At 66.8% G+C, this 55,309-nt stretch carries 53 protein-coding genes and 3 tRNA genes (2 of these 56 running past the window's edge); 29 read left to right on the forward strand and 27 right to left on the reverse strand.

The window, feature by feature from the left end; genetic code table 11:
- The 3 genes from AKI39_RS04090 to AKI39_RS25410 form a co-directional block, all read left to right on the forward strand.
- On the forward strand, positions 1-782 hold the 3' portion of the coding sequence (locus AKI39_RS04090; RefSeq protein WP_158515149.1) for a tripartite tricarboxylate transporter substrate binding protein. It extends 241 nt beyond the left edge of the window; the window shows 782 of its 1,023 coding nt (coding positions 242-1,023); its start codon lies beyond the left edge, outside the window; the stop codon is at positions 780-782.
- Between the two features lie 11 nt (positions 783-793).
- On the forward strand, positions 794-2,074 hold the full coding sequence (locus tag AKI39_RS04095; protein ID WP_066632688.1) for a RidA family protein: 1,281 nt from the start codon (positions 794-796) through the stop codon (positions 2,072-2,074).
- Positions 2,075-2,368: 294 nt separating this feature from the next.
- A complete protein-coding gene (locus AKI39_RS25410; protein ID WP_145925189.1) occupies positions 2,369-2,803 on the forward strand; it encodes a hypothetical protein in 435 nt (144 codons plus the stop codon).
- Between the two features lie 4 nt (positions 2,804-2,807).
- On the opposite strand, the gene AKI39_RS04105 is transcribed toward AKI39_RS25410, so the two are convergent.
- The 3 genes from AKI39_RS04105 to AKI39_RS04115 form a co-directional block, all read right to left on the reverse strand.
- Positions 2,808-2,884, reverse strand: a tRNA-Asp gene (locus AKI39_RS04105).
- A 64-nt stretch (positions 2,885-2,948) separates the two neighbouring features.
- Positions 2,949-3,024: transfer RNA gene (locus AKI39_RS04110), tRNA-Glu, on the reverse strand.
- Positions 3,025-3,056: 32 nt separating this feature from the next.
- A tRNA-Ala gene (locus AKI39_RS04115) sits at positions 3,057-3,132 on the reverse strand.
- A gap of 279 nt (positions 3,133-3,411) precedes the next feature.
- Here AKI39_RS04115 and AKI39_RS04120 point away from each other — a divergent pair.
- The gene (locus AKI39_RS04120) at positions 3,412-4,419 is read left to right on the forward strand and encodes an aldo/keto reductase (protein WP_201258579.1); all 1,008 of its coding nucleotides are present in this window, start codon (positions 3,412-3,414) and stop codon (positions 4,417-4,419) included.
- Positions 4,420-4,468: 49 nt separating this feature from the next.
- Here the strand turns inward: AKI39_RS04120 and lnt are convergent, their stop codons facing one another.
- From lnt to miaB, 5 genes are all read right to left on the reverse strand, one after another.
- Positions 4,469-6,094: an apolipoprotein N-acyltransferase gene (gene lnt, locus AKI39_RS04125; protein WP_235610746.1), complete on the reverse strand. Its 1,626-nt coding sequence runs from the start codon at positions 6,092-6,094 to the stop codon at positions 4,469-4,471.
- Positions 6,091-6,984, reverse strand: a complete 894-nt coding sequence (locus AKI39_RS04130) for an HlyC/CorC family transporter (protein WP_066632700.1) — start codon at positions 6,982-6,984, stop codon at positions 6,091-6,093. The genes lnt and AKI39_RS04130 overlap by 4 nt, the downstream gene beginning before the upstream one ends.
- Positions 6,985-7,090: 106 nt before the next feature.
- The gene (gene ybeY, locus AKI39_RS04135; RefSeq protein WP_066642161.1) at positions 7,091-7,558 is read right to left on the reverse strand and encodes an rRNA maturation RNase YbeY; all 468 of its coding nucleotides are present in this window, start codon (positions 7,556-7,558) and stop codon (positions 7,091-7,093) included.
- A 130-nt stretch (positions 7,559-7,688) separates the two neighbouring features.
- Entirely contained in the window at positions 7,689-8,717 is a 1,029-nt protein-coding gene (locus AKI39_RS04140; RefSeq protein ID WP_066632702.1) for a PhoH family protein, read from the reverse strand.
- Positions 8,714-10,126, reverse strand: a complete 1,413-nt coding sequence (gene miaB, locus AKI39_RS04145; protein ID WP_066632705.1) for a tRNA (N6-isopentenyl adenosine(37)-C2)-methylthiotransferase MiaB — start codon at positions 10,124-10,126, stop codon at positions 8,714-8,716. Before miaB ends, AKI39_RS04140 begins: the two co-directional genes overlap by 4 nt.
- A gap of 169 nt (positions 10,127-10,295) precedes the next feature.
- On the opposite strand from miaB, the gene AKI39_RS04150 reads away from it, so the two are divergent.
- Positions 10,296-11,045, forward strand: a complete 750-nt coding sequence (locus AKI39_RS04150) for a phosphatase PAP2 family protein (protein WP_066632708.1) — start codon at positions 10,296-10,298, stop codon at positions 11,043-11,045.
- A 53-nt stretch (positions 11,046-11,098) separates the two neighbouring features.
- Here the strand turns inward: AKI39_RS04150 and AKI39_RS04155 are convergent, their stop codons facing one another.
- Together AKI39_RS04155 and AKI39_RS04160 are read right to left on the reverse strand one after the other, a co-directional pair.
- Positions 11,099-11,956 carry an FRG domain-containing protein gene (locus AKI39_RS04155; RefSeq protein WP_066632711.1) on the reverse strand — a complete coding sequence of 286 codons (858 nt, stop codon included), beginning with the start codon at positions 11,954-11,956 and terminating at the stop codon, positions 11,099-11,101.
- A gap of 61 nt (positions 11,957-12,017) precedes the next feature.
- Entirely contained in the window at positions 12,018-12,812 is a 795-nt protein-coding gene (locus AKI39_RS04160) for a transporter substrate-binding domain-containing protein (protein ID WP_066632712.1), read from the reverse strand.
- A 331-nt stretch (positions 12,813-13,143) separates the two neighbouring features.
- Between AKI39_RS04160 and AKI39_RS04165 the strand changes: the two genes are divergently transcribed.
- The gene (locus AKI39_RS04165) at positions 13,144-13,527 is read left to right on the forward strand and encodes an RNA-binding S4 domain-containing protein (RefSeq protein WP_066632714.1); all 384 of its coding nucleotides are present in this window, start codon (positions 13,144-13,146) and stop codon (positions 13,525-13,527) included.
- A gap of 92 nt (positions 13,528-13,619) precedes the next feature.
- On the opposite strand, the gene AKI39_RS04170 is transcribed toward AKI39_RS04165, so the two are convergent.
- Both AKI39_RS04170 and AKI39_RS04175 read right to left on the reverse strand, forming a co-directional pair.
- Positions 13,620-15,056 (reverse strand): amino acid permease, encoded by a 1,437-nt coding sequence (locus AKI39_RS04170; RefSeq protein ID WP_066632716.1) that lies wholly within the window; start codon positions 15,054-15,056, stop codon positions 13,620-13,622.
- A 255-nt stretch (positions 15,057-15,311) separates the two neighbouring features.
- A complete protein-coding gene (locus tag AKI39_RS04175) occupies positions 15,312-16,040 on the reverse strand; it encodes a haloacid dehalogenase type II (RefSeq protein ID WP_066632718.1) in 729 nt (242 codons plus the stop codon).
- Positions 16,041-16,150: 110 nt separating this feature from the next.
- Between AKI39_RS04175 and AKI39_RS04180 the strand changes: the two genes are divergently transcribed.
- Positions 16,151-16,621, forward strand: coding sequence for an OsmC family protein (locus tag AKI39_RS04180; protein ID WP_066632720.1), 471 nt, complete (start codon positions 16,151-16,153; stop codon positions 16,619-16,621).
- Between the two features lie 217 nt (positions 16,622-16,838).
- Here the strand turns inward: AKI39_RS04180 and secF are convergent, their stop codons facing one another.
- The 5 genes from secF to queA form a co-directional block, all read right to left on the reverse strand.
- Positions 16,839-17,768, reverse strand: coding sequence for a protein translocase subunit SecF (gene secF, locus AKI39_RS04185; RefSeq protein WP_066632723.1), 930 nt, complete (start codon positions 17,766-17,768; stop codon positions 16,839-16,841).
- An 80-nt stretch (positions 17,769-17,848) separates the two neighbouring features.
- Entirely contained in the window at positions 17,849-19,744 is a 1,896-nt protein-coding gene (gene secD, locus AKI39_RS04190) for a protein translocase subunit SecD (protein ID WP_066632726.1), read from the reverse strand.
- A gap of 102 nt (positions 19,745-19,846) precedes the next feature.
- On the reverse strand, positions 19,847-20,188 hold the full coding sequence (gene yajC / locus AKI39_RS04195) for a preprotein translocase subunit YajC (protein WP_066632728.1): 342 nt from the start codon (positions 20,186-20,188) through the stop codon (positions 19,847-19,849).
- A 198-nt stretch (positions 20,189-20,386) separates the two neighbouring features.
- On the reverse strand, positions 20,387-21,523 hold the full coding sequence (gene tgt / locus AKI39_RS04200) for a tRNA guanosine(34) transglycosylase Tgt (RefSeq protein ID WP_066632730.1): 1,137 nt from the start codon (positions 21,521-21,523) through the stop codon (positions 20,387-20,389).
- Complete coding sequence (gene queA, locus AKI39_RS04205) at positions 21,520-22,578, reverse strand: tRNA preQ1(34) S-adenosylmethionine ribosyltransferase-isomerase QueA (protein ID WP_443102987.1); 1,059 nt, start codon at positions 22,576-22,578, stop codon at positions 21,520-21,522. The genes tgt and queA overlap by 4 nt, the downstream gene beginning before the upstream one ends.
- Positions 22,579-22,743: 165 nt before the next feature.
- Here queA and dacB point away from each other — a divergent pair, with 165 nt between their 5' ends.
- Together dacB and upp are read left to right on the forward strand one after the other, a co-directional pair.
- Positions 22,744-24,177: a D-alanyl-D-alanine carboxypeptidase/D-alanyl-D-alanine endopeptidase gene (dacB, locus tag AKI39_RS04210; RefSeq protein ID WP_076879662.1), complete on the forward strand. Its 1,434-nt coding sequence runs from the start codon at positions 22,744-22,746 to the stop codon at positions 24,175-24,177.
- Between the two features lie 41 nt (positions 24,178-24,218).
- Entirely contained in the window at positions 24,219-24,857 is a 639-nt protein-coding gene (upp, locus tag AKI39_RS04215; protein WP_066632736.1) for a uracil phosphoribosyltransferase, read from the forward strand.
- A gap of 140 nt (positions 24,858-24,997) precedes the next feature.
- On the opposite strand, the gene cysG is transcribed toward upp, so the two are convergent.
- Entirely contained in the window at positions 24,998-26,410 is a 1,413-nt protein-coding gene (cysG, locus tag AKI39_RS04220; protein WP_066642169.1) for a siroheme synthase CysG, read from the reverse strand.
- 374 nt (positions 26,411-26,784) lie between these two features.
- Between cysG and AKI39_RS04225 the strand changes: the two genes are divergently transcribed.
- From AKI39_RS04225 to AKI39_RS04240, 4 genes are all read left to right on the forward strand, one after another.
- The gene (locus tag AKI39_RS04225) at positions 26,785-27,474 is read left to right on the forward strand and encodes a hypothetical protein (RefSeq protein ID WP_066632739.1); all 690 of its coding nucleotides are present in this window, start codon (positions 26,785-26,787) and stop codon (positions 27,472-27,474) included.
- Between the two features lie 126 nt (positions 27,475-27,600).
- The gene (locus tag AKI39_RS04230) at positions 27,601-27,915 is read left to right on the forward strand and encodes a DUF883 family protein (RefSeq protein WP_066632746.1); all 315 of its coding nucleotides are present in this window, start codon (positions 27,601-27,603) and stop codon (positions 27,913-27,915) included.
- 64 nt (positions 27,916-27,979) lie between these two features.
- Positions 27,980-28,435, forward strand: coding sequence for a phage holin family protein (locus tag AKI39_RS04235; protein ID WP_066632749.1), 456 nt, complete (start codon positions 27,980-27,982; stop codon positions 28,433-28,435).
- Positions 28,432-28,839, forward strand: coding sequence for a hypothetical protein (locus tag AKI39_RS04240; protein ID WP_066632752.1), 408 nt, complete (start codon positions 28,432-28,434; stop codon positions 28,837-28,839). Before AKI39_RS04235 ends, AKI39_RS04240 begins: the two co-directional genes overlap by 4 nt.
- Here the strand turns inward: AKI39_RS04240 and ubiD are convergent.
- The gene (ubiD, locus tag AKI39_RS04245) at positions 28,796-30,340 is read right to left on the reverse strand and encodes a 4-hydroxy-3-polyprenylbenzoate decarboxylase (protein ID WP_066632755.1); all 1,545 of its coding nucleotides are present in this window, start codon (positions 30,338-30,340) and stop codon (positions 28,796-28,798) included. The two genes, AKI39_RS04240 and ubiD, sit on opposite strands and share 44 nt — an antisense overlap.
- 144 nt (positions 30,341-30,484) lie before the next feature.
- Here ubiD and AKI39_RS04250 point away from each other — a divergent pair, with 144 nt between their 5' ends.
- Entirely contained in the window at positions 30,485-31,342 is an 858-nt protein-coding gene (locus AKI39_RS04250; protein WP_066632758.1) for a transglycosylase SLT domain-containing protein, read from the forward strand.
- 45 nt (positions 31,343-31,387) lie between these two features.
- Here AKI39_RS04250 and AKI39_RS04255 read toward each other — a convergent pair whose 3' ends face one another.
- Positions 31,388-32,557, reverse strand: coding sequence for a pyridoxal phosphate-dependent aminotransferase (locus AKI39_RS04255; RefSeq protein ID WP_066632761.1), 1,170 nt, complete (start codon positions 32,555-32,557; stop codon positions 31,388-31,390).
- Positions 32,558-32,604: 47 nt separating this feature from the next.
- Here AKI39_RS04255 and AKI39_RS04260 point away from each other — a divergent pair, with 47 nt between their 5' ends.
- The 3 genes from AKI39_RS04260 (at position 32,605) to AKI39_RS04270 (ending at position 36,883) form a co-directional block, all read left to right on the forward strand.
- Positions 32,605-33,573 (forward strand): hypothetical protein, encoded by a 969-nt coding sequence (locus AKI39_RS04260; protein WP_066632764.1) that lies wholly within the window; start codon positions 32,605-32,607, stop codon positions 33,571-33,573.
- Positions 33,574-33,837: 264 nt separating this feature from the next.
- Positions 33,838-36,126 carry an NADP-dependent malic enzyme gene (locus AKI39_RS04265; RefSeq protein WP_066632767.1) on the forward strand — a complete coding sequence of 763 codons (2,289 nt, stop codon included), beginning with the start codon at positions 33,838-33,840 and terminating at the stop codon, positions 36,124-36,126.
- A gap of 292 nt (positions 36,127-36,418) precedes the next feature.
- The gene (locus tag AKI39_RS04270; protein WP_066632775.1) at positions 36,419-36,883 is read left to right on the forward strand and encodes a barstar family protein; all 465 of its coding nucleotides are present in this window, start codon (positions 36,419-36,421) and stop codon (positions 36,881-36,883) included.
- A gap of 15 nt (positions 36,884-36,898) precedes the next feature.
- Here AKI39_RS04270 and AKI39_RS04275 read toward each other — a convergent pair whose 3' ends face one another.
- On the reverse strand, positions 36,899-37,648 hold the full coding sequence (locus tag AKI39_RS04275; RefSeq protein ID WP_066632777.1) for a 16S rRNA (uracil(1498)-N(3))-methyltransferase: 750 nt from the start codon (positions 37,646-37,648) through the stop codon (positions 36,899-36,901).
- A 200-nt stretch (positions 37,649-37,848) separates the two neighbouring features.
- On the opposite strand from AKI39_RS04275, the gene tkt reads away from it, so the two are divergent.
- The 3 genes from tkt to AKI39_RS04290 all read left to right on the forward strand — a co-directional run bounded on the left by tkt (position 37,849) and on the right by AKI39_RS04290 (position 42,228).
- The gene (gene tkt / locus AKI39_RS04280; RefSeq protein ID WP_066632779.1) at positions 37,849-39,894 is read left to right on the forward strand and encodes a transketolase; all 2,046 of its coding nucleotides are present in this window, start codon (positions 37,849-37,851) and stop codon (positions 39,892-39,894) included.
- Positions 39,895-39,910: 16 nt separating this feature from the next.
- Positions 39,911-40,921, forward strand: coding sequence for a type I glyceraldehyde-3-phosphate dehydrogenase (gene gap / locus AKI39_RS04285; protein WP_066632781.1), 1,011 nt, complete (start codon positions 39,911-39,913; stop codon positions 40,919-40,921).
- A gap of 113 nt (positions 40,922-41,034) precedes the next feature.
- Positions 41,035-42,228 carry a phosphoglycerate kinase gene (locus tag AKI39_RS04290; protein ID WP_066632783.1) on the forward strand — a complete coding sequence of 398 codons (1,194 nt, stop codon included), beginning with the start codon at positions 41,035-41,037 and terminating at the stop codon, positions 42,226-42,228.
- A 172-nt stretch (positions 42,229-42,400) separates the two neighbouring features.
- Here the strand turns inward: AKI39_RS04290 and yfcF are convergent, their stop codons facing one another.
- Positions 42,401-43,030 (reverse strand): glutathione transferase, encoded by a 630-nt coding sequence (gene yfcF / locus AKI39_RS04295; RefSeq protein WP_083228618.1) that lies wholly within the window; start codon positions 43,028-43,030, stop codon positions 42,401-42,403.
- A gap of 131 nt (positions 43,031-43,161) precedes the next feature.
- Complete coding sequence (locus tag AKI39_RS04300; protein ID WP_158515150.1) at positions 43,162-44,832, reverse strand: sensor domain-containing diguanylate cyclase; 1,671 nt, start codon at positions 44,830-44,832, stop codon at positions 43,162-43,164.
- Positions 44,833-45,230: 398 nt separating this feature from the next.
- On the opposite strand from AKI39_RS04300, the gene AKI39_RS04305 reads away from it, so the two are divergent.
- Positions 45,231-46,160, forward strand: coding sequence for a DnaJ C-terminal domain-containing protein (locus AKI39_RS04305; protein WP_066632793.1), 930 nt, complete (start codon positions 45,231-45,233; stop codon positions 46,158-46,160).
- 62 nt (positions 46,161-46,222) lie between these two features.
- Positions 46,223-46,849 (forward strand): molybdopterin adenylyltransferase, encoded by a 627-nt coding sequence (gene mog / locus AKI39_RS04310; protein ID WP_066632795.1) that lies wholly within the window; start codon positions 46,223-46,225, stop codon positions 46,847-46,849.
- Between the two features lie 35 nt (positions 46,850-46,884).
- On the opposite strand, the gene AKI39_RS04315 is transcribed toward mog, so the two are convergent.
- Positions 46,885-47,265, reverse strand: a complete 381-nt coding sequence (locus AKI39_RS04315; RefSeq protein ID WP_066632797.1) for a COG4315 family predicted lipoprotein — start codon at positions 47,263-47,265, stop codon at positions 46,885-46,887.
- A gap of 149 nt (positions 47,266-47,414) precedes the next feature.
- Between AKI39_RS04315 and AKI39_RS04320 the strand changes: the two genes are divergently transcribed.
- Complete coding sequence (locus AKI39_RS04320; protein WP_066632805.1) at positions 47,415-47,753, forward strand: hypothetical protein; 339 nt, start codon at positions 47,415-47,417, stop codon at positions 47,751-47,753.
- A 4-nt stretch (positions 47,754-47,757) separates the two neighbouring features.
- Here the strand turns inward: AKI39_RS04320 and AKI39_RS04325 are convergent, their stop codons facing one another.
- Both AKI39_RS04325 and infA read right to left on the reverse strand, forming a co-directional pair.
- Positions 47,758-48,084 (reverse strand): hypothetical protein, encoded by a 327-nt coding sequence (locus AKI39_RS04325; protein WP_066632807.1) that lies wholly within the window; start codon positions 48,082-48,084, stop codon positions 47,758-47,760.
- A gap of 202 nt (positions 48,085-48,286) precedes the next feature.
- A complete protein-coding gene (gene infA, locus AKI39_RS04330) occupies positions 48,287-48,565 on the reverse strand; it encodes a translation initiation factor IF-1 (RefSeq protein WP_066632809.1) in 279 nt (92 codons plus the stop codon).
- Between the two features lie 592 nt (positions 48,566-49,157).
- Between infA and AKI39_RS04335 the strand changes: the two genes are divergently transcribed.
- Positions 49,158-49,337, forward strand: coding sequence for a DUF3311 domain-containing protein (locus tag AKI39_RS04335; RefSeq protein WP_066632812.1), 180 nt, complete (start codon positions 49,158-49,160; stop codon positions 49,335-49,337).
- Positions 49,337-50,830 carry a monocarboxylate uptake permease MctP gene (gene mctP / locus AKI39_RS04340; RefSeq protein ID WP_066632816.1) on the forward strand — a complete coding sequence of 498 codons (1,494 nt, stop codon included), beginning with the start codon at positions 49,337-49,339 and terminating at the stop codon, positions 50,828-50,830. The genes AKI39_RS04335 and mctP overlap by 1 nt, the downstream gene beginning before the upstream one ends.
- Here mctP and AKI39_RS04345 read toward each other — a convergent pair.
- The gene (locus tag AKI39_RS04345) at positions 50,798-51,892 is read right to left on the reverse strand and encodes an acyltransferase family protein (RefSeq protein WP_066632818.1); all 1,095 of its coding nucleotides are present in this window, start codon (positions 51,890-51,892) and stop codon (positions 50,798-50,800) included. The two genes, mctP and AKI39_RS04345, sit on opposite strands and share 33 nt — an antisense overlap.
- A 267-nt stretch (positions 51,893-52,159) precedes the next feature.
- On the opposite strand from AKI39_RS04345, the gene phnC reads away from it, so the two are divergent.
- The 4 genes in view from phnC to AKI39_RS04365 are tightly spaced (at most 42 nt apart) and all read left to right on the forward strand, a layout consistent with a single transcriptional unit that may run on beyond the window.
- Positions 52,160-53,002, forward strand: a complete 843-nt coding sequence (gene phnC / locus AKI39_RS04350; protein WP_066632820.1) for a phosphonate ABC transporter ATP-binding protein — start codon at positions 52,160-52,162, stop codon at positions 53,000-53,002.
- 42 nt (positions 53,003-53,044) lie between these two features.
- Complete coding sequence (phnD, locus tag AKI39_RS04355) at positions 53,045-54,040, forward strand: phosphonate ABC transporter substrate-binding protein (RefSeq protein WP_066632822.1); 996 nt, start codon at positions 53,045-53,047, stop codon at positions 54,038-54,040.
- A gap of 31 nt (positions 54,041-54,071) precedes the next feature.
- Positions 54,072-54,869 (forward strand): phosphonate ABC transporter, permease protein PhnE, encoded by a 798-nt coding sequence (phnE, locus tag AKI39_RS04360; protein WP_066632825.1) that lies wholly within the window; start codon positions 54,072-54,074, stop codon positions 54,867-54,869.
- An 11-nt stretch (positions 54,870-54,880) separates the two neighbouring features.
- On the forward strand, positions 54,881-55,309 hold the 5' portion of the coding sequence (locus AKI39_RS04365) for a phosphonate degradation HD-domain oxygenase (protein ID WP_066632828.1). The gene runs 108 nt beyond the window's last position; only the first 429 of its 537 coding nucleotides appear in the window; the start codon lies at positions 54,881-54,883; its stop codon lies off the right edge, out of view.

Consider the following 55,309-nt stretch of genomic DNA (forward strand, 5'->3'; position numbering starts at 1 on the left):
TGATCGAGAACAAGCCGGGGCAGGGCGCGATGATCGGCGCCGAATACGTCGCGCGCGCCGCGCCGGACGGTTATACGCTGCTGCTGGCTTCCAATCCGCAAGCGATCAGCGCGACCCTGTACAGCCATCTGAGTTTCGATCCCGTCGGCGATTTCGCCGCCATTTCGCTGTTCGGGCGCGAGCCCGGCGTGCTCGTGGTCAATCCCAGCATGCCGGTGCGCAGTGTCCGGGAATTCGTCGATTATGTGAAGGCGCGCCCGGACAAGATCGACTATGCGTCGTCGGGCAATGGCAGCGCCCAGCATCTGTTCACCGCCATGTTCCTGTCGGCAGCCGGCCTGCGGATGATGCATATCCCGTATCGCGGCAGCGCGCAGGCTGTCACCGACGTGGTGGCCGGCCAGGTCCTGGTGGCCATGCCCGGCCTGGCGGCGATGATGCCGCACATCCGCGAAAAGCGCCTCATCCCGCTGGCGGTCACGGGCGACCAGCGTTCGCCGCTGCTTCCGGATGTGCCCACGCTGGCGGAATCGGGTTTCCCCGGGTTTTCCGCCTATGTCTGGTCGGGCCTGGTCGCGCCGAAAGGAACGCCGCCCGCCATCATCGAACGGCTGAACCGCGAGCTGAAGAAAGCCATGGCGTCGGATACCGTGAAGGCATACATGCACAACGCCTCGGTCGAAATCGTTACCGACACGCCCGCTGAATTCCAGGCATTCTTCCAGCAGGAAAAGGCGCGCGACGCCAAGGCCATCCAGGACGCCGGCCTGAAAATCGATTGACAGGAGACAGCATGACCTTCCAACGCTACGGCGCCCGGCGCTACGGCAGCGGCGACATCATCCACGTGCCGTTCGTGCGCGCCGGCAATTGGGTGTTCGGCACCGGCCTGCGGGCCGTCCTGCCCAACGGACTCGCGGATCCGGCCGTGCTGCGCGCCGATCGCCCCTTGGGGTTGGCGCCGCAGGCGCAGCGCGAAGCGCAAGCGATCTTCGAGACCATGCGGCGGCAACTGGAAGAGGCCGGCAGCGGCATGGACCGCGTGGCCCGCCTGGACCAGTATTACCCCGAGGCGCGCTTCGTCGATCCCTATCACGTCGCCCGCAAGCAGGCGCTGGCGGGGCAGGTCGCGCCCAGTACCTCGGTCATCGTGGATCGCCTGCTGAATGTGGATGTCTCCATGGACGTGCAGGTCATGGCGGCCACGGCCGCCAGCGGCTACACGGCGGAGAAAGCCGGCACCGGCACCTTGAACGTGCCGCAGACTTCCGGCTACGCGCCCTGCCTGCGCATGGGCGACATGATTTTCGTGGCCGGCCAGCTGGCGCGGGACGGCACCGGCAACATCGCAGCCGAGGCCCGCGTGGCGGATGGCCAGATGTGGAACGGCACCCGCATCAAGCTGGAGACCGACTACCTGGTGCAGAAACGGCTGGTGCCGGCGCTGGAAGCGGCGGGCAGCCGGCTGGACCTGGTGCTGAAGGCCCAGGTTTACCTGAGCCACGGCGAGGACCTGGCCGCCTTCTGGCAATCCTGGTCGCGCGCTTTCGATGGCCACGTGCCGCCCACGACCGTCGTGCCGGTGCGCCATCCCGCCTTCGGCACCCGCGACGCGACCATCGAAGTGAACCTGGTCGCCGCGCACGCCTCCGCGGCCGATCGTGTGCGCGATATCGATTGCGACGTTTCCCTGATCGCCACGGACATGCTGCCGGCGCGCGTGTTCGATGGCGTGTTGTTCGTGGCCGGGCTGATGGGCATCGAGGACGGCGGCCTTTGCCGGGCCGCCCATGTGCAGGCCGGCGCGCCTTACTATGACGACCCGGTCCACGCCCAGATGGCCGACATCCTGGAAAAGGCCGCCATCATCTTCGCCGCCGCGGGCACCGACCTGGGCCGCGTCGTCCGCGCCCTCCATTTCCATACGGAGCTGGCGGACTTCCGCCGTGGCTACCTCGCTTGGGATCCTTCCCTGCGGCGAACCGGCCTGCCCTTCAGCGCCATCCAGGTCGCCGACGAACTATTCCTCGCCGGCGCCGCCGTCATTCTGGATTTGTGGGGGTATGTGCCGTGAAGGAGCGGAATGCCATCCCGATGGAGGCGTAATTTCCTGTTCGATATTGTGGCGGCGCGACGCCCAGATATTGGTCCTCGATGGAGGTACGGGCAAGCCGGTAACCGGATCACCCATCAGCGCGCCCAATTGCGACGAGTGGGCGAGCAGGCCGGCGATATCGCTCGATGGAAAGCAAGCCTATTTTGCAAGCTGCAACGAGGCGCCGACGTCGGTGTATATCGTTGATCTGGTTCATCTGCAGGCCAACGGTAGGGTAGGCGGTTTCAGAGCTGCGGCGGTCGCGGTCTGCCCATGGCTCGGAATGGAAAACTGCTGGTCCTCAGCGGTGACAGCATCATTCCCGTGGACAGCATAACGAATACCGCCGAGCCTGCAATGGCGATCGATAATGTAAACGGCCTCGCCAATGCATTGAGTTGCAGTCGTGTCACGGACCGGGCGGCGGTGTCCGTCGAATTGAAAAATATGCAGGGCGGGATCATGAATGTCGATGTGCTCAACATCATCCCGGGCGTTCATCCCCCCTTCATCCCCCTCAAGGCTGGTGGCGCTTACGCCGACGGGCCTTTGTGTTTCGATCGTCTCGGTAATCTTTACGTCGCGGATTCGGGGGAGGAAGGTTTCGTAGCCGCAATACCCGCGTCCTATCTGGAGGCGCCGGAAAGCAAAAAAGCCCTGATTTCTCAGGGCTTTCAGCATGATCGTTGTCGTCAACAACGTTCTTGAATTCTGGCGGAGCGGACGGGGCTCGAACCCGCGACCCCCGGCGTGACAGGCCGGTATTCTAACCAACTGAACTACCGCTCCGCAGCGGTGTATTTGGACAACATCGCGAACGACGCTGAACCTACAACCTTGCCAACATTTAAGTTGGCGTCCCCTAGGGGATTCGAACCCCTGTACTCACCGTGAAAGGGTGATGTCCTAGGCCTCTAGACGAAGGGGACCTTGAACGTGATACTGCAACTTCGCTTTCGACTGGTGGAGGTAAGCGGGATCGAACCGCTGACCTCTTGCATGCCATGCAAGCGCTCTCCCAGCTGAGCTATACCCCCGTGTACTTCTAGCGAAATACCAGGCAAAAGTCCTGCAAAATCAGCGCTGGGAATTGCAGCATGACTGCTCACTGCGACTGTTCTTGCCGGCTTTTTGACTGTGCCGTTGGCGAAGAAACGAGATTATGCACGACTTTTTTTGGGCGTGCAAGTTGGCCCGCTGCGGTGCGCAGGCATGGCAAATGCCGCCCGGCAGGCCCGCTGAAGCCTATGAGACCGCGCAAGGAGCATCACATGAGTCCCACTTCCTTTCTGGTCCGCCCGCTGGGCCGCACCGACATGCAGATTACGCGCGTGGGTTTCGGCGCCTGGGCCATCGGGGGAGCGGGCTGGGCTGCGGGAGGGGGGGCGCAGGACGATGCCGATTCCATCGCGGCCCTGCGCCACGCGGTGGCGCGCGGCATCAACTGGATAGACACCGCGGCGGTATACGGGCTGGGCCACTCCGAGACGCTGGTCGGCCAGGCGCTGAAGGGCATGGGAGCCAGCCAGCGGCCCTATGTGTTCACCAAATGCGGCCTGGTGTGGGACAAGGACCAACCGTCCGCGCCGCCACGCCGCGTGGGGGCGGCGCGCAGCCTGCGCGCCGAGGTCGAGGCCTCGCTGCGCCGCCTGGGCGTGGAGCGCATCGACCTGTACCAGATGCACTGGCCCGCGAACGACGGGACCGCGCTGGCGGAATACTGGCAGACCCTTCTGGACCTGAAATCGGAAGGCAAGGTCCGCGCCGTGGGCCTGTCCAACCACAACGCCGCGCAGCTGGAGGATGCCGAGCGCCTGGGCCACGTCGATACCTTGCAGCCGGCGTTTTCGGCCATCCGCCGCGACACGGCCGCCGACCTGCTGCCCTGGTGCGCGGATCACGGCACGGCTGTCATCGTGTACAGCCCGATGCAGTCCGGGCTTCTGAGCGGGGGCTTCAGCGAAGCGCGGGCCGCCGCGCTGCCCGCCGACGATTGGCGATCGCGCAATGCGGAGTTCGCCGGCGAGAACCTGCGCCGCAATCTCGCCCTGGCCGACGTCCTGCGGCGTGTCGCCGAGCGGCATGGCAGCACGGTGGCCGCCACCGCCATCGCCTGGACGCTGGCCTGGCCTGGCGTCACGGGTGCCATCGTGGGCGCACGGTCGCCTGGACAGGTCGACGGCTGGCTGGGCGCCGCGACGCTGGAATTGGACGACGACGACATGGCGGAAATCGCCGCCTTCATCGAAACCAGTGGCGTGGGAACCGGGCCGTCATCGCCAAGGCGGCAGGCCGGCGCGGACTTGCCGCTGCGCGGCCAGTAGGCTTGCGCTGGGCGATGACCGGCGTTCCGCCGCAACGCGCCCGTAGCCGCTACACCGTGGGCCGCCGCCGCGTCCCCAGCAGGACCAACAGACCCAGCGCCACCGCGCCCATGATCGCCATGTTGCCGGTGCGGACATAAGGCGTCAGCCCGGTCATGCCCTGCACGGTGGTTTCCAGCGCCGTCATCCGCATGGCCGGCGCCTGTGCCAGCACGCGGCCTTCGGGGTCGATCGACACGGTAAGCCCGGTATTGGTCGCCGCCAGCATCGGCCGCGCGGTTTCCAGGGTGCGCATGCGTCCGATCTGCAGGTGCTGGCGCAATGCCCAGGTGTCGCCGAACCAGCCCAGGTTGCTGATATTCACCAGGATGGAGGCGCCCGGTTCGCCGTTCGCGCCTGGCCGTATCGCCGGCAGCAGTTCCTCGCCGAACAGGTCCTCGTAGCAGATGTTCAGCGCCAATTGCTGGCCCGCGATATCAAATGGCGCCTGGCGCGTATCGCCCCGGTCGAAATCGCCCAGCGGGATGTCCAGCAGGCGCACGAACCAATGAAAGCCCGGCGGTACGAACTCGCCCCAAGGCACCAGGTGCTGCTTGTCGTAGCGCATGGCCACGTCGCCCGTGCGCAGTGCTTCCACCGGCGTGGTGCCGTCGAAGGCGACCGCACTGTTGGTGTAGCGGTCGCGGCCATCGACCACGCGATGCAGCGGCACGCCCATCACGATGGTGGCCTGGCGTTCCTCCGCGATGCGGCGCCACAGGTTCCAGGCGCGCGGATCTAGCTGGTCCTGGAAGACGGGCAGCACGGTTTCCGGCAGGATGATGATCCGCGGCGCGGGCGAGCCCGTCGCCGGCGGCATGGATGCCTGGTTCATATGCTGCAGCAGGCCTTTTTCCATCAGCCCGGGATCGAATTTCTGCGACTGTTCGATGTTGCCCTGGATCAGGCGAACCTGCAGCGGCACACCCTGGGGGCGGGACCATTCGATGCGCGACATGCCCCAGCCGGCCAGCGCGACGACGACGGCCAGCGCGGCGGCCACGCCATCGCGTGGATCGCGCGGCACGTCGGCCGGCCGCCACAGCGCGGCCAGCGCGGCGGCCGCGAAGGCCGCCAGCCAGGCGATGCCGTACACGCCCACCACCGGCGCCCAGCCGGCGTAGGGGCTGTCCACGTGCGCGTAGCCGATGTTCAGCCAGGGAAAGCCCGTCCACAGGGTGCCGCGCACCCATTCCAGCGCCGTGAAACCGCAGGCGAAGGCCAGGGCGGCGCGCAGCCGGCGCGCCGGCGCGGCATCGGCCGACAGCGGCGCCAGCCAGCGCGCGAGTACACCGCCCGCGGAGGGAAACAGCGCGATGAATCCCGACAGGGCCAACACGCCGGCGGCGGCCAGCGGCGAGGAAAGGCCGCCATAGTCGTGCATGCTGACGTACAGCCAATACAGGCCTAGGGCGTAGCACGCGAAGTGGAATATCCAACCGTCCCACAAGGCCCGCCGCAGCGTGGGCGCGGCCAGCTGCCGGCGTGCCAGGATCGCCAGCATCACGACCTGCACCAGCGCCAGCGCGCCGTCGGGCAGGGGATCGGGCGCGAATGTCAGGGCTTGAACGGCGCCGGCCACGGCCATGCAGGCCGCGCCCGTTGCCCGGGGGTGGCGCGTCATCAAGGAGGTCATTCGGCGTCGGCGGGGGGCGTTGCGGGCGGGGTGGCAGGCAGTCGCTTCACGCGCAGCCACAGGGCGCGGCGTGCGTCGGCGCGCACCACCTCGAAGCGCAGCCCGTGGCGTTCGGCGACGTCGCCGCGGCGCGGAATGCGCCCCAGTTCGCCGCCCAGCCAGCCGCCGATGCTGTCGTATTCGTCGTCGGGCAGCGCCAGGCCGAAGGTCTCGTTGAACTTGTCGATATCCGTCGCGGCCTGGACCCGCCACTGGTTCTCGCCTTCGGGGAAGATGGTGGCTTCGTCGTCTTCGTCGAATTCGTCTTCGATGTCGCCGACGATTTCCTCCAGCACGTCTTCCATGCTGACCAGGCCGGCGATGCCGCCGTATTCGTCGATGACGATGGCCAGGTGGTTGCGGCTTTCGCGGAAATCCCGCAGCAGCACGTTCAGACGCTTGGATTCCGGCACGAAGACCGCCGGGCGCACCAGCGAGCGCAATTCGATGTTGGGCTCCAGCATGCAGCGCAGCAGGTCCTTGGCCAGCAGGATGCCCAGGATATTGTCGCGGTCGTCCTCGAACACCGGAAAACGCGAATGCGCCGTGTCGATGATGACCGACAGCAGGTACGGCAGCGGCTGCGCGATATCCAGCAGGTCCATGCGGGAACGCGGCACCATGATGTCGCCGACGGTGCGTTCGGACACAGCCAGCGCGCCCTTGATCATCGCGTACGACTCGCTGTCCAGCAGCTGGCGTACGTGGGCGGCCTCGAGTATGGCCTTGATGCCTTCACGGTCCTCGGGTTCGCGTCGAACCAGGGACAGCAGGCGGTCGAGCAGGGATTTGTTCGCAGGCTTGGCTTGACGCGGGGTATCCGCGTCGTTCGCAGGGTAGGGGTCAGGCATCGTCCAGCGGACAAGTTACAAAAAACCCAGCATAACCGATGTTGTGCGGCACTTTTGTAACGTCGCGGCGGGGATTACCCCAGGGATGCGGCAACGTACGCGGCGGTCACCGCGGCGCGTAGGGATCGGCGATGCCTATGTCCCCCAGCACCCGGGTCTCCAGGCTTTCCATGCGCTTGGCCTCGCGCGCCTTGATATGGTCGTAGCCCAGGGCATGCAAGGCGCCGTGGATAGTCAGGTGGGCGGCATGCGCCAATGGGGTCTTGCGCTGTTCGCGCGCCTCGCGACGCAAGACCGGCAGGCACAGCACGATATCGCCGCGCGCGACAGAGTCGGGGCCGACCCCGTATTCGAAAGTCAGGACATTGGTCGCGTAATCCCGGCCGCGGAAGGCATGGTTGAGCTGACGGCCTTCGGCCAGGCCGACCACGCGCAGGCTGATCTCCGCGCCGCGGAAGGCCACGAGTCCGTCGTCGCGTGCGGCGCAGAGCGCGCGTGCGATCCAGCGCCGCAGCCGCCAGCGGGGCAGGGCAGCGGCCTCGACGGCATATTGCACGGACAGCGAAAGGGCGATGGAATCCGCATCGGCCAGGCGTGTGCCGCCTTGTGCCTGCCGTGGCGCGTCCTGCGTCACGCTGCGCGCGCCACGGACTTGCCGCCGCTTCGCCTGTGCCCGTTCGCCGCCCGTCCGGGCGCGCGGGGCGTCACTCTTCATCCGCCGCGGCCTGTTCGTAGGCGTCGACGATGCGCGCCACCAGCGGGTGGCGCACCACGTCGCGGCTGGTGAAGCGCGTCGTCGCGATGCCCTGTACGTCCTGCAGCACGCCCACCGCGTGCGCCAGGCCGCTCTGCTGGCCGCGCGGCAAGTCCACCTGCGAGGGGTCGCCCGTGATGACGGCCTTGCTGCCGAAGCCGATACGCGTCAGGAACATCTTCATCTGCTCCGGCGTGGTGTTCTGCGCTTCGTCCAGGATCACGAAGGCATGGTTCAGCGTGCGGCCGCGCATATAGGCCAGCGGCGCGATTTCGATGGTCTGCTTTTCGAACAGGCGCTGCACCCGTTCGAAACCCATCAGGTCATACAGCGCGTCGTACAGCGGGCGCAGATACGGATCGACCTTCTGCGCCAGGTCGCCCGGCAGGAAGCCCAGGCGTTCGCCGGCTTCCACGGCGGGCCGCGTCAGCACCAGCCGCTGCACTGTGTCGCGTTCCATCGCGTCGATGGCGCAGGCCACGGCCAGCCAGGTCTTGCCGGTGCCCGCCGGGCCGATGCCGAAAGTGATGTCGTGCTTGAGGATGTTTTCCAGGTAGTCGCGCTGGCGCGGCGTGCGTGGGCGCAGGTCGGACCGGCGGGTGCGCAGGGCGATGCCTTCGCTGTAGTCCTCCAGCGCCGGCAGCGCGGCGGCATGCAGCGCGGGCCGGCCGCCGTGCGCGGCCGTGTCGCGGCCGATGCCGATTTCGACCAGGCCCAGCTGGATATCGTCCACGGACAGCGGCTTGCGCGTGGCCTGCTCGTCGAAGCGGCGCAGGGCCTGGGCGGCCAGTTCCGCCTGTTCGCCTTCCAGCGTGATGCGGTTGCCACGGCGCGACAGCTTCACACCGAGCCCGTCGGCCAGCTGGCGCAGGTTTTCGTCGAGCGGGCCGCACAGGTTGGCCAGCTGGGCGTTATCGCCGCCCACCTGCACCGTGACGCCAGTCGGCTTGCGGGGCGCGCGCGCGCGTGCGCCCGTCATGCGGCCTCCGCGGCGTCGGCCAGGACGACCCGGGCGCGCAGCGAATTCGGATAGGCCTCGGTGATGGTCACGTCGATCATGTGGCCGATCAGCCGCGGCGGCGCCGGGAAATTGACGATGCGGTTGTTTTCCGTGCGGCCCATGAGCTCGTTTGGATCGCGCCGCGACGGTCCCTCGACCAGCACGCGCTGCGTGGTGCCCACCATGGCGCGGCTGATGGCCGCTGCCTGCTCGGCGATGCGCGCCTGCAGCCGCTGCAGGCGCTGCAGCTTGACCGTCTGCGGCGTGTCGTCGGCCAGGTCGGCCGCCGGGGTACCCGGACGGCGCGAATAGACGAAGGAAAACGACGTATCGAACCCGATGTCGTCGATCAGCTTCATGGTTTTCTCGAAATCTTCTTCGGTTTCGCCGGGAAAGCCCACGATGAAGTCGGACGACAAGGTCAGGCCCGGGCGCGCCTCGCGCAGGCGGCGGACGATGGACTTGAATTCCAGCGTCGTGTAGCCGCGCTTCATCGCGGCCAGGACGCGATCGCTGCCCGCCTGTACCGGCAAGTGCAGGAAGGACACCAGCTTGGGCAGGCGCGCATGGGCCTGGATCAGGCGCGGCGTCATTTCCTTGGGATGCGAGGTCGTGTACCGGATGCGCTCGATGCCGGGGATCTCGTGCACGTATTCCAGCAGCATGGCGAAGTCCGCGATCTCCTCGCCGTCGCCCAGGCGGCCGCGATAGGCGTTGACGTTCTGCCCCAGCAAGGTGACTTCCTTCACGCCCTGGTCCGCCAGGTCGGCGATCTCCACCAGGATATCGTCGAAGGGGCGCGATACTTCCTCGCCACGCGTGTAGGGCACGACACAGAAGCTGCAGTATTTGCTGCAGCCTTCCATGATGGACACGAAGGCGGTCGCGCCTTCCACGCGCGGGGGCGGCAGCGCATCGAATTTTTCGATGCTGGGGAAGCTGATGTCGACCTGGGCGCGGCCTTCGGCCTCGCGCTGGCGGATCAGTTCCGGCAGGCGGTGCAGGGTTTGCGGGCCGAAGACCACGTCCACGTAAGGTGCGCGCTTGACGATGGCTTCGCCTTCCTGGCTCGCCACGCAGCCGCCCACGCCGATGACCAGGCCGGGCTTGGTTTTCTTCAGCTGCTGGACGCGGCCCAGGTCCGAGAACACTTTTTCCTGGGCTTTTTCGCGCACGGAACAGGTGTTGAAGAGGATGATGTCCGCGTCTTCCGGGGTGTCGGTCAGTTCCACGCCCTGCGATTCGCGCAGCACGTCGGCCATTTTGTCGGAGTCGTACTCGTTCATCTGGCAGCCGAAGGTGCGGATGAACAGTTTGCGGGGAGAGCCGGAAGCGGAAGCGTCGGCAGGCGCGGCCGCGTCGTCGCGCGCGAGGATGGTTTCTTGCATGTCGGAAGCCGTGGCGGGTGTAGATCCCGGGGGCGCAGAGGGGAAAAACAGAATTTTACCCTGGATGCCATCCGGTCTTGGTATTGTCTCGGTCCGGCCCGGACAGGAGGCCGGATACGCGTTCGACCGCACGGGGCGGCGCCGCGCAATCACCGATGGCAGAGGGAATATGTTCCAGAACAAGGGCTCGCGCGGCAATGCGCGTCGCGACCGGACGGCGCGCCGCGCACGCGTCGATGCCAGGGCACGCTGGGTAGGGGCCTGGGTCCTGGCGCTGTTGCTGATCGGCTGCCTGTCGCTGTTCGTGGACCTGCCCCTGGCCCGGTGGCTGCATGCCAACGTGACGCCCACCGTCGACCAGGTATTCAAGTGGATAGGCAAGGTGGGCGACAGCAACAACTACGCGTGGATCGTCCTGCTGGTCTATATCGCCGCGATGGCGGGGCTGCGGCGCGGCCGGGATGGTGCCGCAGGCGGCGCCTATGAGCGCGTGGCGCGCGGATCCCTGTTGCTGATGGCGGCGTGGATCGCCGGCGGCATCGTCACGGGCCTGCTCAAGCAGACGGTGGCGCGCGCGCGGCCCGAATTGTTCTTCGAGCAGGGCTTCTATGGGCTGGGGCAGGCCTTCCAGGGCAAGCCCTTCAATTCCTTCCCGTCCAGCCATGCGCTGACGGCCTTCGTCCTGGCCTCGGCGATCGCGGTGGCGGCGCCGCGCTGGCGCTGGCCCGTCTATGCGGTGGCCGTGCTGGCGGCGGTGAGCCGCCTCGTGAACCTCGATCATTTCGCCTCCGACGTGACGGCATCGGCGTTGATCGCGATCACGGCCGTGCATGCGATCAGGCCGTGGGTCATGGACGGCGCCTACCGCTGGCCCACCCGCCCGCCCTGGCGCTGGTTCGCCCGGGAAGCCGGGGGCTGAGCATTGCGGCACCGGTCCCGCGATGGCATCGACGTCCGCGGGCACGGAACGGTTCAGCCGCCGTCCTGCTCCAGTTTTTTGGCGACGCGCCTGGCCAGGTCCAGCAGGGGATCATCGGACGGATACAGTTCGTGCCTGCCCACGATGGGAAAGCTGTGGCCTTTCCAGAATGTCCGTGGGTCGAAACGAAACTTGGCGACCAGGCGCCGCCCGAAGTCCATTTCATGATGCAGGTACAGCGCTTTCTGGCCGATGCCGGCGATCTCCGGATATTCCCCCAGCAGATAGCCTTCCTGCAGATGCGGCCGCACCGCGGACGGCGGACACACGCTGGACAATCGCACCGTCTGCAAGCCGGCTTCCGCGCTGACCGTGATGCCGCCGCTTAGATAGGGCACGCCCAGCACGAACACATAGGCTTCCCGATCCGCGCCATGGCTGGCGAAGGACGCGGCGATCCGCAGGGAGTGCGTGACGTCGAGCAGGGGCGTGGCGCACACCTCGTAATGCTGGAGTATGGCCCAGCGCACGATGCCGTGGCGTCCCATGCGCTCCATGCCCAGCAACCCCGCCGCCAGGTATTCCTCGGCCAGGATTTTTTCGGCGGCCGTCAGCCTGGCGAAGCGCTTGCGCAGCTCGTCCAGGCTGGGGTTCTTATGTCCCGTGCCGCGCAGCAAGCTGGGCTTCAGCGAGGAGTACCCGGCGCGGTTGCGATAGTCGCCCCCTTGGCCGCGGAACAGCAGGATATGGTCGCGATTGTGGAATTGCAGTTCGGCGACCTTGGTCGCCAGATCGAAATACGAGGCCACTTCATAGGCCGCGGCCTTGCGATAGTCCTGCCGCTGCACGACGGTCGCGCCCGGCGATCCGTTGGTGAAGGACCATAGCTTGTACTCGGTAATGGTCTCCAAGGCATTGTTCCTTCGTCGCGGCGCCCGCGGGTGCCGCGGGACGCCGTGCTGAATGCGTGCGTTACTGGCCCAGCCACTTCGTCCGGATCTGCGCGTATTCCCCGCTGGCCTGGGCCAGGTGCAGCCATTGATCCACGAACTGCTTGAACACATCGTCGCCCTGGGGCAGCAGATAGGCCATCTCCGCATACTGCAGCGGCTTGTCCGGGTTGACCGCGCACAGCTCCGGGTGGGCCTTGCTTTGCACGATGGCCTCGGCCGCCTCGGTGACGAAGACATCGGCCTGGCCCTTGATCAATTCGTCGAAGATGGTCAGGTTGTCCGGATGCATCGTCAGTTTCGCATGGCTCAGCCGCGTCTTCGCGAAACGTTCGTTGCTGCCGCCGGGATTGGCGATCACCCGCACCGAGGGCTGGTCGATGGCCTCGACGGTCTGGAACCGGGACACGTTCTCGCAGCGCGTCAGCGGCGTCTTGCCGTTGATCATATAGGGGATGCTGAAATACGCCTGCTTCTGGCGCTCCAGCGACACCGAAATGCCGCCGGCCGCGATATCGCATTTGCCGGCGACGAAATCGGGCAGCAGGTTCGCCCACGTGGTCTTGATGTACTGCGGCTTGGCCTTCAGCGCGGTCGCCAGTGTCTGCATCAAATCCACGTCGATGCCTTCGAACTCGCCTGGCGCATGCTGGAAGCTGAAGGGCTTGTAGTCGCCCGGCGTGCAGACGCGCAGCACGCCGCTTTGTTCGACGCGGGCCAGCGCCGAGCCGGCGGCGGCCGGCGGGGCGGCCGTGGGGGCCTGGGCGAAGGCCAGGGCCTGGATGGACAACAGGGTCAGGGCGGCAAGGATCTTCATGGGCGGGATTCCATCGTGACGGGAAAGTGCAAGGTCCGCCCACTTTAATCGCGCCGCCGCTTTCCTTCAGTGCGGGTTTGCACGGCTTGCCAAGCCGGGGCGCCATCCGGCCGGCCGTGTTCTCGTCAGCCATCTACAATGGCGACGGTTTCGCCGCCTTCGGTCCCGACGGCCGCTTGCTGGCCACCCAGCCGCTGCCGGGCAGCCATCATGCCAATCTTGCAATTTCGCCGGATCAGGCCTGGGTCTATGGCACTGTCAATGACAGCGAAGGAAGCCCGGGCCGGGTACACAATCCCGTCCGGGCCGCGGCTGACGCAGGAGGATCGCCATGACGGGCAGGATACGGCTGGACAAATGGCTCTGGGCGGCGCGCTTCTACAAGACGCGCAGCCTTGCGGTGGAAGAAATCGGCAAGGGGCGGGTGCTGGTCAACGACCAGCCCGCCAAGCCGGCGCGCGAAGTCGGCGAAGGCGACTACATCACCATACGCAAGGGCGAACCGCCCATCCGCGTGCTGGTGCGCGCCGTCAGCACCATACGCGGGCCTGCCGCCGCGGCGCGGCTGATGTACGACGAAACCCCGGACAGCATCGCCGCGCGCGAGCGCGCCGCCGAAATGCGCCGGCTGGCGCCGGAGCCCGCCCTGGATATCGCCCAGGGCCGCCCCACCAAGCGCGACCGTCGCCTGATCGACCAACTGCGCGGCAAATAGCGGGGCTCGGCCCGTCGGTATGCCGCCAGTGCATCCAGGTGCATGGCGGCCGCGGTCCGCGCCGCCATGCACACTGGCATACACATCGCCATTCAATCCGCGCCGATTTCCGCGGCTGCCGGTGTCGGCGCGGGAACTTGCCGGTTCAGCACCGAATGGTGCCGCGAGTAGGCAAAATAAACGACCAGGCCCACGGCCAGCCACGCGCCGAAAGCCAGCCATGTGATGGCCCGAAGGTAAGACATGAGCGTGACGCATGCCACCACGGCCAGGGCCGGCACGACCGGCACACCCGGGCAGCGAAACCCGCGATGCAAATCGGGGCGGGTCTTGCGCAGGACGATCACGGCGATCGAGATCAGGCTGAAGGCCGACAGCGTGCCGATGTTGATCAGCTCGGCAAGGGTGCTCAAGGGCACGAATGCCGCGACCACGCCGAAGAGTATGCCCACGACCCAGGTCGCCAGGAAGGGCGTGCCGTACTTCGGATGTATCGTGGAGAGCCTGCGCGGCAGCAGCCCGTCGCGCGACATCGCGAAAAGGATGCGCGTCTGTCCGTAGGTCATGACTAGGATCACGGTGGTCATGCCCAGGATCGCGCCCACGTCGACGAAGCCGGCCACCCAGTTCTCCTTCGCGTAGTTCGGCGCCAGTGCGATCGGATCATTGACGCCGAGGAAACGCTGGTAAGGCACGATGCCCGTCATGATGGCGGCCACGGCCACATACAACACGGTGCAGACGGCGAGCGAACCGATGATGCCGATGGGCAGATCCCGCTCGGGCCGCGCCACTTCTTCCGCTGCCGACGTCACCGCATCGAAGCCGATGAATGCGAAGAAGACCAGTGCGGCGGCGCTGAAGATGCCCGTATATCCAAACGGAGCGAAGGGATGCCAGTTCGCCGGTTGAACGTGATGCACGCCCACCGCGATAAACAGCAGCACCACGGCGACCTTGATAATCACCATGACATTGTTGACGCGCGTCGATTCCTTGATGCCGATCGACAGCATGGCCGTGAGCGCGAGCATGATCAGCAGCGCGGGCAGGTCCATCCATGTATGGACGCCGGGCAGCGCGCCTGGCGCGGCGCTCAGCGCCACGGGCAGCTTGAGCCCGAAGCCCGCCAGCAGCGATTGAAAATAGCCTGACCATCCGGCGGAAACGGCCGATGTCGCGAATCCATATTCCAGGATGAGGTCCCAGCCTATCATCCACGCGACGAACTCGCCCAGCGTCGCATAGCTGTAGGCGTAGATGGAGCCCGTGACCGGCACCGTGGACGCGAACTCCGCATAGCTGAATGCCGCGCAACCACAGGCCAGCGCGGCGAAGATGAACGAGATTGTCAGCGCCGGCCCAGCCGTGACCGCGCCGGTTCCGGTCAGGACGAAAATGCCCGTTCCGATGATCGCCCCGATTCCCATCAGGATCAGATCGAACGGTCCCAGCACCTTCTTGAGGTTTCCAGGCACACGACTTGACGCAATCATGGCATCTATATTTTTTGTTCGGAAGATATTCACCGCATGCCTCCAAGAGAAATGCTGTCCCCTCCCCCGAGCTCGTGTGGGCGGGCAGCATATCACCGCGGCAATGCGGTCAGGATGGATACGGTGGTCGTGGATTTTTTTTGATTCAACGCCTGTGTGTACGGACGCTGTGGCGATGGGCGGCGCGTGTGCGCCCCGCATCTGCCTGCCGCCTGACCGTGGCCTGGGCGGCATCGGCGTGATCGCGGGCGCAGCGCAACCGGGCCGGTGGCGCCGCGCCCGTGGCCATCACGCCGGACAATTGAGCTGCGTGGCCAGATGCCCCATATCGTCGGCGATCCAGTCCCAGTCCTGTTCGGCGCGCAGATTGGTTTTCTGCGCCGGGCCGTATTCCGAGGGCCGCAGGATGAAGGCTGTCCTGAAGCCGCACTTGCGGGCAGCGGCCAGATCGGAATTGTGGGCCGCCACCATGCAGATTTCCTCCGGACGCAGGTCCAGGACCTCGGCCGTCCTGAGGTATGCCTCGGGCGAGGTCTTGTACGCCTTGACCACTTCGGCGCCCAGGATGGCGTCCCAGGGCAGGCCCGCATGCTTGGCCATGTCCGTCATCAAGCGGATATTGCCGTTGGACATCGGCGCGATGATGAAGCGCTGCTTCAGGCGGCGCAGGCCCGCCACCGAATCGGGCCACGGCTGCAGGCGGTGCCAGCTCAGGTTCAGGTCGCTCAGCGTTTCCTCGGGCAGGGCCGCCACGTCGATGCGATAGTCGGCCAGCAGCGTCTCCAGATTCTCCCGGTGCAGCACATCCAGCTTCACGAAGGGGCGGCGTCCGGTGCGGACTTCCTCCAGCGCCGGCTGGTACTTCTTGCGCCATGCATTGGCCACATCGTGCGGGTCGTCCTTGATGCCGTGCTTTTCCAGGAAAGGACCCAACTCCCGGGCGACGCTGGTACGCCAGTCCACCACCGTCCCAAACACGTCGAAGAGCAACGCCTTGATCATTTTTTCGTCCGCCATGGTCTCCACCATTCATCGAGAAACGTCGATGCGGAAGTCTAACCCCGGTGATATTCTCGCGGCTTAATCGTCGCTGAACCTCAGGGCCGGGTTGGCCGCGGGAGCACGCAATGGCGCATGGCGAACACAAATACCAGGTGCAAGTACGGTGGACGGGCAACCGCGGCAGCGGTACCTCGGGCTATGGGGCATATGGACGAGACCACGTCATCCGGGCCGACGGCAAGCCCGAGATCGCCGGCTCGGCCGATCCGGCATTCCGGGGGGACGCCCGGCGCTGGAACCCGGAGGATCTGCTCGTTGCGTCCGCATCGGCGTGCCACAAGCTCTGGTATCTGCACCTGTGCGCCGATGCCGGCATCGTGGTGCTGGATTATGTGGACAACGCGGAGGGCACCATGGCGGAAGCGCCCGGCAGGTTCACGGCCATCGTGCTTCGGCCGGATGTCGTCATCGGGGCCGGTGGCGACCCCGATGAGGCGAAGCGCCTGCATCATGTGGCCCACGGGAAGTGCTATATCGCCAACTCGGTGAATTTCCCCATCACCTGCGAGCCGACGATAAGGCTCGCCTCGGGCTGACGGCGGGCCGGCGCGGACGAGGTAGCGCGTCCTTCGGGCGGCCGCGCGGACGCGCTCAGGGGTGTGCCCTCCTGTCGCTGCGCGACATCCTCCCCGTGGGAGGGAGCGCGTCCTTCGGGCGGCCGCGCGGACGCGCTCAGGGGTGTGCCCTCCTGTCGCTGCGCGACATCCTCCCCGTGGGAGGGAGCACGTCCTTCGGGCGGCCGCGCGGACGCGCTCAGGCCACTTCCGGCCCGTCTTTCTTGGCGGGCTTGACCAGGTCTTCGCGCTTGACGCCGAACCACATGGCCAGCGCGGCGGCCACGAAAACCGACGAGTAGATGCCGAACCAGATGCCGATGGTCAGGGCCATCGCGAAGTAGTGCAGGGTGGGGCCGCCGAAGAACAGCATGGACAGCACCATCATCTGCGTCGAACCGTGCGTGATGATGGTCCGGGAAATCGTCTGCGTGATGGCGCCGTTGATGATTTCGGGCACCGGCGCCTTGCGCTGCTTGCGGAAGTTTTCGCGGATCCGGTCCATGATGACCACGGATTCGTTGACGGAATACCCCAGCACCGCCAGCACGCCGGCCAGGACCGACAGCGAGAATTCCCACTGGAAGAAGGCGAAGAAGCCCAGGATGATGACCACGTCGTGCAGGTTGGCGATGACGCCGGCCAGGGCGAACTTCCATTCGAAGCGGATGCCCAGGTAGACGATGATGCCCAGCACCACGAACAGCAGGGCCATCAACCCGTTGTGCACCAGTTCCTGGCCGACCTGCGGGCCGACGTATTCCACCCGGCGCAGCTCCACCGACGGATCGGCGGCCTTCAGCTCCTTCAGCACGGCATCGCTCTGCGCCGAGGACGTCTGGCCGGACTGCAGCGGCAGGCGGATCAGTACGTCGCGCGACGTGCCGAAATTCTGCACCTGGAAGTCCGTGTAGCCCAGCTTGGCCACCGCGCCGCGCACCGATTCCAGCTGCGCGGTCTGCGCATAGTTGACTTCCATCACCGTGCCGCCGGTGAATTCGATCGACAGGTGGAACCCGCGCGTCAGGATGAAGAACACGGCGGCCAGGAAGGTCACCGCGCTGATGATGTTGAGCACCAGCGCATGCCGCATGAACGGGATGGTGCGGTGGATACGGAAGAATTCCATGTTTCGCCTTGCTTTGGTTGGGCCCCGCGCCTGTGACGCCGCGTGGGCCCGGTCCTTGTCGTGTTATGTCGCGATACCGTTCAGGCCTTGGCCTTGGCGTCTTCCGACGGTTTCCACACCTGGCCGATGGAGACGCTCGCCAGCTTCTTGCGCCGGCCGTACCACAGGTTGGCCAGCGCCCGCACGCCCACGACCGACGAGAACATCGAGGTAAGGATGCCCAGGCAGTGCACCACCGCGAAGCCGCGGATGGGACCGGAACCGAAGGCCAGCAGCGCCAGGCCGACGATCAGCGTCGTCAGGTTCGAATCCAGGATGGTGCCCCAGGCGCGCTCGAAGCCGTGATGGATGGCCTGTTGCGGCGACGCGCCATTGCGTAGTTCCTCGCGTATCCGTTCGTTGATCAGCACGTTTGAGTCGATCGCCATCCCCAGTGTGAGCGCGATGGCCGCGATACCGGGCAAGGTCAGCGTCGCCTGCAGCATGGACAGCAACGCCAGCAGCAGCAGCACGTTCACCGCCAGGCCGATGGTGGAGAATACGCCGAACAGGCGGTAGTACAGGATGATGAAAACCGCGATCGCCAGGAAGCCGTACAGCGTCGATGCGAAGCCCTTGGCGATGTTGTCCGCGCCCAGGCTGGGGCCGACCGTGCGTTCCTCGATGATCGACATCGGGGCGGCCAGCGCGCCCGCGCGCAGCAGCAGCGCCGTGTCCGCGGCTTCCTCGGCCGTCATGCTGCCGGAAATCTGCACCTGGCCGCCGGGGATCTCGCCGCGGATGACCGGCGCGGTGACGACTTCGCCCTTGCCGTTTTCGAACAGCAGGATGGCCATGCGCTTGCCGATGTTGTCGCGCGTGACGTCGCGGAAAATGCGCGCGCCCTTGGCGTCCAGCGTCAGGTGGACGGCGGGTTGCTGCGTCTGCTGGTCGCGGCCCGGCTGGGCGTCCTGCAGGTTTTCACCGGTCAGGATGACCTGGCGGCGCACCAGCAGCGGCCGGCCGTCGCGATCGGCGTAGCGTTCCAGGCCGAAGGGGACGGTATTGGCGGCCAGCGCGGACTGCGCGGCAGGCGAATCGTCCACCATGCGGATTTCCAGGGTGGCCGTGCGGCCCAGCAGTTCCTTGGCCTTGGCCACGTCCTGCACGCCCGGCAGTTGCACGACGATGCGGTCGTTGCCCTGCTGCTGGATGACCGGTTCGGCCACGCCCAGTTCGTTGATACGGTTGTGCAGCGTGTTGATGTTCTGCGTCAGCGCGCTTTCCTGGACCCGCGTGATCGACGCCGGGCTGAGCGTGCCCACCAGCTGCGGCTTGGCGCCGTCGTTCTGGTCGACGAACTGCAGGTCCGGCATGCGCGAGCGCAGGATGGAGACGGCCTTGTCGCGGCTGTCCGCATTGGGGAAGGTAGCGGTGATCGCCTGGCCGGTGCGGTCCACGGTGGCGCCGGCCACGTCCTGGTCGCGCAGCACGCTGCGCACGTCGGCCGCCAGGGAGTCGTAGCGGGCGGTCAGGGCGCCCTGCATATCGATCTGCAGCAGGAAGTACACGCCGCCGCGCAGGTCCAGGCCCAGGTACATGGGCTTGGGCTCGAACCAGCCCAGGGCGCGCATCCAGGGGGGCGAGGCGGGCAGCAGGTTCAGCGCCACTGTGTAATGCGGGTCGCCGGGGACGGTATTCAGCGTTTTATCGAGCAGGTCGCGCGCCTGCAGCTGCTGGTCGGTGGACGAGAAGCGCGCGCGGATGGTGCCTAGCGGACCGTTCTGTTCGTAGTACGCGCCGGCCGTGGGTATCTTGGCCTGGTTCAGGATCTGTTCCACCGTGCCGAGCAGCGCGTTGTCGACCTTGACCGTGGCCTTCGCGCTGGAAATCTGCACCGCGGGGGATTCGCCGTAGAAATTGGGCAGCGTATACAGCAGGCCGATGACGACCGCGATCAGGACCGTAAGGTACTTCCAGAGGGGATAGCGGTTCATGGCCGGCTACTGACTTTTGACGAATGACGGTTGGGCGGAAAGCCGGGACACTGTGGGGCGCGCCGCGCGGCATTCGCACCGCCCGGCCACCCCCTGGGACGCTTACAGCGCCTTGATGGTTCCCTTGGGCAGGACGGTCGAGACGGCGGACTTCTGCACGACGACTTCGACCGGCTTGTCCGCGGCTTCGGCGATTTCCACGGTGATATAGGTGTCGGTGACGCGCGTCACCTTGCCCAGCACCCCGCCGGCGGTGACGACTTCGTCGCCCTTGCTCAGCGCGGCCAGCAGGTTGCGATGCTCCTTCTGCCGCTTCATTTGCGGGCGGATCATCAGGAAATACAGGATGACGAACATCAGCACGATGGGCAGGATGTTCATCAGCGCGCTTTCGGTAGCGGCTGCTTGGGCAACGACAACGCCGAGGGTGTCGGAAAAGGACATCGAATTCTCCTGGTGGGATCCGCCGTGCGGATCCGGTTATTGGGTTTTTGGTCTGGTTCTGGGTTTTTTTGCGAGCCTGCGCATACCGGGCAGCCCGCTATTGTAGCGAAGCTGTCCGCCCGGGGAAGCGCCGCCCCCCAAGGTGTTACGGCCTGCCGCCCTCGAGCGGCAGGCCCGGCGCCGGCGGCGGGGGCGCCGCTAATCGACGCCGCGCGCCCGATCGGCGGCGAATTGCGCCCGCCAGGCGTCGAAGCGGCCGGCCGCGATGGCCTCGCGCATCTCGCCCATCAGGGTCAGGTAGAAATGCAGGTTGTGCAGGGTGTTCAGCCGCGCCCCGGTGATCTCGTTGGCGCGTTGCAGATGGTGCAGGTAGGCCCGCGTGAAATGCCGGCAGGTATGACAGGCGCAAGTGGGGTCCAGCGGACGCGTATCGTCGCGGTAGCGGGCGTTGCGGATCTTGACGTCGCCGTAGCGGGTAAAGAGCCAGCCGTTGCGCGCATTGCGGGTGGGCATGACGCAATCGAACATGTCCACGCCTTGCGCGACGCCGGCCACCAGGTCTTCCGGCGTGCCCACCCCCATCAGGTAGCGCGGCGCCTGGGCAGGCAGCCGCGGCGCCACGTGCGCCAGGATGCGCATCATGTCTTCCTTGGGCTCGCCCACGGAAAGGCCGCCAATCGCGTAGCCGTGGAAGCCGATATCCAGCAGGCCCGCCAGCGATTCGTCGCGCAGCCGTTCGTACATGCCGCCCTGGACGATGCCGAACAGCGCATTCGGGTTGGCCAACTGGTCGAAGGCGTCGCGCGAGCGCCGCGCCCAGCGCAGCGACATGCGCATCGAACGCGCGGCTTCTTCCTCGGTCGCCGCGCGGCCCTCGATTTCATAGGGCGTGCATTCGTCGAACACCATGACGATGTCGGAATTCAACGCGCGCTGGATGCGCATGGATTCCTCCGGCGTCAGGAACAGGCGCGCACCGTCGATGGGCGAGGCGAAGCGCACGCCTTCCTCGGTGATCTTGCGCATGCCCTGCAGGCTGAACACCTGGAAACCGCCCGAATCGGTCAGGAGGGGCTTGTCCCAGCCCATGAATCCGTGCAGGCCGCCATGCTTTTCCATGATTTCCGTGCCCGGGCGCAGCCACAGGTGGAAGGTGTTGCCCAGCACGATCTGTGCGCCGATCTCGGCCAGTTCGTGCGGCATCATGGCCTTGACGCTGCCGTAGGTGCCCACCGGCATGAAGATGGGCGTTTCGACGACGCCATGGTTCAGCGTCATGCGTCCGCGCCGGGCGGCGCCGTCGGTGGCAAGGAGTTGGAAGTCGAGTCCGGTCATGATGTCTGGGCCGCGGCCGCTTCGATGAACATGGCGTCGCCGTAGCTGAAAAAGCGATAGCGCTGCGCCACGGCGTGGGCATAGGCGCGGCGGATGGGCTCCATGCCCGCCAGTGCCGACACCATCATCAACAGCGTCGACTGCGGCAGGTGGAAGTTGGTGATCAGGGCGTCCAGTGCCTTGAAACGATAGCCTGGCGTAATGAACAAGCGGGTGTCGCCCTGCGTGGCACGCAGTGGCAGGTGCTGCGCGGCCGCCGATTCCAGGGCGCGCGCGCTGGTGGTGCCCACCGCGACGACCCGCCCGCCGGCGGCCTTGGCCCGGGCGATGGCGTCCGCCGTGGCCTGCGGCACGGTGTACCACTCCGCGTGCATGACGTGGTCGGCGATGTTTTCCACCCGGACAGGCTGGAAGGTACCCGCGCCGACATGCAGGGTGACGAAGGCTTGCGCCACGCCCTGGTCGCGCAGCCGGTCCAGCATGGACGCGTCGAAATGCAGGCCCGCGGTGGGCGCCGCCACGGCGCCGGGCTCGCGCGCGTAGACGGTCTGGTAGCGCGTTTCGTCCTGCGCATCGGCGGCGTGGGCGATGTAGGGCGGCAGCGGCGTGGCGCCGTGGGCCTCCAGCAGCGCGAGGACGTCGCCGGGGAAGGTCAGGTCGAACAGTTCGCCGGCGCGGCCTTCGACCACGGCCTCGAAGGCGTCCGCCAGACGCAGGATCGTTCCCGGGCCGGGCGATTTGCTGGCGCGCACGTGGGCCAGCGCGCGGCGCGGGCCCGTGATGCGTTCAACCAGTACTTCTATCCTGCCGCCGCTGGCCTTGTGCCCGGTCAGCCGCGCCTTGATGACGCGCGTGTCGTTGAACACAAGCAGGTCACCGGGGCGCAGCAGGGCGGCGATGTCGGCGAAGCGGCGGTCGTGCAGCCCGCCTTGCCCATCCAGGTGCAGCAAGCGGCTGCCGCCGCGCTCCTCGCTGGGATGCTGGGCGATGAGCTCGGGCGGCAGTTCGTAGTCGAAGTCGGCGAGGCGATGGGAAGAGGGAATGGAGGGGGACACGCTCGGATTGGAAATCGTCGAAAGCCAGCCCGCCATTGTAGTAGGCCGGGCGCACGGCCTGGTTCATGCAAGGTATCCTTGGCGCTTTTGGCGTTTCGGCGACGGAAGCGGGCGGGAATGATCGACCAGTGGGGCATGCGGATGGCAAGGTTGGGGCGGCGGGCGATGGCTGGCCTGCTGGTCCTTTCCATGATGGGCGTGGCGCCGGGCGCGGCGCGCGCCCAGGGCCTGGCGCCCGCCTCGGCCAATGCCTTGCCGCATGACCTGGCGGCGGCCTGGCGCGCCAGCAAGCTGCCCGGCGGCTCGCTTTCCCTGGTCGTCCAGGAACTGGGCGGCCAGCGCCTGCTGTCCATCAACGCCAAGGAGCCGCGCAATCCCGCGTCGGTGATGAAGCTGGTCACCACCTGGTCCGCCCTGTCCAGCCTGGGGCCCGACTACGTCTGGCGCACCGAATTGCTGTCGGAGCCCGGCGCTCGCCTGGGCGCCAACGGCGTGCTGCCCGGACCGCTGTACCTGCGCGCCAGCGGCGACCCCTTCTTCCTGATGCAGGATCTGTGGACGCTGCTGCGCGACCTGCGCCTGCACGGCGTGCGGCAGATCAACGACCTGGTGATCGATCGCACCATATTCGGCCCGGTCGCCACCGACCCCGGCGCCTTCGACGGCGCGCCGGACCGCCCCTACAACGCCAGTCCCGACGCCCTCATGGTGGGTTTCGGGGCGGTGCGCCTGGTGTTCATGCCCGACGCCGCCGCGCGGCGCTGGCGGGCGGTGATCGACCCGCCGCTGCCCGGCGTGACGGTCGGCGGGCAGGTCGAATGGAGCGACGCCGCCTGCGCCGGCGCGCCCGAAGTGGCTACCGAACCGGTCATCACGCAAGAGGGCATGACGCTGCGGCTGACCGGCAAGGTCGCCGGTTCCTGCGGCGAATTCAACCTGTACCGGCTGGCGCTGTCGCAGCCCGATTTCGCCACCGAGGTGTTCCGGCTCCTGTGGCGCGAGCTGGGCGGCACGTTCACCGGCCAGGTGCGCGCCGGCATGGTGCCGCCGGACGCCGTGCCGCTGGCGGCCCACGAATCGCCCCCGCTGTCGGACATCATCCGCACCATCAACAAGCGCAGCAACAATGTGATGGCGCGCCTGCTGCTGCTGACCCTGGGCGCGGAAGGCGGCCGCCGTCCGGCCACGCCGGCCACCGGCGCGGCGGTGGTACGGCGGGTGCTGGACCGCCAGGGACTGGCCATGCCGGAGCTGGTCATCGATAACGGCTCCGGCCTGTCGCGCATCGGCCGCGTCTCCGCGGACAGCCTGGCCTCGCTGCTGACCGTGGCCTGGAATTCGCCGTACATGCCGGAATTCATGTCCTCGCTGGCGATCGCCGGGGTCGATGGCACCGTGCGCCGGCGGCTGCGCGACAAGGACACCCGCGGGATGGCCCACCTGAAAACCGGTTCCCTGGCCAATGTCCGCGCCATCGCGGGCTACGTGCTGGGCAACAGCGGCAAGCGCTACGTGGTGGTCAGCATCGTCAACGACGAGCGCGCGGACGCCGTCCGGCCTTTCGATGACGCGCTGATCAAGTGGCTGGCCGATCGCTGAACGCCCGGCTACGATTCGATCATCGACATCGGAGAACCGCAATGCCCGTGCATGAAATTCGCCATCCGCTGATTCGCCACAAGCTTGGCATCATGCGGCGCGCCGACCTGAGCACCAAAAGCTTTCGTGAACTGTCCCAGGAGGTCGCCGCGCTGCTGACCTACGAGGCCTGCAAGGACCTGCCCCTGGAGCCCTGCCAGGTGCAGGGCTGGAGCGGCACGGTGGACGTGGAAAAGCTGGCCGGCAAGAAGATCACCGTGGTGCCCATCCTGCGCGCCGGCATCGGCATGCTGGACGGCGTGCTGAGCCTGGTGCCCGGCGCCAAGGTCAGCGTGGTCGGGCTGGCCCGCAACGAGGAAACCCTGGAGGCCCATACGTATCTGGAGCGCCTGGTGGCGGAACTGGACCGGCGCGTGGCGCTGATCGTGGATCCCATGCTGGCGACGGGCGGCTCGATGTGCGCCACCATCGATATGCTCAAGCGCGCCGGCTGCCGCGATATCCGCGCGCTGGTGCTGGTGGCCGCGCCCGAAGGCATCGCGCGCCTTGACCGCGCGCATCCGGACGTGCAGGTCTATACGGCGTCCATCGACCAGGGCTTGAACCAGGACGGCTATATCATCCCCGGCCTGGGCGACGCGGGCGACCGCATCTTCGGCACACGGCAGAAGGCCGAATAAGCGGCTTCCCGTGCCCGCCGGAATGGTGGACGGCGGTCCTCTGTGCTTGGCCCATGATGGAATGCTGGCCGCCGCAGGGCGCGCCACGCGCGCGGAACAGGTTCTCCCGGGCCGGGCCGGCGCGCCGTGCGCCGGCTTGCTCAGGCCGCCGGCGCCGCCATGCCGTCGATATGCTGACCGAACCAGTGCAGTTCGTTGGCCAGCGCCGCCACGCTGCCCACAATCAGCAGGGCGGGCGCGCGGATGGCATGGGCCACCGCCAGGCCGGCCAGGTCTTCCAGCCGCCCCGTCAATACCCGTTGATCCGGCCGGCTGCCGTTTTCCACCAGCGCGAAGGGCGTATCCCCCGGCCGGCCATGTTCCCGCAGCCGCCGCGACAGCGGTTCCAGCTGGCTGACACCCATATAGAAGGCGAGGGTCTGGTTGCCGGCGGCCAGCGCCGCCCAATCGGGCGCCTGGCCGTCGTCGCGGCAATGGGCGGTAATCAGGTGCAGCGATTGGGCGTGTTCCCGATGGGTCAGCGGTATGCCGGCGTGCGCCGCGCAGGCCAGCGCCGCCGTCACGCCCGGGACGACCTCGTAGGGGACGCCGTGGGCGCGCAGGTACTGCAGTTCTTCTCCGCCCCGGCCAAAGATGAAGGCATCGCCCCCCTTAAGCCGCACCACGCGGCGGCCGCGGCGCGCATGTTCGACCATCAAGGCGTGGATACGGGCCTGCGTGGCGGCGTGATCCTCGCCGGGGCGCTTGCCGACATCGATGCGTTCGGCGTCCCGCCGCGCCAGCGACAGGACTTCCGCGCTGATCAGGCGGTCGTGAAGAATGACGTCGGCCTCGTTCAGGGCGCGCAGCGCCTTCAGCGTCAGCAGTCCCGGATCGCCCGGGCCCGCGCCCACCAGCACCACGCTGCCCACGGGGGCATCTTGCGGCTGCGCCAGCGCGGTCTGCAGGGCCTGCTCGGCTTGCGCCGGACGCGCCTGGCGCAGCAGCGCGGCCACGGGGCCATCCATCAGGCTATCGTAGAAGCGCCGCCGGGCGCCCAGGTCCGGGCGCCGCTCGCGGATGCGCGCGCGGTAGCGCGCCGCCAGTTCGGCCAGCGGCCCCAGCGCATGGTCGAACATCGATTCGATGCGTTCCCGCAGCCGCCGCGCCAGGACCGGCGCCACGCCGGACGAGGAGATCGCCACGATGAGCGGCGACCTGTCCACGATGGACGGCACCTGGAAAGAGGACAAGGCCGGATCGTCCACCACATTGGCCAGGATGCGGCGCGCGCCCGCGGCTGCGGCGACCCGGGCATTGACCTGTTCGTCGTCGGTCGCCGCGACCACCAGCCAGGCCTCGTCCAGCCAATCATCCTGGAAGCGTCCGGCGATATGGACCACCTTGCCCTCGCGCGCCAGCGCGGCCAGTTCGGCATTCAATTCGGGCGCGCCCACATGGACGCGCGCGCCGACTTCGAGCAGGGCATGCGCCTTGCGAGCGGCGACTGCGCCGCCGCCCACAACCAGGACCAGGCGCTGGTTCAGGTCGGCAAACAGGGGAAATAGCTTCATGGCGGATGCGGAGATCGAACGGCGCACGCCCGTCTCCGCGGCGCGGCGTGGGCAAGGGGTCCATTCTAGAAAGCCGCCACCCGGGCGGGAAAGAAGTTGTGGGTATGTTTATATAAACAAAAGAAATATTTATGTCGATTGTTATGGCCCTTCGATATAAGCACGCGGCATACGCGCCCCAAGTGGCGCGGTGTAGTATCGGTGCACCCGCCCGCTTTCCGGGACGGGTGTTTCTGAAGAGGTCTTCCACCGTGTATCCGCATTCCGCTCTCGATGCCGCGCCCGCCTGCCGTCCCTCGACGGGATGCTTTGCGCTCCGCCTGGCTCGGCGCGCGGCCGCCGTCCGTCCCCGCGCCGCCCTTGCCGCTGCCGCCATGATGCTGGCCGCCGGGGCCGCGCAGGCGGGCGTTTGCGACGCCCAGTTCATCCGCGACGGCGGCCAGGTGCAGCTGACGGGGTCCGGCAACCTGCAACTGGGTGCCGACCTGGCCTTCGCCGACGTAACCAAAAGCAATGGCGAAAACTGCCGCGCCCGCGTCACGGGCGTCGCCACGTTTTCCTATGCGGGCCTGCCGCCGGGCAAGTCCAAGCTCGATTACCTGATGACCGTGCGCAATGGCCAGGCCACCTTCGTGCGCTATGAAAGCGCGGGTGAGAAGCCCGCCTCGGACGGGCAGTTCGACCTGCGCATGCTGGGCCTGTTCGCCTATGACGGCAAGATCACGGGGCCCGGACAAAAACTGCCGGGCGCCAACTTCCGGCTCAACATCGGCAAGGAAGCGCCCGTCGGTGGCACGCCCAGCACTACGGTACGCATCAGCCAGAAAACGGTGGGGACGCGGCGCAGCATGGACACGGCGCTGGGCAAGCAATCCTGCTGGCCGATTTCCTATCGCCGCGATACGGATCCGACCATGGCAACTTTCAAGGGATTGACGATACCCATCCCGGCGTTGAACACCACGGTCACCGATTGGTATTGCCCGGCCGTCAATCTCGTCATGAAGCAGGACATCGACCAGCAGGGCATCAAATCGGCGGTGGAAATCACCAAGATCAAGTAGGGCCGCGCATCGTCCGCGTTTTCGGCGCCGCGGGCGTAGCAGTCGGTAGCAATAGCAAGCTTGAGGCAAAGCGCCGCTGGTATCATTGTTTCCGTCCAGGACATGCAACAGAAGAAAGGAGCGAATATGAACACGACATCTCCCGAAGGCGCTAAAGACAACCTGATCGACAGCGTCAAAAGCAGCCTGAACGATGCGGAAAACCTGCTGCGCGAAGCCGCTGCCAGCACCGGCGACAAGGCCGCCGAACTCCGCGACCGCGCCATGACCTCGCTCAAGCGCACGCGCGAATCACTCTATGAAGTGCAGGACGCCCTGATGGAACGTGGCCGCAAGGCGGCACGCGCGACGGACGACTACGTTCACGACAATCCCTGGCAGGCAATCGGCATCGCGGGCGTGACCGGCCTGCTGCTGGGCCTGCTGATCAGCCGCCGCTGACTTGACGGCATAAGCGGCCGGCGGCGCGGTTTGCTCGCGCTGCCGGCGGCTTGCCCTTCCTCATATGCCCTTACGCAAATCCCTGCTCGGTGTTGCCTCCAGTCTGGTCGAACTGGGGCGCACGCGCTTCGAGCTGCTGGCGCTCGAAGCGTCCGCGGAAAAAGGCCGCTTGCTGAAACTGCTAGGCTGCTCATTCGCGGCCCTGCTGTTTCTGACGCTGGCCGTGCTGGTGTTCTCTATTTGGGTGGCCGTGTATTTCTGGCCGACGGATGAGCGCTATATCGCCTTGGGCGTGCTGGCGGCCGTCTATGCCGTCCTGGGCGTGATCCTGCTTTACATCGTGCGCCGCACGTTGACGCAAGGACCCGCGCCTTTCGCGGCCACGCTGGAGGAACTGGCGCGCGACGCCCAGTTGCTCGAGCGTCTGCGCATCAAGGCGCAAGAGGAAGAAGAGGCGGAACGGCGCGCCGAGGCCGAACGCCACGCCCATGCCGTCCGCCGCCGGGAGTCCGCGCCATGAACAAATTGTCCCCCGAGGTCGACCGCCAGGTGCGCATCGAGCTGCTGCGCGCCCGCGCGGCGGTCGAACGCGAAGCCCTGGTGCACAACGTGGCCGGCCTGACGGAATCCCTGTCGCCCGCCCACCTGGTCAGGGGCCTGATGCCGCGCCTGGGCGCCAGCAACATCCCCGGGTTGGCGTGGCAGGCGTTTTCCCTGGTGCGCCGCTATCCGGTGATTACCTCGTCGCTGTCGACGATTTTCCTGCGCGGCAAGCGTTCCAGGCTGCTCAAGCTCGCCAGCGCGGCCGCGGTCGGCTGGCAGGTCTATCGCGGCTGGCAGGCGCGGCAGGGGCAGCGGTACGCCACCCGCGCCGCCGCCGTCACAAGCCCAATTCCCCCCACATCGCGTCCACCTTCTGTTTGACGGCGGGGTCCATGGCGATGGGCCGGCCCCATTCGCGGTCGGTCTCGCCCGGCCATTTATTGGTGGCGTCCAGGCCCATCTTGCCGCCCAGTCCGGAAACCGGCGAGGCGAAATCCAGGTAGTCGATCGGGGTGTGTTCCACCAGCGTGGTGTCTCGCACCGGGTCCATGCGGGTAGTCATGGCCCATACGACTTCCTTCCAGTCGCGCGGGTTCACGTCCTCGTCGACCACGATGATGAACTTGGTGTACATGAACTGGCGCAGCACGCTCCATAGCCCGAACATGACGCGCTTGGCATGGCCGGCGTACTGTTTGCGGATGGAGACCACGGCCAGCCGATAGCTGCAGCCTTCTGGCGGAAGGTAGAAATCGACGATCTCGGGCAGTTGGCGGCGCAGCAGCGGCACGAAGACCTCGTTCAGCGCCACGCCCAGCACCGCCGGTTCGTCGGGCGGCTTGCCGGTATAGGTGGAGTGGTAGATGGGATCGCGGCGCATCGTGATGCGATCCACCGTGAACACCGGGAACCAGTCGCGTTCGTTGTAATAGCCGGTGTGGTCTCCGTACGGACCTTCCAGGGCCATTTCGTAGCCGGTATCCGGCGGCGGCGCCACGCCCTCGGGCACCGACGGCGCCAGGGCGCGCGGATCCGTAGCCGGCAGCAGATGCCCCTCCAGGACGATTTCGGCATACGCAGGCACGGAGAGCTCGCTGCCCAGCGCCTTGGCGACTTCGGTGCGGGATCCGCGCAGCAGGCCCGCGAACTGGTACTCCGACAGCGTATCTGGCACCGGCGTCACCGCGCCCAGGATGGTCGCGGGATCGGCGCCCAGCGCCACGGCGATAGGGAAGGGCTGGCCGGGATAGGCCTGGGCGTGTTCGCGGAAGTCCAGCGCGCCGCCCCGGTGCGATAGCCAGCGCATGATCAGCTTGTTGCGGCCGACGGGCTGCTGCCGGTAGATGCCCAGGTTCTGGCGGCGCGCGCGCGGTCCCTTGGTGATCACCAGTCCCCACGTCAGCAGCGGGGCGACGTCGCCCGGCCAGCAGGTTTGCAGCGGCAGCCGGGAGAGGTCGACATCGTCGCCTTCCAGTACGACTTCCTGGCATGCCGGCGCCCGTACGGTCTTGGGGCTCATGTCCCACAAGGCGGCCTTCAGCATCGCCACTTTGGCGAAGGCATCGCGCAGGCCCTTCGGCGCTTCGGGTTCGCGCAGGGATGCCAATAGTTCGCCGGTATCGCGCAGGGCCTCCACCTGGTCCGCGCCCATGCCCCAGGCTACGCGCCGCGGCGTGCCGAAGAGGTTGGCCAGCACGGGCATGCCCGCCCGCTGGCCCTGGTGACGCGCGTTCTCGAACAGCAGCGCCGGGCCGCCGGCGCGTAGCACGCGGTCGGCGATCTCCGTCATTTCCAGGTGCGTCGACACCGGCGCGGCGATGCGCTTGAGGTCGCCGCGCGATTCGAGCTGGGCGATGAAATCTCTTAAATCTCGGTATTTCACAGGAGGCCTACGGGAAAGCAAATGTGAATTCGCAGAAGTTAGGCTAAATTGCCCAACGTTGCATGGAACTTGCGGGATTTGTTACATATGAGCAGCCGATAAGAGGTTAACATCCCCTTCCCTTTAAAACGCAGGAGGTCACCAATGCCTTATGCGTCAGTGGCCAATTACCCGCTTCGGCAGTTGGCACAAGGCGTTCACCGCTATCTCGGCGAATGGCTGCGGACCTGCGCTGTCTACCTGGGCATCGCCGTTATCGTCACCGTTAGCATGGGTTTGGCTTTGCCCGGTCTGCGCGACCAGGCGCTGCAGGTACACACCGCACTGCTGGCGGCGCTCGCGCCGGCCACGGTCCCGCCGGCGGGATCGGACACCAGCTATGCCGACGCCGATACATCGGCCGACATCGACCTGGACGTCGACAAGCCGTCCGGCACGCCGGGCGCGGTGGCGCTCGCGGTGCCGGAGGCGGGCAACAATGCCACCGCCTTTCTTACGCCGCTGCCTCATCCCGGGATCAAGACCGCGCCCCATGCGGACGTCGTGAGCAACGCGCAAACGGAAGCGCTGCGCAACTATATCTCGCGCAAGTACAAGGTGGCCTCGGATGCGACCGCCGTCCTGGTCAATACGGCCTACAAGGTCGGCCGCGATTTGAAGATCGACCCGCTGCTGCTGCTGGCGGTCATCGCCGTGGAATCCCGCTACAACCCCTTCGCGGAAAGCAGCGTGGGGGCGCAAGGCCTGATGCAGGTGATGACCAGCGTGCACCAGTCCAAGTTCGATGCCTACGGGAAGAAGGGCGCGCTGGACCCGGTCGCCAATATCCGTGTCGGCGCCGGCATCCTGAAGGACTGCATCAAGCGGCGCGGTTCGGTCACGGGCGGCCTGGCCTGCTATGTCGGCGCCAGTGGCGCCAACGATGGCGGCTATGGCGACAAGGTGCAGGCGGAACGCCGCCGGCTCGCCCTGGCGTCGGGCATCCCCTTGGCGCGCGACTAGGCCCTGGCGTCGGGCATCTCCTTGGCGCGCGACTAGGCTCTGGCGTTAACCACCGCGCAGGCCTTCCAGGAAGCCGCCAATGCGGCTGACAGCGGCCTCCAGCTGTTCCATGCCCGTCGTATAGGCGAAGCGCAGGGTACGGCTGGCGTGCGCGGGCCCGAAGTCCATGCCCGGCACCGCCGCCACGCCGGCCTCGTTCAGCAGCCGGGCGGCGAACTGGGCGCTGTCCATGCCCCAGCGCGATATATCGGCATAGATATAGAAGGCGCCGTCGGGTTTGACCGGTACGTCGATGCCCAGCCGCTGGAAGGCATCCAGCAGGAAATCCCGGCGCTGCTGGAACGCCAGGCGCCGTTCTTCATAGAGCGCCAGCGCATCGGGCGTGAAGCAGGCCAGGGCCGCGTGCTGCGCCAGGGTGGGTGCGCAGATCGCCAGGCTCGCCGCCATCTTCTCCACGGTCGCCACCATGGCCGGCGGCACGATCAGCCAGCCCAGCCGCCATCCGGTCATGTTGAAGTACTTCGAAAAGCTGTTGATGACCACGACGTCGTCGTCCAGGGCCAGCGCCGAACGCGGTTGCCCGTCGTAGGACAGGCCCAGGTAGATCTCGTCCATCAAGGTGAAGCCGCCGCGTGCCCGGGTTTCGCCCAGGAGTCCGGCCAGTTCGGCCTGCGCGATCGACGTGCCGGTGGGGTTGCTGGGCGATGCGATGATGGTGCCGCGGGTGCGCGCCGTCCAATGGTCGCGCAAGTCCGCCTCGGCCAGCTGGAAGCGCCGGGCCGGCGTGCTGGGAATCAAGCGCGGCCGTCCGCCGGCGGCCAGCACGAAGTTGCTGTTGGCGGGATAGGACGGGTCGGGCATGAGGACTTCGTCGCCCGGATTGACCAGCGCTCCGCAGGCCAGTGACAGGGCGCCGGAGGCGCCGGCCGTGACGATGACACGGGCGGGATCGACGCGGGCGCCGAAGCGGGTGTAGAACGCCGCGATCGCCTCGCGCAAGGCGGACAGGCCGGCGGGCGGGCTGTACCCGCTTTGTCCGGCGCGCGCCGCGCGTTCCAGCGCTTCCACGACCTGGGGGGGCGCGGTAAAGTCCGGTTCGCCGATGCCCAGGCTGATAATGTCCCGGCCGGCCGCCTGCAGCGCCTGCGCCTGCTTGAACACCTCCACTGCGTGGAAGGTCAGGAATTCATGGGTACGGTAGGCAAGGGAAGACATACGATGCTGGCGTGCGGTCGGCGGATAGGAAGAAGGGAATTGTAGTCATGCAGCCATCGCGACGTGCGTTTCTTCTGGGGCGGGCGGCGCCGCGCACGCCGTGGCAGGTTTTCTGCCGCGAGCTGGGCCGCGTCTGCGGCGGGGATCTGAAGCCGATCTCGCCCGACGCCTTGCCGCCCTCCGCCGCGCCGCAGGCACGCTGGGCGCCCCTGGTGGGGGCGGACGTGCGGCGGGCCCGCGCGCTGTGCGCCGAGCATGGCGTCCAGTTGGCGCTGAGCGACACCACGGTGTCGACGGAAGGGCGGCCCGTGCTGTGGGTGGATCCCGTGTGGTTGAACGATCTGGTACGCGAGCCCGGCCCCGTGCCGCGCTGGCGCACCGGGCCAGGGGTAACCCTGGGCGCGCTGGCCGGCGTCGGCTTGCGGCAGTTCGCCGGTGCCCCGCCGGACCGTACGCTGGCCGCCTGGTTGGGCGATCGGGGCGCGGCCACTTGGCCGACGGGCCGCGGCGATCTGTCCGGCGTGCATGCGGCGGATGTGCTGCTGGCCGATGGCGTGGCCGACACCCTGGGGCCTTTCGGCGCGGACGACGGACTGCCGCTGCGCACCGCGGCCTTGCAGCAACTGGTGCCCGCGCTGTTCCGCCTGGCCTCCGGCACGGAGGCCCAGTGGTGCAAGGAATTGCCGTCGTGGCCCGCGCATTACCGCATGGACGCGCTGCTTCCGCGGGCACCCGCCACGCTCAACCTGGCCCACTTGCTGCACGGGCATGCAGGCACGCTGGCATGGGTGGAAAGCGTGGTGCTGCAGATGCCGGAAGGGGAATCCGCGCCCGCGGACGCCGATGCCGCGAAAGGAGGTGGCCCGTCGCCGCGGGCCGATGCCGGGGAGGGGCGTGGCCAACCGGCAAACGCCGGCGGCGCGGATGGCCAGCTGCCGCCGGCGCAGGCGCGCGCCTTGGACCGCCGCGTCAAATCGAACTTCGATCCGGCCGGCGTTTTTCCTGAATTGGCATGATGGCTGCCGTGCTTACGGTGCGGCATGCCCTTGCCCACGGCGCCTTGTGCGGCCGGATTTCGCGGGCGGAGTAAGATAAAAGACTTTCCAGATGTAAGAAATGATGTGGCGGACACGCGTTTGCCCATCGTTTCTTCGTGATGCCCGGGCGACGCGGCGGCAGGCACGGCGGCGGTTTCACGCGCCGTTTCCGGCACAGGCCCCTCAAGGGACTAGAATCCTGCGTTTTCGGTTTTCAACTTTCTTCACACGTATCAAGCGATCATGGACGCCAATCTGCGCAAGGCCGCGCTCGAATATCACGAGCAAGACCGCCCCGGCAAGATCTCGGTCACGCCGACCAAGCAACTGACCAACCAACGCGATCTGGCGCTGGCCTATACGCCGGGTGTCGCGGCCGCCTGCGAAGAAATCGTCACGGATCCGGTGAACGCCTTTCGCTACACCAGCCGCGGCAACCTGGTTGGCGTGATCTCCAACGGTACGGCGGTGCTGGGCCTGGGCAACATCGGCGCGCTGGCGTCCAAGCCCGTGATGGAAGGCAAGGCCGTGCTGTTCAAGAAGTTCGCCGGCCTGGATGTCTTCGACATCGAGATCAGCGAGACCGATCCGGACAAGCTGGTCGAGATCATCGCCGGCCTGGAGCCCACGTTCGGCGGCATCAACCTGGAAGACATCAAGGCGCCTGAATGCTTCATCGTCGAGCGCAAGCTGCGCGAGCGCATGAAGATCCCGGTCTTCCATGATGACCAGCATGGCACCGCCATCACCGTTTGCGCCGCCTTCATCAACGGCTTGAAGGTCGTCGGCAAGGAGATCACCAAGGTGAAGGTGGTGACTTCCGGCGCGGGCGCCGCGGCGCTGGCGTGCCTGGAATTGATGGTCGACCTGGGCCTGCCCCTCGAGAACATCTGGGTCACGGATATCGAGGGCGTGGTGTACGAAGGCCGCACCACGCTGATGGACCCGGACAAGGCGCGCTTCGCGCGCAAGACCGACCTGCGCAAGCTGGGCGAAGTGATCGAAGGCGCGGACGTGTTCCTGGGCCTGTCGGCCGGCAACGTGCTGAAGCCCGACATGGTCGCCGCGATGGCCGCGCGGCCGCTGATTCTGGCGCTGGCCAACCCCACGCCGGAAGTGCTGCCCGAAGTGGTCAAGAGCGTGCGCGACGACGCCGTCATGGCGACCGGCCGATCGGACTACCCGAACCAGGTCAACAACGTCCTGTGCTTCCCGTATATCTTCCGTGGCGCGCTGGACGTCGGCGCCACCACCATCACGCGCGGCATGGAGAAGGCCGCCGTGTACGCCATCGCCAAGCTGGCGCAGGAAGAACAGAGCGAAGTCGTGGCGGCCGCCTACGGTACCTTCGACCTCTGTTTCGGCCCCGAATACTTTATCCCCAAGCCGTTCGATCCGCGCCTGATCGTGCGCATCGCGCCCGCCGTGGCGCGGGCCGCGATGGAAGAGGGCGTGGCGACGCGCCCGCTGGCCGATATGGACAACTATATCGAGCAGCTGCAGCAGTTCGTCTACCACTCCGGCGCCTTCATGAAGCCGCTGTTCGCCGCGTCCAAGCGCCTGGTGCGCGAAGGCGGCAAGTCGCGCGTGGTCTTCACCGAAGGCGAGGACGAACGCGTGCTGCGCGCCGTGCAGGTCGTTGTGGACGAAGGCCTGGCCAAGCCCATCCTGGTGGGCCGTCCGGCGGTGCTGGCCGCGCGCATCGAGCGCCTGGGCTTGCGCATACGCCTGGGCGAGGACGTCGAGGTCACGAATCCCGAGTACGACGAGCGCTTCCATCGCTACTGGACCACGTATTGGGAATTGATGTGCCGCCGCGGCATTACCAAGGAGATGGCGCGCGTGGAAATGCGTCGCCGCCTGACGCTGATCGGCGCGATGATGGTGCACCTGGGCGATGCGGACGCCATGGTCTGCGGCACGGTGGGCGCCTATGCCGACCACCTGCGTTTCGTCGACGAAGTGATCGGCAGGCGTCCGGGCTGCAACGTCTACGCGGCCATGAGCATCCTGCTGCTGTCCGAGCGCACTGTCGTGCTGGTGGACACGCATATCAACGAAGACCCCAGCGCCGAACAGATCGCGGAATTCACCATCGCCGCCGCGCAGGAGATGAACCGCCTGAACGTGGCGCCGAAGGTGGCGCTGCTGTCGCGCTCCAATTTCGGGTCGGGCAGCTCGTCGTCCGGCGAGAAGATGCGCGCGGCCTTGCAGCTGGTGCGCGAGCGCGCGCCGGAAATCGAAATCGATGGTGAAATGCACGGCGACTGCGCGCTGGACGAAGAGCTGCGCCTGCGCATCCTGCCGTCTTCCACCTTGAAGGGCAGCGCCAATCTGCTGGTGTGCCCCAATGTCGATTCCGGCAACATCGCGTATAACCTGCTGAAGACCGCGGCGGGCGGCAATGTGGCCGTCGGGCCCTTCCTGCTGGGGGCCAACGCGCCGGTACACATTCTTACCTCCAGTTCCACGGTGCGGCGCATCGTCAACATAACGGCGCTTGCCGTGGTGGACGCGAACAACCGCCGCTAGGCGGTCGCACGCGGCGACAGGGCCGCAAGCAGGCGGGCCGCCAGGCCGGCCTGCTTGCGGCCCTGTCCATTTGCGGCGCCGATCGGCACCCGTCGCGCCATTGCAACTTTTCCGCCCGTTTTTGCCGCGCTCGGTGTATCTTCCGAATCCACAGCGCCGAGCGTGGACGATGCGTGTATCGGGATGGCGCAAAAACATGCCGCGACGTGATTGATCGATCGGGTTTATGCCGATACGATGCAGCGTATTCCGCGGATGGATCGCGGCGGATTTTTTTGCAGGAGGTCCGAGCATGGCCAGAACCGGTCAGCCCGCATTGCAGCGACAGCTGCAGCGTGGCGGCGAGCTCGATGCGGCTACGCTGGACAAGCAATCAGTGGTCGAGGCCACTGGTGAATTGCGCGCGGCCTTGTACGTGGCGGACTGCGATCGGGCGCGCAGCCGCTCGGCCGTGTTCCGTGCCATCGCCAAGGCGGTGGACTTCCCCATGCATTTCCGCAGTTTCGACGAACTGTCGGACTGCCTCTCCGATACCGTGCTGGATCAAAAAGTGGGCGTCGTGCTGTGGCTCTACAAGCTGCATTCCGGCGACCCGGCACTGGAAGAAGACGCGGCACGCATTCTGTCCATCTGCCAGGACGTCACCGAATACGCGCGCGAAAACGGCCGGCTCTTCGCCTACATCGTCGAACATGCGGGCGCGCATCCCGCCGCGGAACCGGGCGTGGCGGCGGCGCCCTACGGCGAAGCCGATTAGATCCGTCCTTCCGGTTCAGCGGGACGCTGCTTCATCCCAGCCCAGCAGCGCGGTCGTCGCCGCGACCAGGGCCAGGCCCGCGGTTTCGGTGCGCAGCACGCGCGGGCCGAAGCTGGCGGTGACGACGTCCGCGGCGCGCGCGGCATCGCGTTCCGCATCCGACCAGCCGCCTTCCGGGCCGACCAGCAGGGCGATCGACCGGGTATCCCGCGGCTCGCCCAGGGCGGCTTTCAAGGGCGTGCCGTCTTCCGGATGACACAGCAGGCGCCGTCCCAGGGGCGGTGTTTCCAGCCAGCGCGGCAACGCCATCACGGGTTCGATGTGCATCAGCCGGTTGCGTCCGCACTGTTCGCTGGCGGCCTCCGCGATGCGGCGCCAATGCGCCAGCCGCTTGTCCTGCCGCTCGCCGTTCAACTGCAATACGCTGCGCTGCGCCGCGATGGGCACGAGCTGGCGCACGCCCAGCTCCACGGCTTTTTCCACGATCCAGTCCATCTTGTCGCCCGATGGCAGGCCCTGTACCAGCGTGATGCCGCCGGCCAGCTCGGCCTCGCGCGGGTCGTGCGCGCCCAATTCGGCATGGACGGTCTTGCCGGCGATGCGCAGCGTCGCGGGATATTCGCCGCCGTTGCCGTCGAACAGCACCACCGTGTCGCCGTCGCGCAGGCGCAGCACCCGCGCGGCATGATGGGCGATGGCATCGGGCAATTCGATGCGGGCATGGGGGGAAAGCGCGAAGGCGCAATGGAAGCGGGGACTGGGCATGGCAATGAGGGTAAAAGCGTGCGTGCCGGGAATCTTACCCGGCCACGGCGCCGTGTCCACCGCATGGCCGACCGACTCTACACCGCCCGGCGGAGCCCGCGCCGGCGGGCGTTTCGCGACCCGGTGCTAAAATCGTGAGCTCTTCAAACCCTATGCCCGGCCCTTTTTTTTATCCCCGCCGGCAGACGAGCCCTTCCAGAATGAGCAATCCGACCGCCCGACAACCCTCCTTGGCGGATGCCATCCGCGCTTTGGCGATGGACGCCGTCCAGCAGGCGAATTCCGGGCACCCGGGTGCTCCCATGGGCATGGCGGAGATCGCCCAGGCGCTGTGGACGCGGCATCTGCGCCACAATCCCGCGGATCCCACCTGGCCCGGCCGTGACCGTTTCGTGCTGTCCAACGGGCATGGGTCGATGCTGCTGTACGCGCTGCTGCACCTGACCGGCTACGACCTGCCCATCGAGGAACTCAAGCAGTTCCGCCAACTGCATTCGCGTACGCCGGGCCACCCCGAAGTCGGCATCACGGCGGGCGTCGAAACCACCACCGGCCCGCTGGGCCAGGGCCTGGGCAATGCCGTGGGCATGGCGCTGGCCGAAGCCCTGCTGGCGGCGGAATTCAACCGCCCCGGCCACGCCGTGGTGGATCATCACACCTATGCCTTCGTCGGCGACGGCTGCCTGATGGAAGGCATCTCGCACGAAGTCTCCTCGCTGGCGGGCACGCTGCGCCTGTCCAAGCTGATCGTGCTGTACGACGACAACGGCATTTCCATCGACGGCAAGGTCGAAGCCTGGTTCGGCGACGACACCGCCAAGCGTTTCGAGGCCTACGGCTGGAACGTGATCCGCGGCGTGGACGGCCACGACGTCGACGCGGTGGACGCCGCTCTGCGCCAGGCGCGCGCGAATGCCGCCAGCCATGGCGGGCCGACGCTGATCGCCTGCCGCACCGTCATCGGCAAGGGCGCGCCCAACATGGCGGGCACCGACAAGGTCCACGGCGCGCCGCTGGGCAAGGATGAAATCGCCGCCACCCGCGCGGCCTTGAACTGGCAGCACGATGCCTTCGTCATCCCGCCGGTCGTCTACGAAGGCTGGGACGGGCGCCGTGCCGGATCGGTCGCGCAAAACGAATGGCAGGGACGTTTCGACGCCTATGCCCGTCAGTTCCCCGCCGAAGCCGCGGAATTCACCCGCCGCATGCGCGGCGAGCTGCCGGCCGATTTCGCGGACAAGGCGCGCGCCTTCATCGCCGCCACCGTCGAGAAAGCGGAAACCGTCGCCACGCGCAAGGCCTCGCAGTATGCGATCGGCGCGCTGGCGCAGGCGCTGCCGGAATTGCTGGGCGGCTCGGCCGACCTGACCGGCTCCAACTACACCGACTGGAAGGGCGTGGCGCCCGTGCGTGCCGGCGACGGCGCCATCCAGTTCGGCCGCCACATCAACTATGGCGTGCGCGAATTCGGCATGGCCGCCATCATGAACGGCATCGCCCTGCATGGCGGCTACCTGCCTTTCGGCGGCACCTTCCTGACCTTCTCCGATTACTCGCGCAACGGCCTGCGCATGGCCGCGCTGATGAAGCAGCGCGTGATCCATGTCTTCACGCACGATTCGATCGGCCTGGGCGAGGACGGCCCCACGCACCAATCCATCGAGCATGCCAACAGCCTGCGCCTGATCCCCAATCTGTCGGTGTGGCGCCCCTGCGATACGGCCGAAACCGCCGTCGCCTGGATCGAGGCGGTCAAGCGCCCCGCCAGCATCGGCATGGCCGTACATGACGGCGGCCCGACGGCGCTGCTGCTGTCGCGCCAGAACCTGCCCTTCGTTCCGCGCGACGAACAGACGCTGGCCGCGATCGCCCGCGGGGGCTACGTGCTGCGCGATGCCAAGGATGCCCGCGCGCTGATCATCGCCACGGGCTCCGAGGTCGCGCTCGCGCTGGCAGCACAGGAATTGCTGGCCAAGGACGGCGTGGCCGTGCGCGTGGTGTCCATGCCCAGCACGGACGTGTTCGACAAGCAGGATGCGCAATGGCGCGCCAGCGTGCTGCCCAAGGGCTTGCCGCGCGTCGCCGTCGAGGCCGGCACCACCGGCCTGTGGCACAAATACGTGGGCCTGGAAGGCGCGGTGGTGGGCATCGATCGCTACGGCGAATCGGCGCCCGCCGGCGCGTTGTTCCCCTTCTTCGGACTGACCGCCGAGAAGGTCGCCGAGGCCGTCAAACAGGTTCTGTAAACCAGGAGAGCGAGTCATGACCATACGTGTTGCCATCAACGGCTACGGCCGCATCGGACGCAATGTGCTGCGCGCACATTATGAAAGCGGCAAGAAGCACGATATCGAGATCGTCGCCATCAACGACCTCGGCGATCCCAAGACCAATGCGCACCTGACGCGCTACGACACCGTGCATGGCCGCTTCCCCGGCACGGTCGACGTGGACGGCGACTACATGGTCGTCAACGGCGACAAGATCCGCGTGCTGGCCAACCGCAACCCGGCGGAACTGCCCTGGGGCGAGCTGAAGGTCGACGTGGTGCTGGAATGCACGGGCTTTTTCACCAGCAAGGAAAAAGCCGGCGCCCACCTGAAGGGCGGCGCCAAGAAGGTGGTGATCTCCGCGCCGGGCGGCAAGGACGTGGATGCCACCGTGGTGTACGGCGTGAACCACCAGACGCTGAAGGCCTCGCACACCGTCATTTCCAACGCTTCGTGCACGACCAACTGCCTGGCGCCGCTGGTCAAGCCACTGCATGACGAACTGGGCGTGGTGTCGGGCCTGATGACGACGATCCACTCCTATACCAACGACCAGGTGCTGACCGACGTGTATCACGAGGATCTGCGCCGTGCCCGTTCGGCCACGATGAGCATGATCCCCACCAAGACCGGCGCGGCCGCCGCGGTGGGCCTGGTGCTGCCCGAACTGAACGGCAAGCTGGACGGCTACGCGATTCGCGTGCCGACCATCAACGTGTCCATCGTCGACCTCTCCTTCATCGCCAAGCGCGAAACCTCGGTCGAGGAAGTCAACGGCATCCTGAAGGCCGCCTCGCAGGGCGCGCTGAAAGGCATCCTGGACTACAACACCGAGCCGCTGGTGTCGGTCGACTACAACCACAACTCGGCCTCCAGCACGTTCGACGCCACGCTGACCAAGGTGTCCGGCACGCTGGTGAAGGTGTCGTCCTGGTACGACAACGAGTGGGGCTTCAGCAACCGCATGCTGGATACCACCGTTGCGCTGATGAACGCGAAGTAAGCCGCGCATCGCGCATGCAACGACCATGAACAAAGGGGACGCGCGTCGTCCCCTTTGTTTTCCGTACGCCTGCGCGGGCCTGGCGGGCCCGCGCCCAGGGGAGAAGACAAATCATGTCCAAGGTAAATACGCTGTCCGCGCTGGCCAAGGCCGGTGCGCTGAAAGGCAAGCGGGTGTTCATCCGCGCCGACCTGAACGTGCCGTTCGATGACGCCGGCAATATCTCCGAAGACACGCGCATTCGCGCGTCGGTGCCCGGTATCCGGATGGCGCTGGACGCCGGCGCGGCGGTGATGGTGACGTCCCATCTGGGCCGTCCGAAGGAAGGCCAGCTGACCGACGCCGACAGCCTGGCGCCGGTGGGACGCCGGCTGTCCGAGCTGCTGGGCATGCCGGTGCCGCTGGTGCGCGACTGGGTGGATGGCGTCCAGGTGGCGCCGGGGCAGGTGGTGCTGCTGGAAAACTGCCGCGTGAACGCGGGCGAAAAGAAGAACGACGAAGGCCTGTCGCGCAAGATGGCGGCGCTGTGCGATGTGTACGTGAACGATGCGTTCGGCACGGCTCACCGCGCCGAGGCGACCACGCATGGCATCGCGCGCTTTGCCGCCGTGGCGTGTGCCGGGCCCTTGCTGGAAGCGGAACTGGACGCGCTGGGCCGCGCGCTGCACGAGCCCAAGCGCCCGCTGGTGGCCATCGTGGGGGGGTCCAAGGTCTCGACCAAGTTGAGCATCCTGCAGTCGCTGGCGGAGAAAGTGGATCAGCTGGTGGTGGGTGGCGGTATCGCCAATACGTTCATGCTGGCGGCGGGCAAGTCCATCGGCAAGTCGCTGGCCGAGCCCGACCAGCAAGGCGAAGCGGTGGCGGTGATGGATATCATGCGCAAGCGCGGCGCGGACGTGCCGGTTCCGACCGATGTGGTCTGCGCGCCGACCTTCGGCGCGGACGCGCCGGCGACGGTGAAGCCCGCGGATGCCATCGGCGCGGACGACATGGTGCTGGATATCGGACCGCAAACCGCGCAGGCGCTGGCCGAGATCCTCAGGAAGGCCGGCACCATCGTCTGGAACGGCCCGGTCGGTGTCTTCGAATTCGAGCAGTTCTCGCACGGCACCGAGGTGATCGCGCGTGCGATTGCCGACTCCGCCGGATTCTCCATCGCCGGTGGCGGCGACACGCTGGCGGCGATCGCCAAGTTCGGGATCACCGACAAGGTGGGGTACATCTCCACCGGCGGCGGCGCGTTCCTGGAGTTCCTGGAAGGCAAGACCCTGCCGGCCGTGGAGATCCTGCAGCAGCGAGCGGCCTGAGCGCCGGGGGCGGCGGCCTGCCGCCGCCCGCGTGCGCCTCCCCGTGAGAGGGCGCGCCGCCTTCGGACGGCCGTGCGGTGGCGTTTACGGGTGTGCCCTCCTGTCGCTGCGCGACATCCTCCCCGTGGGAGGGCGCGCCGCCTTCGGGCGGCCGCGCGGCGGCGCGCTGGGTTCAGGCGCGGTTTGCCAGCCAGTGGCGGACGGCGGGGTGGTCCCATTGGGTGCGCGCATAGGTGCGCAGCGCGTCGGGAAGGCTGTCGCCGGGGATGGCCAGGCGGTTGAGCATCACGGCAAGGTCCAGATCGGCCAGGCTCCAGGCGCCGAACAGGTGTGACCGGCCGTGCGCGAGCAGCGCGCTGGCGACGCGGATCAGGCGCGCGGCATCGCAGTGGCCGGCGTCGCTCAGCGGGGCAGGGCGCGCCCCTTCGAAGATGACTTGCGTCGGACGTTCGCGGCGCAGGGTGTGCAGGTCGCTGCGCAGCCAAGCCTGCACCTGCCGCGCCCGGGCGCGCGGACGCGGGTCCGCCGGGTAGAGGGCCGCGTATTCCGGTGGCGGGAAGGCCTGTTCCAGGTATTCGGCGATGGCGCTGGATTCGCTCAGATAGAAGTCCTGGTGCGCCAGGACGGGGACCTTGCCGATGGGCGAGCGGTGCAGGAAGGGCGCGGTGCGCTGGTCGCCCTGATCCAGGTCGACCAGCCTGACCTCGAAGTCCAGGCCTTTTTCCTCCAGCGCGACGTACGCGGACAGGGCGTATGGGCTCAGGAATTGGGCATCGACGTATAGGGTCAGCGGCACGGCCACGGTCTCCTCGGGGTTGGCGCGAACAGGAATACTAGCAGCGCGCGGGCAGTTCGTCCGGGATGAGCACGAGCAGGTCCGTCACGCCGACGTCCGCGCCCGCCTGCGTCAGCAGCGTCGCGGCTTGCGCGCGCTCAGGCCGACAGGACCGCGCGGTTCCGCCCCCGTTGCTTGGCGCGGTACAGGGCGTGGTCGGCGCTTTCGATGATGGCCTGGATGTCGCCGTCGCGCGCGCCGGCCACGGCGATGCCCAGGCTGATGGTGATGCGGATGGTCGCCTGGTGGTATTCGATGGGCGTTTCCTGGACATTCCTGCGCATGCGCTCGGCGGTGGCCAGCACGGCATTGGGCGATGCCCCGGCCAGCAGGATGACGAATTCCTCGCCGCCGAATCGGGCGACCAGGTCGTGCTCGCGCACCGATGAGGTCAGGATCTCCCCGACCTTGCGGATGGTGGCGTCGCCGGCGCCGTGCCCATGGTTGTCGTTGACCAGCTTGAAGAAATCGATGTCGGCCATGATGACGGCGACCTGGCCCATGCGAGCGCTTTGTTCGGCGATCAGCATGGCTGCGGCATACAGGAAAGAACGCCGGTTCAGCAGGCCGGACAAGGGGTCGATGCCGGCGGCCTTGCGCAGTTCGCTGATCTCCTGGACGTAGCGCTGTTCTTCGATCTGCGCCCGGCGCTGGGCGTGTTCCGCGCGCGCCTGCTCCACGTCCAGGCGCCGCATCAGCGATCGCAGCGCGGCGGACAGATCGACGATTTCGCGTGCGCCGGCCAGGCGGGGCAGCATGGTTACCGATTCGTCGCGGCCCAGGTGGCTGGCCGCCCGGGTCAAGGCGCGCAGCGGACGGGCGATGCGGTTGGCAATGGTCCACGTCAGGGCAATGCCCGCGATGCTGATCAGGATGCTCAGAATGAGGACGCGCCATTCCAGCCGCCGGACGGCGACATAGGCGTCGCGGGCGGGCTGCTGCGCCACGATGATCCAGTTGCGCCCGGGGTAGTCGCGATAGCCGGAGGCCAGGGCGTAGCCCGTGAGCATTTCGCCGTTGTCGCTCTGCAGCTCGAAGTAGCCCTGGCGGCTTTGGCGCATGCGGGCGACCTGCGCGTCAGAGAACGGCTTGCTGCCCAGCCGCGGACCCAGCAGCATCGTGCCGTCGGACGAGAGTATCCACAGATCGCGCACGCCGTTGGAGGTATCGGCTTCCAGCATGGAGCGGCGCACGTCGGCGGCCCAGGTCCAGCTCAGGTGCGCGCCCAGCACGCCGACCAGGCGGCCGTTGTCCATGACGGGCGCAGAGATCTCCACGAAGCGGAAGCCCTTGCCGCGCGGACGCTCCAGCAGTTCGTTCAGCATCCTGGACTCGTGCACGTCGCCGATGTTGGGCGATTCCCGGCCGCGCTGGAACCACTGGCGGTCCGCGACGGAATCACCCTCGAGCTTGCGTTGGGTGGCGGCGATGACCCTGCCGTCCGGGTCGATGACGCCGATCCACGCGTAGTCCGTCATGGATTGCTGGCGGCCGGTGAGCAGTCCGCGCAGCGTGCCGGGATCCATGGTGCGCATGGTCGGTCCTTCCGCCAGGCTGCGGATTTCCCGGAAGCGTTCGAACATGTCGCGGTCCAGCGTGTGGGCCATGGCGCTCGCGATATCGGCAACGTGCTGTTCGATCAGGTCCCGCGTCTGGCGCTGCCCCATGTAGGCTGCACCCCCCGCGGCCGCGGCCACGAGGGCCAGACAGAGGGTGCCGGCCAACAGGAGGATCTGCTGCTGGATCGTGAGTGTTTGACGGCGGAACAACCTGGGTTCCCGGCTGGTATGAACGGCACCCATTCTGTCGCAAACACCGTCCGTGCGCTACATAATGTTCCTAATGTTGTATCAGTCTCCGCTCCTCCGAAAGCAGGGCGGTTTACAACCGCCGCCTACCGGCGCATGCGCCGCGGCGGCTCGGCAATCGGCCGAACGGTTGATCGTCCGGACGCTGCCAACGGTGTAGCGTTCAGGGGCCCATGTTGCTGCTTTACGTTGAAATCAGCCCGCCCAGTCCCGATATATCCACTATCTGAAAATTTTGTCCGGGAGCGGTAGTCTGGCGCATGGGGGTACGTGTGGAACCGACAGCGTAGGCAGCCTCACCGCGGCGGCGTGGGCCCGGCGGGCCAAGGCGCGGTCACCCGGAAGCGAGAGCGGGCAATATGGAGTTCAAGGACTACTACGACATCCTGGGCGTGGAGCGGGGCGCGGGCGAAGAGGACCTGCGCCAGGCTTACCGCAAGCTGGCCCGGCAATACCACCCCGACGTCAGTACGGAAGCCGATGCCGAAGTCCGCATGCGGGACATCAACGAAGCCTATGACGTGCTGCGGGATCCGGAGAAGCGGGCCGCCTACGACAACCTGGCCGCCGGCGTGTCGGCGGGAGCCGGCTATCGGCCGCCGCCAGGCTGGGACCAGGGCTTCGAGTTCAGCTCGGCCAACGGCGGCGAGGACGCCGACTTCAGCGAGTTTTTCTCTTCGCTGTTCGGCAATGCGACGCGCAAGCGGCCGCGCGGTTTTCGCGCGCGCGGGGAAGATCATCACGCCACGATCGAAATCGAACTGGAAGACACCTTGCATGGCGCGACGCGTGAGATCAGCCTGCGTTCCATGAAGATGGACGAGCACGGACGGCCGCGCCTGCAGGAGCGCAAGCTGAGCGTGAAGATACCGTCGGGCATCCGCGAGGGCCAGCGCATCCGCCTGGCCGGCCAGGGAATGGCGGGCTATGCGGGCGGTGCCGCGGGCGACCTGTATCTGGAAGTCCGCCTGCGGCCGCATCGGCTGTACCGCGTCGACGGGCGCGACTTGACGCTGACGCTGCCCGTGGCGCCATGGGAAGCCGCGCTCGGCGGCACCGTGACGGCGCCCACGCCGGGCGGACCGGTGGAAGTGGCGATACCGGCCGGGTCGCGCAACGGCGGCAAGCTGCGCCTGAAAGGGCGCGGCCTGCCCGGCAAGCCGCCGGGGGACTTGTACCTGGAACTGGAGGTCGCCCTGCCGCCCGCCGATACGCCGGCGGCACGGGAGGCTTACCGGAATCTGCAGCGACAGGCGCCCTTCGATCCCCGGGCCAAGCTGGGGCGCTGAGGGCATCGGCGCTGCGGCGGTATAGTTCGCCCCATGTGTTCCGACCTTCTCAGGTACTTCCCATGAGCGATACCGCCACGCGCCTCGCGCGCCGCCATCCCGATGAATTGATCGTGGGCCTTGTGTCCGTGTCCGACCGGGCCTCGCAGGGCGCCTACGAAGACCTGGGTATCCCGTCGCTGCGCGACTGGCTGGGGCAGGCGCTGTCGTCGCCGTGGCAATCGGTGGCGCGGCTGGTGCCCGACGAGCGGGCGCTGATTTCCGCCGCCCTGATCGAGCTGGTGGATGGGCTCGGCTGCGATCTGGTCCTGACCACGGGCGGGACGGGCCCCGCGCGGCGCGACGTGACGCCGGAGGCGACCCTGGCGGTGGCCACGCGCGAGATGCCGGGCTTCGGGGAACAGATGCGGCAGATCAGCCTGAAGTTCGTGCCGACCGCGATACTGTCGCGCCAGGTGGCGGTGCTGCGGGAAACCGCCGATCACGCCGCCCTGATCATCAACCTGCCCGGCCAGCCCAAGGCAATCAAGGAAACCCTGGAGGGCCTGCGCGCTGCGGACGGCGCGGTGGCGACGCCGGGGATTTTCGCGGCGGTGCCGTATTGCATCGACCTCATCGGCGGCCCCTACATGGAAACGCATCCCGACGTGGTCAAGGCGTTCCGGCCGAAGTCCGCGCTGCGCAAGTAGACCTGCGACAGCGCGGACCCGCCGGCGGACGCGGATCAGGGCTTGGCGACGTGCCAGCTACCGCCGCCCGCCCCATCGCCGGTGACGTCGCCCGGCTTGTTGTCTTTCTTGAACGTGTACAGCGGCATGCCGTCGTAGGCCCATTGCCGGCTGCCGTCATCGCGCGTGACGACGCTCCACTTGCCGGTGGGCTTGGCGTCGCTGCCCGCGGCAAGCGGCGGCCAGTTGGCGGCGCACTGCCCGGTGCAGTTGGACTTGCCCTTGGCGTCCTTGTCGTAGGTGTACAGCGTCATGTTCTTGTGATCGACCAGGGCGGGGCCCTTGTCGGTCTTGCCTTGCATGGCCGGCTGGGCCTGCACGGCGGAAACGGCGATCGCGCCGCAAAACAGGGTAAGGGCGAGGTAGGAGCGTTTCATGGGGATTCCTTTTTCGGCTGACGAAGCGGACGTTCGAAACCGCGGTAAGGGCATGCAAGGTCCCGCGCGCCGCGGCGCCACGGGACTGCTTCAGCATACTCCTACTGCGCTATAGTCCGGGATCGTTATCGCATCGAATGGGAGTTGCAATGATCCGTCGCGCAGGGGCGGCCGCCGTCGTGCTGGCCTTGGTGGGTTGCTCGTCGAGTGGCGACCTGTTGAAGAAGGACCCGGTGTTCTTCGGCCATACGAGCAAGTCTCCGCAGGCCTACGCGCAATGCGTGGCCGACGGCTGGCGAGGTCAGGGGGAACAGGTGAAGATGGTGGCCATCGACAATGGCTACGACGTGATCGACAACAGCGCGATGGGCATCAGCTCCGTGCTGCGCGTCATCCAGTATGCCAACGGCAACGTCGACATCCGCATGTCGTCGCGTTCGTCCTACGGGGCCCAAGGCCTGGTTCAGACGGCGAACCTCTGCATGTAGGGCGTCAGTGTCCGGCGATGGCACTCGCCCGGACATCCGAGCGGGAATCGGTGGTGGGCTCGCCGCCGGCCCCCGCCGTCAGTGCGGCGTGGTGAGCGCGCGCCGCTTCCAGGGCCTGGGTCAGGTATTCGTACAGGCGGCGCTGCTCTTCCACGAAATCATCGAACTTGATTTGTGCGTGGGCGTACGAGAGCCCCGTATGGCGCAGGCTGCTGATGAAGGCCGCGCGGGAGCGCCCGAGCAATTGCCAGCCCCGGTCCGCCAGGGCAAGCTGCTTTTCCAGATCGGTGACGCGCGCGAGCGCGGCGCGCAATTCCTGTTCGGTCGCCATGGCGGGCCCGTCGATATTTCCGCAAAAGCCGCAACATTAGCGCACGCAGCCACCGCGCATTCGATGGAAATCGGGCGGAAACCGCGGCTGTTTCAAGGCCCCCGCATGGCGGCGGGATCCCGGCCCGGGCGGTCCGGCAAGCCTTCCGCCGCGCCGATCGGGCGGGGTGGCTGCGGCCGGCGCGGGCGCCGGGGTGCCCGGCTTAGCGGCGCGAGGCCGAGGGGCGGTAGCCGGTGCCGCTGGGACGCGGTGCCGGCGTGGCATCCTTGTGCCGGAAGTTGATGCGGCCCTTGGTCAGGTCGTAGGGCGACATCTCCAGCGTCACGCGGTCGCCGGCCAGGATGCGGATACGGTGCTTGCGCAGGCGGCCGGAGGCATAGGCGCCCACTGCCACGCCGTTGTCCAGCGTGACGCGGTAGCGCGCATCGGGCAGCACTTCGTCGACGATGCCGTCGAGTTCGATTAGTTCTTCTTTCGCCATGGAAGTCTCCAGAAAGGGGTAAACCGTCCGGTCATGCCGCCGCAACGCAATGGGCGCCGCGGCCGAACAGCCGGCTCGGTCGCGTCCGGGGACGCGAAGGATGGAAGGGCGAGGACGCTGGCCGTCAGGGCGGCGAACCCGTCAAAACGGGTGCTTGGTCGCAGTCCGCTCATGCGGCAGGACTGGAAGAAGCGGTTGGGCGCGGCAGAACCGCTGTAAGGGGTCGGAAATCGCTCCAGGCGATGTCCGCGCTATGGAAATACAACACGCGATAGAGTTTAATTCAATTTTACCCTGGTGTAAACCCCGGTAGCGTTATCGTCCACGCAAGGAGCGAAGGAAGTGATTCCGTGGAAGCAAGCCCCATCGATTTCGGGTAAATGGACGCGCGATTGAAGCATTTATTTACGGTGGCTAACGGCAAGCTGAACCATCCGCTTATTTACCGCGCGCGCGCAGGGTTTTAATTGCGACGCGCCGATATACGGGAGTATTCTGCGGCCTCGCCGGCGGTGCGTTATCCCGCCTCGTTCGGCGTTCATGTCCGATCGCGAGACAAAATCGAGAGACAACCTTCTAAAAGAGTCTAGGCATGTGGATTTTGCTTTTGCTGCCGTTCATCGGCTTGCTCTGGGTACCCTTCTATAACCAGCCCCTACCCGAGCTGTTCGGTTTCCCCTTCTTCTATTGGTATCAGTTTCTGTGGGTGCCGATCACCGCGTTCCTGACGTGGATCGTCTATCGCAGCCAGCGCAACCGGGGAGACGAATAATGGCCGGTCAAATCAATTGGACCGCCCTGGGCGTGTTCATCTTCTTCTTCTTGCTGGTCACGGTCATGGGTTTCGCGGCATCGCGCTGGCAGCGCGGCGATACGGCCGCGCATCTGGACGAGTGGGGCCTGGGAGGGCGCCGCTTCGGCACCTGGATTACCTGGTTCCTGGTCGGCGGCGATTTCTATACCGCATACACCGTGATTGCGGTGCCCGCACTGGTCTATGCCGTGGGCGCCTACGGTTTCTTCGCGCTGCCTTACACCATCCTGGTCTATCCCATCGTGTTCACCATCATGCCGCGCTTGTGGCGGGTGGCGCAGAAGGCGGGACACGTAACATCGGCGGACGTCGTGTATGCGCGCTTCCAATCGCGGCCGCTGGAGCTGGCCATCGCCGTCACCGGCGTGCTGGCGACCATGCCCTATATCGCGCTGCAGCTGGTCGGCATGGAAGTGGTGATCAAGGCGCTGGGCCTGACGGGCGAGCTGCCCCTGGCCGCCGCCTTCGTGATCCTGGCCCTGTATACCTATTCCGCCGGCCTGCGCGCGCCCGCCCTGATCGCCTTCGTCAAGGACCTGATGATCTATATCGTGGTCCTGGTGGCGATTGTGCTGGTGCCGGCCAAGCTGGGCGGCTATGGCGCCGTGTTCGCCTCGGCGGGGACGGCCTTCGCAGCCAAGGGCGGCGCGACCGGCCTGACGCTGAAGGCCTCGCAGTTCCTGCCCTATGCCACGCTGGCGCTGGGCTCCGCCCTGGCCGCGTTCATGTACCCGCACACGCTGACGGGGATCTTCGCGGCCAAGAGCGCCGATACGATCCGCAAGAACGCGATCTTCCTGCCGGCCTATACGCTGCTGCTGGGCCTGATCGCGCTGCTGGGCTACATGGCCTATGCCGCCAACCTGCATCCGCAGACGCCCAACGACGTGGTGCCGCAGCTGTTCAACACGCTGTTCCCCAGCTGGTTCGCGGGCTTCGCCTTCGCGGCCATCGCGATCGGCGCCCTGGTGCCGGCGGCGGTGATGTCGATCGGTGCTGCCAACCTGTTCACGCGCAATTTCTGGAAGGCCTACGTCAACCCGTCGGTGACGCCGGCGGGCGAGGCCAAGGTTGCCAAGGTCTCGTCGCTGGTCGTCAAGGTCGGCGCGCTGATCTTCATCCTGTTCGTGCCCACGCAGTTCGCGCTGGACCTGCAACTGCTGGGCGGCGTGTGGATCCTGCAGACCTTCCCCGCGGTGGTGTTCGGCCTGTTCTTCGGCTGGTTCCGCGGCGGCCCGCTGCTGCTGGGCTGGCTGGTCGGCCTGGCCACCGGCACCACGCTGGCGTACATGGACGGCATCAAGCCCGTGCACGCCTTCGTGGTGGGCGGCGATACCTATGGCATCTACACGGGCCTGATCGCCCTGGTGGTGAACATCGTGGTCGCGATCGTCGCCCAAGCGGTGTCCAGCGCGGTCTCAGGCTCGCAGGGGGCGCGCCGGAGCGCCTGAGGCATCGCCCGACTTGACGCGTTCGCGCACCTTGTCGACCCGGCTGTCGATCATGGTCCACAGCAATGTGGCCAGCACTAGCGACAGCAGCACATTCAGGGTCGAGATCGCCAGCGCGTTGGTCAGGCCCACCCAGCTCGTCGCCTGATGCACCAGCAGAATGGCGACGGAATGAGAGATATAAATCGGGTAGCTCAGCTGCCCGATTTTTTTATCCAGCCGGTGCCGGGCCTGGTAGATGAAAGTCAGCGGCAGGATGCCCGTGAAGAGGGCCAGCGCCAGGGCGTCGCGCACGTTGTGATTGAAGTTCAGCGAGAAGTGGAACAGGGCGTAGACCACGAATAGCCCGGTGGCCACTTCCGGCAGGTAGTGGAAACGGCCGCTCAGGCGCTGCCACAGCGGCAGCAGCAGCCGGTGCGACAGCGCGCCGGCCAGGAACAGGGCCAGTTCCAGCGGAAAGAAGCGGTAGCTCCAGGGATCGGACTGGGCGACGCCGGCGTGCAGCAGCAGCAGGCGCAGCACCACCGAAGCCGCGAACAGGGCCAAGACCCAGCGCATCGAACGCAGGATGAACGGCGCGATCAGGTAGAAGCTGAGCTCCACGCCGAGCGTCCACGCCTGCGGCACGAGCAGCCCCTGGTACAGGGGCACGTCGCTGTCGGCATAGTTGCCGGTGAGGGTGAGCGATCCCCCCTTGATGCCGAAGAACATCAGCCAGTCCTGCCCGAAGATGAACAGGTTGGCCAGCACCAGGAACAGGTCCGCGCTGTTGGGACTGCGCCGGTAGACGTCCAGGAATTCCGGGTTGGCCACCCAGTTCAGCGCCAGGGCGACCACCGCGACGGCGAGGTAGGTCGGGAACAGGCGCAGCAGGCGGTTTTCGTAGAAGCGCCCCGTGCTGCGGTACGCCTCGTTGGTGTTCAGGATGTAGGAGATCAGGAAGCCTGAGATTACATAGAAGAGCTGCACCGCGAGCCTTCCTCCCACCAGCATATGGCCGTCGTTGAAAGGAGAATGGTCCAGTACAACCGATAGCGCGAACAACGTCCTGAGCAAACCCATGGGCGACCTCCTGGCCCGACTGCATGCCCTTGATTCTGCGCGCGCCGCGAAGGCAGCGGCCTCCTCCATAAGGACCGTAGTTGTCGCATATGCTTTGGCTGCATGGAAGGACTACACCCCGCGCGCACCCGGGCGGCCTTCATGTCATTTTGATGACAGGCACACAAACCGTCACGAATATCGGGCTGAATGTCGTATGACACCGTCATGAGGCTGTCATTGGGGCTGGCCAGACTACTCGCATCTTTGGAATGCGAGATCTACGTCATGACTTATGCGATCGATGTGCGCGGCGTCAGCAAGTCCTTTCGCGCCGGCCAGAAAGCCCTGGACGGCGTGAGCTTGCAGGTGCGCGACGGTGAAATGGTGGCGCTGCTGGGCGCTTCCGGCTCGGGCAAGTCCACGCTGCTGCGCCACCTGGCGGGCTTCGTGGCGGCCGATGCAGGGGGCGGCGAGATCCATGTCAATGGCGCGCTCATCCAGCACAACGGCCGGATCAGCCGCGATGTGCGGCGCGCCCGCGCCGGCATCGGTTTCGTGTTCCAGCAATTCAACCTGGTGGGCCGGCTGCCCGTCATCACCAATGTCCTGGCCGGCATGCTGCCGCGCGTGCCGCTGTATCGCAGCTTGCTGCGCTGGTTCCTGCGCGGTGAAGTCCAGGTCGGCCTGGACGCGCTGGCGCAGGTCGGCATCGAAGGCCACGCCTTCCAGCGCGCCTCCAACCTGTCCGGCGGCCAGCAGCAGCGCGCGGCCATCGCCCGCACCCTGGTACAGAACGCCCGCACCATCCTGGCCGACGAGCCGATCGCTTCGCTGGACCCGGAATCGTCGCGCCGCGTGATGGACACGCTGGCGCAGATCAACCGCACCCGCGGCGTCGCCGTCGTCGTGTCGCTGCACCAGGTTGACGTGGCCATGCGCTACTGCCCCCGGGTCGTCGCACTGCGCCATGGCAAGGTGGTGTACGACGGCCCGTCGGCCAACCTGACGGCCGAAATGCTGCAGGACCTGTACGGCGCCGAGCTCGGCGAACTGATGCCCGCGGCGCCGTCGGCCGATGCCGTGGCGCCGCTGTCCCCGGTCGGACGTCCGCAACTGGCGGCGGCCTGACTTTTCCTTTTCCTTCCTCTTGCAAGACACGGAGTTACCCTCATGCTTCGCAGAACTTTTTGCGCCCTCATCGCCACGGCGGCCCTTTCCGCGCCGGCGTTCGCCCAGGACGCGAAGACCCTGAATTTCGGCATCATCTCGACCGAATCGTCGAGCAATCTGCGCAGCGCCTGGCAGCCGGTTATCGATGACCTGAGCAAGGCCATCGGCGTGCAGGTCAAGCCCTTCTTCGCTTCCGACTACGCCGGCATCATCGAGGGCATGCGCTTCAACAAGGTGCAGATGGCCTGGTACGGCAACCTCTCGGCCATCGAGGCGGTGGATCGCTCGCAGGGCGAAGTGTTCGCCCACGTGATCGACAAGGACGGCAACCCGGGCTACTGGTCGGTGTTGGTTGCCGCCAAGGACGGCAAGGTCAAGTCGCTGGACGACGTGCTCAAGAACGGCAAGACCATGAGCTACGGCGCGGGCGATCCCAACTCGACGTCCGGCACGGCGGTGCCCGGCTACTACCTGTGGGGCGCCAACAAGATCGATCCCAAGTCCTTCTTCAAGAACTTCCGCATCGCCAACCACGAAACCAACCTGCTGTCGGCGATGAACGGCCAGGTCGATGTGGCCATCACCAACACCGAAGCGATGGAGCGCTACAGGATCAACACCGGAAAGTCCCCGGAAGAGAAGGTTCGCGTACTGTGGAAATCGCCCCTGATCCCGGCTGATCCGCTGGTGTGGCGCGCCGATCTGCCCAAGGACCTGAAGCAGAAGATCAAGGCCTTCTTCGTGAACTACGGCAAGACGGGCCCGGACGCCGCGCAGGAACTGGAGAAGCTGAAGACCTTGAGCTACAAGGGCTTCGTCGATTCCGACAATACGCAGCTGCTGCCGATCCGCCAGATCAGCCTGGCCGGCCAGCGCGCCAAGATCGAAAACGATACGACGCTCAGCGCGGAAGCCAGGCAGAAGCAGCTGGCCGAGATCGACGGCAAGCTGGCCGAGCTGGCCAAGCAGGTCGCCTCCGTCAAGTCGCAGCAGTAAGCGGCGCCGCCGCATATAGGTAAGAGAACCCATGAGTGCCACCTTGTCCACGGCGCGGCCCGCGCCTCAACCGCCCAAGGGCTCCCTGCCCGCCATGCTGACATGGGCGATCATCATTGCCGTGCTGGCCGCGTCGTGGCAGGGGGCCGACATGCGCCCGCTGGACCTGTTCCGCGATTCCGGGAACATGTCGCAGTTCCTGCAGGATTTCTTTCCGCCGAACTTCCGCGATTGGCGGATGTATCTGGAAGAGATGCTGGTCACGGTGCAGATCGCCATCTGGGGCACTTTCCTTGCCGTGGTGCTGGCGGTGCCGATGAGCCTGCTGTGCTCGTCGAACATCGTGCCGGCCTGGGTGCACCAGCCCGTGCGCCGGCTGATGGACGCTTGCCGCGCCATCAACGAAATGGTTTTCGCCATGCTGTTCATCGTGGCGGTGGGCTTGGGGCCGTTCGCCGGCGTGCTGGCCCTGTGGATCCATACCCTGGGCGTGCTGGCCAAGCTGTTTTCCGAGGCCGTGGAGGCGATCGATCCGCGGCCCGTGGAAGGCGTGCGGGCCACCGGCGCCGGTGCCATCGAAGAAATCGTCTTCGGCGTCATCCCGCAAGTTCTGCCGCTGTGGATTTCCTATTCGCTGTACCGCTTCGAATCCAATGTGCGTTCCGCGTCGGTGGTAGGTATCGTGGGTGCCGGCGGCATCGGCATGGTGCTCTGGGAAATCGTCCGCAGCTTCCAGTACGGCCAGACCTGCGCGGTGATGATCATCATCGTGCTGTTCGTGATCGCCATCGACGTGCTTTCGTCGCGCATACGCAAAATCTTCATCTGATCGCAGTCATCATGTCCGAAGCACTCACCCTATCGCGTGTCGAAAGCCTGTTCGCCGGCTATGGCAGCGCCTATTACGGCCGCGAGGCCGTCACCCAGACCGAACACGCCTTGCAATGCGCGGCGCTGGCCGAACAGGCGGGGGAATCGGCGGCCACGATCGTTGCCAGCCTGCTGCATGACGTCGGCCATCTGATGATGGCCGAGAGCGCGCTGGAGGACAAGCGCCACCAGGACATCGGGGCGCGCGCCTTGCTGGGCCTGGTCGGCGAAAGCGTGGTGGCGCCGGTGCGCCTGCACGTGCCGGCCAAGCGTTATCTCTGCGCGGTGGATCCGGCCTACTGGTCCACGCTGTCGCAGGCGTCGAAGGACTCCCTGGTGCTGCAGGGTGGCGCTTTCACGCCGGAGGAAGTGCAGGCGTTCGAACGCTTGCCCTATTTC

Source organism: Bordetella sp. H567 (assembly GCF_001704295.1).
Lineage (GTDB): Bacteria > Pseudomonadota > Gammaproteobacteria > Burkholderiales > Burkholderiaceae_B > Bordetella_C.

What these genes read in the sequence shown, in the direction of transcription:
- AKI39_RS04265 (WP_066632767.1), top strand. Translation starts at nt 33,838, where the DNA reads ATGGACGCCAATCTGCGCAAGGCCGCGCTCGAATATCACGAGCAAGAC.
- AKI39_RS04260 (WP_066632764.1), top strand. Translation starts at nt 32,605, where the DNA reads ATGCAGCCATCGCGACGTGCGTTTCTTCTGGGGCGGGCGGCGCCGCGC.
- AKI39_RS04325 (WP_066632807.1), bottom strand. Translation starts at nt 48,084, where the DNA reads ATGGCGACCGAACAGGAATTGCGCGCCGCGCTCGCGCGCGTCACCGAT.
- AKI39_RS04345 (WP_066632818.1), bottom strand. Translation starts at nt 51,892, where the DNA reads ATGGGTTTGCTCAGGACGTTGTTCGCGCTATCGGTTGTACTGGACCAT.
- phnE (WP_066632825.1), top strand. Translation starts at nt 54,072, where the DNA reads ATGAGTGCCACCTTGTCCACGGCGCGGCCCGCGCCTCAACCGCCCAAG.
- AKI39_RS04320 (WP_066632805.1), top strand. Translation starts at nt 47,415, where the DNA reads ATGATCCGTCGCGCAGGGGCGGCCGCCGTCGTGCTGGCCTTGGTGGGT.
- tkt (WP_066632779.1), top strand. Translation starts at nt 37,849, where the DNA reads ATGAGCAATCCGACCGCCCGACAACCCTCCTTGGCGGATGCCATCCGC.
- AKI39_RS04230 (WP_066632746.1), top strand. Translation starts at nt 27,601, where the DNA reads ATGAACACGACATCTCCCGAAGGCGCTAAAGACAACCTGATCGACAGC.
- infA (WP_066632809.1), bottom strand. Translation starts at nt 48,565, where the DNA reads ATGGCGAAAGAAGAACTAATCGAACTCGACGGCATCGTCGACGAAGTG.
- AKI39_RS04250 (WP_066632758.1), top strand. Translation starts at nt 30,485, where the DNA reads ATGCCTTATGCGTCAGTGGCCAATTACCCGCTTCGGCAGTTGGCACAA.
- AKI39_RS04255 (WP_066632761.1), bottom strand. Translation starts at nt 32,557, where the DNA reads ATGTCTTCCCTTGCCTACCGTACCCATGAATTCCTGACCTTCCACGCA.
- AKI39_RS04240 (WP_066632752.1), top strand. Translation starts at nt 28,432, where the DNA reads ATGAACAAATTGTCCCCCGAGGTCGACCGCCAGGTGCGCATCGAGCTG.
- AKI39_RS04165 (WP_066632714.1), top strand. Translation starts at nt 13,144, where the DNA reads ATGACGGGCAGGATACGGCTGGACAAATGGCTCTGGGCGGCGCGCTTC.
- AKI39_RS04120 (WP_201258579.1), top strand. Translation starts at nt 3,412, where the DNA reads ATGCAGATTACGCGCGTGGGTTTCGGCGCCTGGGCCATCGGGGGAGCG.
- AKI39_RS04095 (WP_066632688.1), top strand. Translation starts at nt 794, where the DNA reads ATGACCTTCCAACGCTACGGCGCCCGGCGCTACGGCAGCGGCGACATC.
- AKI39_RS04180 (WP_066632720.1), top strand. Translation starts at nt 16,151, where the DNA reads ATGGCGCATGGCGAACACAAATACCAGGTGCAAGTACGGTGGACGGGC.
- phnD (WP_066632822.1), top strand. Translation starts at nt 53,045, where the DNA reads ATGCTTCGCAGAACTTTTTGCGCCCTCATCGCCACGGCGGCCCTTTCC.
- mctP (WP_066632816.1), top strand. Translation starts at nt 49,337, where the DNA reads ATGGCCGGTCAAATCAATTGGACCGCCCTGGGCGTGTTCATCTTCTTC.
- AKI39_RS04140 (WP_066632702.1), bottom strand. Translation starts at nt 8,717, where the DNA reads ATGACGGGCGCACGCGCGCGCGCGCCCCGCAAGCCGACTGGCGTCACG.
- secF (WP_066632723.1), bottom strand. Translation starts at nt 17,768, where the DNA reads ATGGAATTCTTCCGTATCCACCGCACCATCCCGTTCATGCGGCATGCG.
- AKI39_RS04160 (WP_066632712.1), bottom strand. Translation starts at nt 12,812, where the DNA reads ATGAAGATCCTTGCCGCCCTGACCCTGTTGTCCATCCAGGCCCTGGCC.
- cysG (WP_066642169.1), bottom strand. Translation starts at nt 26,410, where the DNA reads ATGAAGCTATTTCCCCTGTTTGCCGACCTGAACCAGCGCCTGGTCCTG.
- AKI39_RS04150 (WP_066632708.1), top strand. Translation starts at nt 10,296, where the DNA reads ATGTTCCAGAACAAGGGCTCGCGCGGCAATGCGCGTCGCGACCGGACG.
- AKI39_RS04270 (WP_066632775.1), top strand. Translation starts at nt 36,419, where the DNA reads ATGGCCAGAACCGGTCAGCCCGCATTGCAGCGACAGCTGCAGCGTGGC.
- phnC (WP_066632820.1), top strand. Translation starts at nt 52,160, where the DNA reads ATGACTTATGCGATCGATGTGCGCGGCGTCAGCAAGTCCTTTCGCGCC.
- AKI39_RS04290 (WP_066632783.1), top strand. Translation starts at nt 41,035, where the DNA reads ATGTCCAAGGTAAATACGCTGTCCGCGCTGGCCAAGGCCGGTGCGCTG.
- secD (WP_066632726.1), bottom strand. Translation starts at nt 19,744, where the DNA reads ATGAACCGCTATCCCCTCTGGAAGTACCTTACGGTCCTGATCGCGGTC.
- AKI39_RS25410 (WP_145925189.1), top strand. Translation starts at nt 2,369, where the DNA reads ATGGCTCGGAATGGAAAACTGCTGGTCCTCAGCGGTGACAGCATCATT.
- miaB (WP_066632705.1), bottom strand. Translation starts at nt 10,126, where the DNA reads ATGCAAGAAACCATCCTCGCGCGCGACGACGCGGCCGCGCCTGCCGAC.
- tgt (WP_066632730.1), bottom strand. Translation starts at nt 21,523, where the DNA reads ATGACCGGACTCGACTTCCAACTCCTTGCCACCGACGGCGCCGCCCGG.
- upp (WP_066632736.1), top strand. Translation starts at nt 24,219, where the DNA reads ATGCCCGTGCATGAAATTCGCCATCCGCTGATTCGCCACAAGCTTGGC.
- AKI39_RS04275 (WP_066632777.1), bottom strand. Translation starts at nt 37,648, where the DNA reads ATGCCCAGTCCCCGCTTCCATTGCGCCTTCGCGCTTTCCCCCCATGCC.
- mog (WP_066632795.1), top strand. Translation starts at nt 46,223, where the DNA reads ATGAGCGATACCGCCACGCGCCTCGCGCGCCGCCATCCCGATGAATTG.
- AKI39_RS04175 (WP_066632718.1), bottom strand. Translation starts at nt 16,040, where the DNA reads ATGGCGGACGAAAAAATGATCAAGGCGTTGCTCTTCGACGTGTTTGGG.
- AKI39_RS04315 (WP_066632797.1), bottom strand. Translation starts at nt 47,265, where the DNA reads ATGAAACGCTCCTACCTCGCCCTTACCCTGTTTTGCGGCGCGATCGCC.
- dacB (WP_076879662.1), top strand. Translation starts at nt 22,744, where the DNA reads ATGGCTGGCCTGCTGGTCCTTTCCATGATGGGCGTGGCGCCGGGCGCG.
- AKI39_RS04335 (WP_066632812.1), top strand. Translation starts at nt 49,158, where the DNA reads ATGTGGATTTTGCTTTTGCTGCCGTTCATCGGCTTGCTCTGGGTACCC.
- AKI39_RS04235 (WP_066632749.1), top strand. Translation starts at nt 27,980, where the DNA reads ATGCCCTTACGCAAATCCCTGCTCGGTGTTGCCTCCAGTCTGGTCGAA.
- gap (WP_066632781.1), top strand. Translation starts at nt 39,911, where the DNA reads ATGACCATACGTGTTGCCATCAACGGCTACGGCCGCATCGGACGCAAT.
- yajC (WP_066632728.1), bottom strand. Translation starts at nt 20,188, where the DNA reads ATGTCCTTTTCCGACACCCTCGGCGTTGTCGTTGCCCAAGCAGCCGCT.
- lnt (WP_235610746.1), bottom strand. Translation starts at nt 6,094, where the DNA reads ATGACCTCCTTGATGACGCGCCACCCCCGGGCAACGGGCGCGGCCTGC.
- AKI39_RS04225 (WP_066632739.1), top strand. Translation starts at nt 26,785, where the DNA reads ATGATGCTGGCCGCCGGGGCCGCGCAGGCGGGCGTTTGCGACGCCCAG.
- AKI39_RS04130 (WP_066632700.1), bottom strand. Translation starts at nt 6,984, where the DNA reads ATGCCTGACCCCTACCCTGCGAACGACGCGGATACCCCGCGTCAAGCC.
- AKI39_RS04305 (WP_066632793.1), top strand. Translation starts at nt 45,231, where the DNA reads ATGGAGTTCAAGGACTACTACGACATCCTGGGCGTGGAGCGGGGCGCG.